General features: G+C 67.9%; 51 protein-coding genes and 1 tRNA gene (1 of these 52 cut by a window edge). 27 read left to right on the plus strand and 25 right to left on the minus strand.

Annotated elements, in window-relative coordinates; genetic code table 11:
• Positions 1-120 precede the first annotated feature (120 nt).
• Entirely contained in the window at positions 121-1083 is a 963-nt protein-coding gene (locus tag H165_RS0107640) for an OmpA family protein (protein ID WP_026146448.1), read from the plus strand.
• 151 nt (positions 1084-1234) lie between these two features.
• On the opposite strand, the gene cobA is transcribed toward H165_RS0107640, so the two are convergent.
• The 11 genes from cobA to H165_RS0107695 form a co-directional block, all read right to left on the minus strand.
• A complete protein-coding gene (gene cobA / locus H165_RS0107645) occupies positions 1235-1969 on the minus strand; it encodes a uroporphyrinogen-III C-methyltransferase (protein WP_017938334.1) in 735 nt (244 codons plus the stop codon).
• Positions 1970-1982: 13 nt separating this feature from the next.
• The gene (locus H165_RS0107650) at positions 1983-4712 is read right to left on the minus strand and encodes a nitrate reductase (protein WP_017938335.1); all 2730 of its coding nucleotides are present in this window, start codon (positions 4710-4712) and stop codon (positions 1983-1985) included.
• 41 nt (positions 4713-4753) lie between these two features.
• Positions 4754-5080, minus strand: a complete 327-nt coding sequence (nirD, locus tag H165_RS0107655) for a nitrite reductase small subunit NirD (RefSeq protein WP_017938336.1) — start codon at positions 5078-5080, stop codon at positions 4754-4756.
• Positions 5081-5138: 58 nt separating this feature from the next.
• Entirely contained in the window at positions 5139-7589 is a 2451-nt protein-coding gene (nirB, locus tag H165_RS0107660; RefSeq protein WP_017938337.1) for a nitrite reductase large subunit NirB, read from the minus strand.
• 305 nt (positions 7590-7894) lie between these two features.
• Positions 7895-8503: an ABC-type transport auxiliary lipoprotein family protein gene (locus tag H165_RS0107665; RefSeq protein ID WP_017938338.1), complete on the minus strand. Its 609-nt coding sequence runs from the start codon at positions 8501-8503 to the stop codon at positions 7895-7897.
• Positions 8500-9438, minus strand: coding sequence for an MlaD family protein (locus H165_RS0107670; protein ID WP_017938339.1), 939 nt, complete (start codon positions 9436-9438; stop codon positions 8500-8502). The genes H165_RS0107665 and H165_RS0107670 overlap by 4 nt, the downstream gene beginning before the upstream one ends.
• Positions 9438-10220, minus strand: coding sequence for an ABC transporter ATP-binding protein (locus tag H165_RS0107675; RefSeq protein ID WP_017938340.1), 783 nt, complete (start codon positions 10218-10220; stop codon positions 9438-9440). Before H165_RS0107675 ends, H165_RS0107670 begins: the two co-directional genes overlap by 1 nt.
• The gene (locus tag H165_RS0107680; protein WP_017938341.1) at positions 10217-11356 is read right to left on the minus strand and encodes an MlaE family lipid ABC transporter permease subunit; all 1140 of its coding nucleotides are present in this window, start codon (positions 11354-11356) and stop codon (positions 10217-10219) included. The genes H165_RS0107675 and H165_RS0107680 overlap by 4 nt, the downstream gene beginning before the upstream one ends.
• A gap of 98 nt (positions 11357-11454) precedes the next feature.
• On the minus strand, positions 11455-13164 hold the full coding sequence (locus H165_RS0107685) for a bifunctional protein-serine/threonine kinase/phosphatase (RefSeq protein ID WP_017938342.1): 1710 nt from the start codon (positions 13162-13164) through the stop codon (positions 11455-11457).
• Positions 13165-13172: 8 nt separating this feature from the next.
• Entirely contained in the window at positions 13173-14384 is a 1212-nt protein-coding gene (locus H165_RS0107690; protein ID WP_017938343.1) for an MFS transporter, read from the minus strand.
• Positions 14385-14774: 390 nt separating this feature from the next.
• Entirely contained in the window at positions 14775-15575 is an 801-nt protein-coding gene (locus H165_RS0107695) for a cytochrome c (protein WP_017938344.1), read from the minus strand.
• 98 nt (positions 15576-15673) lie between these two features.
• On the opposite strand from H165_RS0107695, the gene H165_RS0107700 reads away from it, so the two are divergent.
• The 4 genes from H165_RS0107700 to H165_RS0107720 all read left to right on the plus strand — a co-directional run bounded on the left by H165_RS0107700 (position 15674) and on the right by H165_RS0107720 (position 21517).
• Positions 15674-16561 carry an AEC family transporter gene (locus H165_RS0107700; protein ID WP_017938345.1) on the plus strand — a complete coding sequence of 296 codons (888 nt, stop codon included), beginning with the start codon at positions 15674-15676 and terminating at the stop codon, positions 16559-16561.
• A 577-nt stretch (positions 16562-17138) separates the two neighbouring features.
• Positions 17139-18347 carry an acetyl-CoA C-acetyltransferase gene (locus H165_RS0107710; protein WP_017938347.1) on the plus strand — a complete coding sequence of 403 codons (1209 nt, stop codon included), beginning with the start codon at positions 17139-17141 and terminating at the stop codon, positions 18345-18347.
• Between the two features lie 38 nt (positions 18348-18385).
• Entirely contained in the window at positions 18386-20530 is a 2145-nt protein-coding gene (locus tag H165_RS0107715) for a 3-hydroxyacyl-CoA dehydrogenase NAD-binding domain-containing protein (protein WP_017938348.1), read from the plus strand.
• 246 nt (positions 20531-20776) lie between these two features.
• Positions 20777-21517, plus strand: a complete 741-nt coding sequence (locus H165_RS0107720) for an amidotransferase (RefSeq protein ID WP_017938349.1) — start codon at positions 20777-20779, stop codon at positions 21515-21517.
• A gap of 97 nt (positions 21518-21614) precedes the next feature.
• Here the strand turns inward: H165_RS0107720 and H165_RS0107725 are convergent, their stop codons facing one another.
• The gene (locus H165_RS0107725; RefSeq protein WP_017938350.1) at positions 21615-22586 is read right to left on the minus strand and encodes a magnesium and cobalt transport protein CorA; all 972 of its coding nucleotides are present in this window, start codon (positions 22584-22586) and stop codon (positions 21615-21617) included.
• Between the two features lie 116 nt (positions 22587-22702).
• Entirely contained in the window at positions 22703-23392 is a 690-nt protein-coding gene (locus H165_RS0107730; protein WP_017938351.1) for a crotonase/enoyl-CoA hydratase family protein, read from the minus strand.
• Between the two features lie 221 nt (positions 23393-23613).
• Between H165_RS0107730 and H165_RS0107735 the strand changes: the two genes are divergently transcribed.
• Positions 23614-23703 (plus strand) — tRNA-Ser (locus H165_RS0107735).
• A 109-nt stretch (positions 23704-23812) separates the two neighbouring features.
• Here the strand turns inward: H165_RS0107735 and H165_RS0107740 are convergent.
• Entirely contained in the window at positions 23813-24814 is a 1002-nt protein-coding gene (locus H165_RS0107740; protein ID WP_017938352.1) for an NADP-dependent oxidoreductase, read from the minus strand.
• Between the two features lie 193 nt (positions 24815-25007).
• Between H165_RS0107740 and H165_RS0107745 the strand changes: the two genes are divergently transcribed.
• Positions 25008-25892 carry a bile acid:sodium symporter family protein gene (locus H165_RS0107745; RefSeq protein WP_017938353.1) on the plus strand — a complete coding sequence of 295 codons (885 nt, stop codon included), beginning with the start codon at positions 25008-25010 and terminating at the stop codon, positions 25890-25892.
• A gap of 12 nt (positions 25893-25904) precedes the next feature.
• Here H165_RS0107745 and H165_RS0107750 read toward each other — a convergent pair whose 3' ends face one another.
• The 3 genes from H165_RS0107750 to H165_RS0107760 form a co-directional block, all read right to left on the minus strand.
• Positions 25905-27095, minus strand: coding sequence for a benzoate/H(+) symporter BenE family transporter (locus H165_RS0107750; RefSeq protein WP_017938354.1), 1191 nt, complete (start codon positions 27093-27095; stop codon positions 25905-25907).
• Between the two features lie 13 nt (positions 27096-27108).
• The gene (locus H165_RS0107755; protein WP_017938355.1) at positions 27109-27708 is read right to left on the minus strand and encodes a LysE family translocator; all 600 of its coding nucleotides are present in this window, start codon (positions 27706-27708) and stop codon (positions 27109-27111) included.
• A 168-nt stretch (positions 27709-27876) separates the two neighbouring features.
• Positions 27877-28311: a MarR family winged helix-turn-helix transcriptional regulator gene (locus H165_RS0107760; RefSeq protein WP_017938356.1), complete on the minus strand. Its 435-nt coding sequence runs from the start codon at positions 28309-28311 to the stop codon at positions 27877-27879.
• A 79-nt stretch (positions 28312-28390) separates the two neighbouring features.
• On the opposite strand from H165_RS0107760, the gene H165_RS0107765 reads away from it, so the two are divergent.
• The 3 genes from H165_RS0107765 (at position 28391) to H165_RS0107775 (ending at position 30593) form a co-directional block, all read left to right on the plus strand.
• Positions 28391-29557 (plus strand): aminotransferase-like domain-containing protein, encoded by a 1167-nt coding sequence (locus tag H165_RS0107765; RefSeq protein WP_017938357.1) that lies wholly within the window; start codon positions 28391-28393, stop codon positions 29555-29557.
• Positions 29558-29569: 12 nt separating this feature from the next.
• Positions 29570-30172 carry a glutathione S-transferase family protein gene (locus H165_RS0107770; protein WP_017938358.1) on the plus strand — a complete coding sequence of 201 codons (603 nt, stop codon included), beginning with the start codon at positions 29570-29572 and terminating at the stop codon, positions 30170-30172.
• A 67-nt stretch (positions 30173-30239) separates the two neighbouring features.
• Entirely contained in the window at positions 30240-30593 is a 354-nt protein-coding gene (locus H165_RS0107775; protein WP_017938359.1) for a GFA family protein, read from the plus strand.
• A gap of 58 nt (positions 30594-30651) precedes the next feature.
• On the opposite strand, the gene folE is transcribed toward H165_RS0107775, so the two are convergent.
• The 4 genes from folE to H165_RS0107795 form a co-directional block, all read right to left on the minus strand.
• Positions 30652-31197, minus strand: coding sequence for a GTP cyclohydrolase I FolE (folE, locus tag H165_RS0107780; protein WP_017938360.1), 546 nt, complete (start codon positions 31195-31197; stop codon positions 30652-30654).
• A gap of 94 nt (positions 31198-31291) precedes the next feature.
• Complete coding sequence (locus tag H165_RS0107785) at positions 31292-31849, minus strand: Smr/MutS family protein (protein ID WP_017938361.1); 558 nt, start codon at positions 31847-31849, stop codon at positions 31292-31294.
• A gap of 47 nt (positions 31850-31896) precedes the next feature.
• On the minus strand, positions 31897-32217 hold the full coding sequence (locus H165_RS0107790) for a hypothetical protein (RefSeq protein WP_017938362.1): 321 nt from the start codon (positions 32215-32217) through the stop codon (positions 31897-31899).
• Between the two features lie 103 nt (positions 32218-32320).
• The gene (locus tag H165_RS0107795; RefSeq protein WP_017938363.1) at positions 32321-32914 is read right to left on the minus strand and encodes a cysteine hydrolase family protein; all 594 of its coding nucleotides are present in this window, start codon (positions 32912-32914) and stop codon (positions 32321-32323) included.
• A 225-nt stretch (positions 32915-33139) separates the two neighbouring features.
• Between H165_RS0107795 and prmB the strand changes: the two genes are divergently transcribed.
• The 6 genes from prmB to tusA all read left to right on the plus strand — a co-directional run bounded on the left by prmB (position 33140) and on the right by tusA (position 39193).
• Positions 33140-34060 carry a 50S ribosomal protein L3 N(5)-glutamine methyltransferase gene (gene prmB / locus H165_RS0107800; RefSeq protein ID WP_026146451.1) on the plus strand — a complete coding sequence of 307 codons (921 nt, stop codon included), beginning with the start codon at positions 33140-33142 and terminating at the stop codon, positions 34058-34060.
• A 125-nt stretch (positions 34061-34185) separates the two neighbouring features.
• Complete coding sequence (locus H165_RS0107805) at positions 34186-35103, plus strand: AAA family ATPase (RefSeq protein ID WP_017938365.1); 918 nt, start codon at positions 34186-34188, stop codon at positions 35101-35103.
• Positions 35100-36053: a DUF58 domain-containing protein gene (locus tag H165_RS0107810; RefSeq protein ID WP_017938366.1), complete on the plus strand. Its 954-nt coding sequence runs from the start codon at positions 35100-35102 to the stop codon at positions 36051-36053. The genes H165_RS0107805 and H165_RS0107810 overlap by 4 nt, the downstream gene beginning before the upstream one ends.
• Entirely contained in the window at positions 36053-38035 is a 1983-nt protein-coding gene (locus H165_RS0107815; RefSeq protein ID WP_017938367.1) for a transglutaminase TgpA family protein, read from the plus strand. Before H165_RS0107810 ends, H165_RS0107815 begins: the two co-directional genes overlap by 1 nt.
• 80 nt (positions 38036-38115) lie before the next feature.
• Positions 38116-38886, plus strand: coding sequence for a CHAD domain-containing protein (locus H165_RS0107820; RefSeq protein ID WP_017938368.1), 771 nt, complete (start codon positions 38116-38118; stop codon positions 38884-38886).
• A 52-nt stretch (positions 38887-38938) separates the two neighbouring features.
• Complete coding sequence (gene tusA, locus H165_RS0107825) at positions 38939-39193, plus strand: sulfurtransferase TusA (protein ID WP_017938369.1); 255 nt, start codon at positions 38939-38941, stop codon at positions 39191-39193.
• A gap of 18 nt (positions 39194-39211) precedes the next feature.
• Here tusA and H165_RS0107830 read toward each other — a convergent pair whose 3' ends face one another.
• The 3 genes from H165_RS0107830 to H165_RS0107840 form a co-directional block, all read right to left on the minus strand.
• A complete protein-coding gene (locus H165_RS0107830; protein WP_017938370.1) occupies positions 39212-40624 on the minus strand; it encodes an MATE family efflux transporter in 1413 nt (470 codons plus the stop codon).
• A gap of 133 nt (positions 40625-40757) precedes the next feature.
• On the minus strand, positions 40758-41231 hold the full coding sequence (locus H165_RS0107835; RefSeq protein ID WP_017938371.1) for a methylated-DNA--[protein]-cysteine S-methyltransferase: 474 nt from the start codon (positions 41229-41231) through the stop codon (positions 40758-40760).
• Positions 41232-41233: 2 nt separating this feature from the next.
• A complete protein-coding gene (locus H165_RS0107840) occupies positions 41234-42124 on the minus strand; it encodes a DNA-3-methyladenine glycosylase family protein (protein ID WP_017938372.1) in 891 nt (296 codons plus the stop codon).
• A 257-nt stretch (positions 42125-42381) separates the two neighbouring features.
• Here H165_RS0107840 and H165_RS0107845 point away from each other — a divergent pair, with 257 nt between their 5' ends.
• Positions 42382-42837 carry an Hsp20 family protein gene (locus H165_RS0107845; RefSeq protein ID WP_017938373.1) on the plus strand — a complete coding sequence of 152 codons (456 nt, stop codon included), beginning with the start codon at positions 42382-42384 and terminating at the stop codon, positions 42835-42837.
• A gap of 58 nt (positions 42838-42895) precedes the next feature.
• On the opposite strand, the gene H165_RS0107850 is transcribed toward H165_RS0107845, so the two are convergent.
• On the minus strand, positions 42896-43777 hold the full coding sequence (locus tag H165_RS0107850; protein ID WP_017938374.1) for a LysR family transcriptional regulator: 882 nt from the start codon (positions 43775-43777) through the stop codon (positions 42896-42898).
• Positions 43778-43978: 201 nt separating this feature from the next.
• On the opposite strand from H165_RS0107850, the gene leuC reads away from it, so the two are divergent.
• From leuC to folC, 10 genes are all read left to right on the plus strand, one after another.
• The gene (gene leuC, locus H165_RS0107855; RefSeq protein ID WP_017938375.1) at positions 43979-45406 is read left to right on the plus strand and encodes a 3-isopropylmalate dehydratase large subunit; all 1428 of its coding nucleotides are present in this window, start codon (positions 43979-43981) and stop codon (positions 45404-45406) included.
• Positions 45407-45416: 10 nt separating this feature from the next.
• Positions 45417-46064, plus strand: a complete 648-nt coding sequence (gene leuD / locus H165_RS0107860) for a 3-isopropylmalate dehydratase small subunit (protein WP_017938376.1) — start codon at positions 45417-45419, stop codon at positions 46062-46064.
• An 83-nt stretch (positions 46065-46147) separates the two neighbouring features.
• Positions 46148-47230, plus strand: coding sequence for a 3-isopropylmalate dehydrogenase (gene leuB, locus H165_RS0107865; protein ID WP_017938377.1), 1083 nt, complete (start codon positions 46148-46150; stop codon positions 47228-47230).
• Between the two features lie 57 nt (positions 47231-47287).
• On the plus strand, positions 47288-48400 hold the full coding sequence (asd, locus tag H165_RS0107870; RefSeq protein WP_026146452.1) for an aspartate-semialdehyde dehydrogenase: 1113 nt from the start codon (positions 47288-47290) through the stop codon (positions 48398-48400).
• A 97-nt stretch (positions 48401-48497) separates the two neighbouring features.
• Positions 48498-49508: an aspartate-semialdehyde dehydrogenase gene (locus H165_RS0107875; protein ID WP_017938379.1), complete on the plus strand. Its 1011-nt coding sequence runs from the start codon at positions 48498-48500 to the stop codon at positions 49506-49508.
• Positions 49509-49656: 148 nt separating this feature from the next.
• The gene (locus H165_RS0107880; RefSeq protein WP_040640600.1) at positions 49657-52428 is read left to right on the plus strand and encodes a motility hub landmark protein FimV; all 2772 of its coding nucleotides are present in this window, start codon (positions 49657-49659) and stop codon (positions 52426-52428) included.
• A 4-nt stretch (positions 52429-52432) separates the two neighbouring features.
• Complete coding sequence (gene truA / locus H165_RS0107885; protein WP_026146454.1) at positions 52433-53314, plus strand: tRNA pseudouridine(38-40) synthase TruA; 882 nt, start codon at positions 52433-52435, stop codon at positions 53312-53314.
• Positions 53315-53347: 33 nt separating this feature from the next.
• On the plus strand, positions 53348-53980 hold the full coding sequence (locus H165_RS0107890; RefSeq protein WP_017938382.1) for a phosphoribosylanthranilate isomerase: 633 nt from the start codon (positions 53348-53350) through the stop codon (positions 53978-53980).
• A gap of 228 nt (positions 53981-54208) precedes the next feature.
• Positions 54209-55084, plus strand: a complete 876-nt coding sequence (gene accD, locus H165_RS0107895; protein ID WP_017938383.1) for an acetyl-CoA carboxylase, carboxyltransferase subunit beta — start codon at positions 54209-54211, stop codon at positions 55082-55084.
• Positions 55081-55534: the start of a bifunctional tetrahydrofolate synthase/dihydrofolate synthase gene (folC, locus tag H165_RS0107900; RefSeq protein WP_017938384.1), read on the plus strand. It continues 836 nt past the right edge of the window; only the first 454 of its 1290 coding nucleotides appear in the window; it begins with the start codon at positions 55081-55083; the stop codon falls past the right edge of the window. Before accD ends, folC begins: the two co-directional genes overlap by 4 nt.

Consider the following 55534-nt stretch of genomic DNA (forward strand, 5'->3'; position numbering starts at 1 on the left):
CTCCGGCTTCAATTCAATGACTGTGTTGCACTCAGTTTCTGCATCCGCCTCTACTATTGTCCTTCGGGTCCGTGTTTTGACACTCCGACCTCGAATACAAGCAACTGGGGATATTTAAGGATGAAAGTGAAAAACACCTTAGGCGTTGTCGTAGGTTCACTGATCGGAAGTCTTTCCCTCAGCGCACTGGCCCAAGGCCAAGGTGCAGTCGAGGCGGAAATTTTCGGTAAGCGCTACTTCGAGGACAGCACTCGCGATTTCGATGAAGGCAACTTGCTGGGGGGATCTATCGGATACTTCCTGACCGAAGATCTGTCCGTGTCGTTGTCCTATGGCGAGTATCACGATCTTCGCGGCGACAGCACCAACAAGAACATCAAGGGCAGTTCCACCGGCCTGGACCTGGTCTATCACTTCGGCGAGCCGGGACCGGGCCTGCGTCCCTATCTGTCCGGCGGCCTGGCGCACCAGAGCATCGGCCAGGACGTGCGCAGCGGACGTGACCACACTACCCAGGGCGTGATCGGCGCCGGCCTGAAGTACTACTTCACCGAGCACTTCTTCGCCCGTGCGGGCGTCGACGGTCTGTACAACTTCGACCGTGGCGACAGCGAATGGATGGCCGGCGTTGGGGTCGGCGTGAACTTCGGCGGCGCCAAGCCGGTCGCCCCGGTGATGGCCGAACCCGAGCCGATCCCGGAGCCGGAACCGCAGCCGGAACCGCCGCAGACCGTGCGCGTCGAGCTGGACGTGAAGTTCGACTTCGACAAGTCGGTGGTGAAGGAAGAAAGCTACGGCGACATCAAGAACCTGGCCGACTTCATGAACCAGTACCCGCAGACCACCACCGTGGTGGAAGGCCACACCGACTCCGTGGGTACCGACGCCTACAACCAGAAGCTCTCGGAACGCCGCGCCAACGCGGTGCGTGACGTGCTGGTCAACCAGTACGGCGTAAGCCCGGAGCGGGTGGACTCGGTAGGCTATGGCGAGTCCCGTCCGGTGGCGGACAATGCTACTCCGGAAGGTCGGGCGATCAACCGCCGCGTGGAGGCGGCCGTGGAAGCCCAGGTCCAGCAGTAAGAGGACTGCCGACGAGGAGAACCCGGCCTTGGCCGGGTTTTTCTTCGCCTGCCTTTTCCCTCACCCCGGTAGCTCTCCCGGCGAGGGGGTACGTTCCCCGATACTCTAGCGGCAGCTCGCCGAGGAGAATGGCAAGCGGCACCCGGAAGCATCAGGCACTGCATGCCAGCAGAGCCTCGCGGGCGGCGGCCACCTCGCCGATCACCAGGATCGCCGGGCTCTTCAGGGCGAAGCGCGCGGCGTCCTGACGCATGCGGGCCAGGCTGCTGCGGCATTCGCGCTGCTGCGGCAGCGAGGCGTTCTCGATCATCGCCACCGGCATGTCGGCGCGCATGCCGCCGGCCAGCAAGCTGTCGCGTACCTCGCCGAGCTTGGCCACGCCCATGTAGACCACCAGGGTGGTGCCGCCTTTGGCCAGGGCCGCCCAGTCCAGGCTGCTGTCGTCCTGGGTGTGGGCGGTGACCAGGGTCACCCCGCGGGCGATGCCGCGCAGGGTCAGGGGAATGCCGCAGCCGGTGGCGCCGGCCAGCCCGGCGGTGATGCCGTTGACCAGCTCCGCCTCGATGCCGTGGGCGGCCAGCCAGTCGACCTCCTCGCTGCCGCGGCCGAAGATGCACGGGTCGCCGCCCTTCAGGCGCACCACGCACTTGCCCTGGCGGGCGTAGCGCAGCATCAGGCGGTGGATGAAGGCCTGCGGGGTGGAACGGCAGCCGCCGCGCTTGCCTACCGGGATCACCCGGGCGTCGGGACAGTGCTCCAGCACTGCCGGGTTGACCAGGTCGTCGACCAGTACCACCTGGGCCCTGGCCAGGACCTTTACTGCCTTGAGGGTGAGCAGTTCCGGGTCGCCGGGGCCGGCGCCCACCAGCCAGACTTTGCCATTCATGATCGTTTCCTCCTCAGGTCGGCACGGCCAGGGACCGCTCCCGCCCGCTCGCGGTGGCCCCCAGCAGTCGCTTGATTTCCGGGACGCACGAGCCGCAGCTCGTGCCGCATTGCAGTTCGCGCTTGAGGGCGTCGAGGTCGAGGCCGCGGGCGATGCCCTCGCGGATCGCCTGCTCGCTGACGTTCAGGCAGTTGCACAGGGTCCTGTCGGCCACCTGGCCGCCGCCGGGCGGCGCGGACAGCGGGGCGAGCAGCCAGCGGCGCAGCTTGGCGTCGCTGCGACCCTCGTGCCACAGCACCTTGAGCCAGTCGCGGGCAGCGGTCTCGCCGGCCAGACGCAGAGCGAGGATGCGTCCGTCTTCGATGCGCACGCGTTTGCCGACGGTGCGCCGGGGGTCGTCGTAGGCCAGCACTGGGCCCACGTCGAGGCCGAGCAGCCGGTCGATGGCGGCCAGCAGCGCGGCGTCCGGGGCTTGGGCGGCGGCGGCCCTGATCTGCAGGGCGGGGCGGTCGCGGCCGGCGAGGGTCAGGCTGGCGTAGGCGAAGCCGTCGACCAGTGGGCGCAGGGCCTCGAAGCGCTCTTGCACCCGGCCCTCGACCAGGGCGAACAGCTGCCAGGGCAGTTCTACCTTGTCCACCTCGATGGCGGCGTGCTTGAGCTCTGGCTGGCGGGACAGCGGGTCGCAGGCCGGCAGGGTCAGGACGTTGGTGCCCAGCCCTTTGAGGAACCGGTCGCCCCAGTGCATCGGCAGCCAGGCCTGGCCGGGACGCAGGCTGTCATCGGCCTGCACGGGGAGGATCAGGCTGCCGCGCCGGCTGCGTACCCGCACCAGCTCGCCGGCACTCAGGCGGCGCCGACGCAGTTCGTCCGGATGTAGGCCGAGCACCGCCTCCGGGACGTGGCCGAACAGCCGCGCGGCGGTGCCGGTACGGCTCATGCCGTGCCACTGGTCGCGCAGCCGGCCGGTGTTGAGGATCAGCGGGAAGCGCGCCTCGCGACGCTCGCGGGGCGCCTGGTAGGGCTCGGCGACGAAGCGGGCGCGACCGCTTGCGGTGGGGAAGCGGCCGTCGGCGTAGAGGCGTGGGGTGCCTGCCGTGGCGCCGGTCGGGAAGGGCCACTGCTGGGGGCCGCGGGCGTCGAGGAGGGCGTAGCTCAGGCCGCTGTAGTCCAGGTCACGGCCGGCGGTGAGCGGCTTGTATTCCTCGAACAGGGCTTCGGGGCCAGTGAAGTCGAACAGGCTGGGCAGGCCGGGGCGCAGGTGGCGTTCCAGGCGGCGGGCGAAGTCGCAGGCGATCGCCCAGTCCGGCCGCGCCTCTCCGGGCGCTGGCACGGCGCGGCGCACGTGGCTGATGCGCCGTTCGGAGTTGCTCAGCGTGCCTTCCTTCTCGCCCCAGCTGGCGGCAGGCAGCAGCAGGTCGGCGTAGCGACAGGTCTCGGTGGTGGCGAAGGCTTCCTGGACCACCACGAAGGGGCAGGCGGCCAAGGCCTCGTGAATCCGCTGCTGGTCCGGCAGGGACTGCGCGGGGTTGCTGCAGGCGATCCACAGCGCCCTGATGCGCCCGTCACGCACTGCCTCGAACAGCTCCACGGCGGTCAGTCCGGGGCTCTCCGGCAGGCGCTCGACGCCCCAGTGGGCGGCCACTTCGGCGCGGTGTGCGGCGCTGGCGGCGTCGCGGTGGCCGGGCAGCAGGTTGGCCAGGGTGCCGGTCTCCCGGCCGCCCATGGCGTTGGGCTGGCCGGTGAGGGAGAAGGGGCCGGTGCCGGGGCGGCCGATCTGTCCGGTGGCCAGGTGCAGGTTGATCAGCGCGCTGTTCTTGGCGCTGCCGACGGTGGACTGGTTGAGGCCCATGCACCACAGGGAGAGGAAGCTGGGTGCCCGGCCGATCCACTCGGCGGCGCACAGCAGCTGCTCCTCGGGGATGCCGCAGAGCGCGGCGACCGCCGCCGGGGTGTAGTCGCGCACCAGCGCCTTGAGGGCCTCGAAGCCTTCGGTGTGGGCGTCGATGAAGCGGAGGTCGATCCAGCCCTCCCAGAGCAGCAGGTGGAGGATACCGTGGAACAGCGCCACGTCGGTGCCGGGCAGGATCGCCAGGTGCAGGTCGGCCAGCTCGCAGGTGTCGGTACGCCGCGGGTCGACGACGATGACCTTCAGCTCCGGGCGCGCGGCCTTGGCGGCTTCCAGCCGGCGAAAAAGAACGGGATGGGCATAGGCCATATTGCTGCCGGCAATCAGCAGGCAGTCGGTGCGCTCGATGTCCTCGTAGGAACAGGGCGGGGCGTCGGCACCCAGGCTGCGCTTGTAGCCGACCACCGCGCTGGACATGCACAGCCGCGAGTTGCTGTCGATGTTGTTGGTGCCGACCAGGGCGCGGGCCAGCTTGTTGAAGGCGTAGTAGTCCTCGGTGAGCAGCTGGCCGGAGACGTAGAAGGCCACGCTGTCCGGGCCGTGCTCGCGGATGGTGGCGGCGAAGATGCTCGCCGCATGCTCCAGGGCGCTGTCCCAGTCGGTGCGGCTGCGCGCCAGGTCCTTGCCCAGGCGCAGCTCGGGGTACAGGGCGCGGGCATCGGCATCGCCGGTCAGGTGCAGGGTCGAGCCCTTGCTGCACAGCCTGCCGAAGTTGGCCGGATGCTCCGGATCGCCCTGCACGCCGAGGATGCGCGTGCCGTCGTGCTCGATCAGCACGCCGCAGCCGACGCCGCAGTAGCAGCAGGTCGAGGCGGTGGTTCGGGTCGCTCGGGTCATGGCTGTCGCTCCCTTGTGGTTCGGCGCTGCCGGGCAGGTACTCAGGCGCAGTGGCGGACGGCGTTCAGGGCCAGTAGCACGCGGCCGTTCTCCACCTTCGCCGGGTGGCGATGGGCACAACCGACGTCGGGGGCCACGGCCTGGCCGCTTTCCAGTTCGATCTGCCAGTTGTGCAGCGGGCAGGCGACGCGCTTGCCGTAGATGAGGCCCTGGGACAGCGGGCCGCCCTTGTGCGGGCAGCGGTCGTCGAGGGCGAAGACTTCGTCGTCGCCGGTACGGAAGATGGCGATGTCGCCCTTGGGGCCGGCGACCACGCGCGAGCCGAGGGGGGCGATGTCGTCGAGGGCGCAGATGTCGAGCCAGGTCATGGGGAGTCTCCGGAAGCGTGGTGATTCGGTGGTTGCCCGTCCTCGTCGGGGGGCACGGTCAGGCGGGTTCCAGCTGCTTGAGGGGAATGCGGTCGAATTCCTGCTTCAGATGCGGGGTCTCGAGGCGTTCCTTCCACGGGTCCCGCTCCAGCGAAAGCGCGTAGTGCAACCGCGCGGCCAGCTCCTTGCGGTTCTCGGCGTCCTCGAGCACTGCCTTCCTGACGTGCTCCATGCCGACCCGCTGCAGGTAGTGGACGGTGCGCTCCAGGTAGAAGGCTTCCTCGCGGTACAGCTGCAGGAAGGCGGCGCTGTATTCGCGGACTTCCTCGGCGCTCTTGAGCTTGACGAAGAATTCCGCCACTTCGGTCTTGATGCCGCCGTTGCCGCCGACGTACAGCTCCCAGCCGGAGTCCACGCCGATGATGCCGATGTCCTTGATGCCGGCCTCGGCGCAGTTGCGCGGGCAGCCGGAGACCGCCAGCTTGACCTTGTGCGGCGACCACATGTTGAACAGATCGTGCTCCAGGTCGATGCCCAACTGGGTGGAGTTCTGGGTGCCGAAGCGGCAGAACTCGCTGCCCACGCAGGTCTTCACGGTGCGTATGGACTTGCCGTAGGCGTGCCCGGAGGGCATGTCCAGATCCTTCCAGACCTTCGGCAGGTCCTCCTTCTTCACCCCCAGCAGGTCGATGCGCTGGCCGCCGGTGACCTTGACCATGGGCACCTGGTACTTCTCCGCCACGTCGGCGATGCGCCGCAGCTCGGCCGGGGTGGTGACCCCGCCCCACATGCGCGGTACCACCGAGTAGGTGCCGTCCTTCTGGATGTTGGCGTGGGCGCGTTCGTTGATCAGCCGCGACTGCGGGTCATCCTTGGCCTCACCCGGCCAGGTGGAGATCAGGTAGTAGTTGAGCGCCGGGCGGCAGGTGGCGCAGCCGTTCGGCGTGCTCCAGTCCATGAAGCGCATGGCCTCGGCCATGGAGGTCAGGTGGTGCTCGCGGATCGCCTGGCGCACCTGGCCGTGGTTCAGCTCGGTGCAGCCGCACACCGGCTTCTCGCTCTTCGGCTTGACGTCCGCCGCACCGCCCACGGTGCTGATCAGGATCTGTTCCACCAGCCCGGCGCAGGAGCCGCAGGAGCTGGCGGCCTTGGTATGCCTCTTGACCTCGTCCACGGAGAACAGACCGTTCTCCTGAATGGCCTTGACGATGGTTCCCTTGCACACCCCGTTGCAGCCGCACACCTCGGCGCTGTCCGGCATGCTGGCGGCGCTGTTCTGGCCCTGGTGGCCGACGTCGCCCAAGGCGCTCTCGCCGAACATCAGGTGATCGCGGATGCCGGCGATGTTGGCGTTCTCGCGGATCTGCCGGAAGTACCAGCCGCCGTCGGCGGTGTCGCCGTACAGGCAGGCGCCGACCAGCACGTCGTCCTTGATCACCAGCTTCTTGTAGACGCCGCCGATGGGGTCGGAGAGGGTGATGGTCTCGGTGCCTTCGCCGCCCATGAAATCGCCGGCGGAGAACAGGTCGATGCCGGTGACCTTGAGCTTGGTGGAGGTCACCGAGCCGCGGTAGCTGGCGAAGCCGAGCTGCGCCAGGTGGTTGGCGCAGACCTTGGCCTGCTCGAACAGCGGGGCCACTAGGCCGTAGGCGATGCCGCGGTGGTTGGCGCATTCGCCCACCGCGTAGATGCGCGGGTCGTAGGTCTGCAGGGTGTCGTTGACCAGGATGCCGCGGTTGCAGGGCAGCCCGGCGCGTTCCGCCAGCTCGGTGCTGGGGCGGATGCCGGCGGCCATCACCACTAGATCGGCGGGAATCACCTCGCCGTTCCTGAACTTTACGGCGCAGACTCGGCCGTCGCCGTTGTCCAGCAGCTCCTCGGTCTGCTCGTTGAGGCGGAAGCGGATGCCGCGTTCCTCCAGGGCGCCCTGCAGGAGCTTGCCGGCGGTGCGATCGAGCTGGCGCTCCAGCAGCCAGTCGGCGATGTGCACCACGGTCACGTCCATGCCGCGCTGCTTGAGGCCGTTGGCCGCCTCCAGGCCAAGCAGGCCGCCGCCGATCACTACCGCATGGCTGTAGGTCCTGGCGGCTTCCATCATCAACTGGGTGTCGGCGATGTCGCGGTAGCCGATCACGCCATCCAGGCGGTTGCCGGGGATCGGCAGGATGAAGGGGGTGGAGCCGGTGGCCAGCAGCAGACGGTCGTATTCCGCCTCGCTGCCGTCCTCGGCGTAGACCTTGCGCGCGCGGCGGTCGATCTTCACCACCTTACGGCCGAGCAGCAGCCGGATGCCGTTGTCCGCATACCAGTCGAGGTCGTTGAGCACGATGTCCCCGAAGGTCTGCTCGCCGGCCAGCACGGGGGAGAGCAGGATGCGGTTGTAGTTGGGGTGCGGTTCGGCGCCGAACACGGTGATGTCGTAGAGATCGGGGGCGACCTTGAGCAGTTCCTCGAGGGTGCGCACCCCGGCCATACCGTTGCCGACCATGACCAACTTGAGCTTTTTCATGCGGGCTATCTCCGGCACAAAAATCACGCAAACAAAAAAAGGCGTCCTGCCGGTTGCCCAGCAAGGACGCCTTTGTCCAGTCCCGATCGGTCGGGAAGTGCCCCCTCGCCATTGAGGGGGACGCTTTAGTGCATTGTCGAGAGGATTACTGCACGGGCTGTGCCAACTTTCCCAGAGACGGATTTCCGGGCCCGGCGAGGAGGGATTGGCGGTTTGCGCGGGAAAAGTGCACCAGATCGAGGCATGGGGCGTTGTCGTGGTGCGTTTTCGCCGCCGGTCCCTGCGGACGAGGGACCGGGGATGGCTCAGCGGCCGGCCGCGGCCTGGGTAGCGGTCCAGTCGATCAACTGGCGGGCCAGGCGTTCGCTGGCCTGGCCGAAGGCGGCGACCACCGCTTCGAGCTGCTCTCCGTCGCTCGGCTGGTGCACCTCGAAGCGGCGGCTGGCGAGGATGCGTTGCGAGCCGCTGCTGGCCAGGTGAGCGTCGTAGCGGATCACCACCACCGGGCGGCCGTTCCGGTACTCGGCCTGGAAAGCCGCCAGGCTGCCCTGCAGGTCCAGGTCGGTCAGCAGGTGCTGGTCGTCGCTGCTCACCGTGGTGAAGCGGCCGTCATCGATGAACAGTTCCACCAGGCGGTCGCGCAGCAGCGCCGGGGCCTCGTCGCTCCAGCGTGCCCCCTTGTAGCTGCTCAGCTGGCTGCCGGCGGGGATCACCGCGATGCGTGTGCTGGAGAGGATCATGCTGGCCCGCGGACGGCTGATGCGCAGCGCGCGGTCGATTTTCGTCGTGGAGGCGGGCGGCAGGCTGGCGGCGGGCAGCAGGTAGACCTGCACCGGCTCGGCCTGGGGTAGGAGGGTACAGGCGGTGAGGGCGAAGGCGAGGCCCGCCAGGGCCAGGTAGCGGCCGATGCTCATGGTGCGAACTCCTTGATCTCCTGGCTGCCCTGTAGAAGGCTGCCGGGGTTTTCCGAAAGGTGGCGGGTCAGGCGCTGCAGTGCGGTGAGGGTGCTGCGCAGCTCGGCGATTGCCGGACCCAGCTCGCCGAGGCTTTGCAGGCCGCCGTCCACGGCGCCCTGGTTGCGCTCGATGATCTCGTCTAGGCGGGCGCTGCTGCGTTCCAGGGCGGCCATGGTCTGCGCCGCGCTGTCGAGAATGCTGCGGCCCTGCCGGTCGACCAGGCTGTTGGCGTTGTGCATCAGCTCGGCGGTCTCCTTCAGGGCGATGCCGGCCTGCCGGCTGACCTCGGTGAGCTGCTCCAGGGTCTGCTGGATGCCGTCGCGCTGCTCGGCCAGCACGCTGGTGGCCTGCTCGAGGTTCTCCAGGGTGCGGCCGATGCGTTCGATGTTGCTCCGCGAGAACATCCGGTTGGCGTTGAGGATCAGCCGGTTGATGTTGCTCACCAGGTCCTCGCCGTCGGCCAGCAGGCGCGACAGTGGCGAGCGGTCGGCGATGATCACCGCCGGCTTGTCGTCGTGGCTCTTCAGCGGCGGACTTTTCGGCGAGCCGGAGTAGAGCTGGATCACCGCCACCCCGGTGATGCTGGTCAGCGCCAGGCGGGCGCGGGTGTCCTCCTTGATCGGGGTGTCGCTGCCGACCCGGATGCGCGCCCGCACCTTGCGCGGGTCGCGCGGATCCAGCTTGAGCTGCTCCACGTCGCCGACCTTGATGCCGCTGTACTGCACGGCGCTGCCCACCGACAGGCCGGTCACCGCCTCCTCGAAGACCACCTCGTAGGTGTCGAACTCCTTGTCCACGCTGGACTTGCCCAGCCAGAGGGCGAAGAGCAGTGCGCCGCTCACCGCGAGGACTGTGAAGAGGCCGATTAGGACGTGATGCGCACGGGTTTCCATCAATGTTTCTCCTGCCGGGCGGCATATTCCGCGGCGCGACCGCGCGGGCCGTGGAAGTATTCGCGAATCCACGCGTCGTCGGTGGCTTCCACCACCTCGAGGCGATCGGCGACCAGCACGCGCTTCTGGGACAGTACGGCGACCCGGTCGCAGATGCTGTAAAGGGTGTCGAGGTCGTGGGTGACCAGGAAGACGCTCAGCCCCAGGGCGTCGCGCAGGGTGAGGATCAGCTGGTCGAAGGCCGCCGCGCCGATCGGGTCGAGGCCGGCGGTGGGCTCGTCGAGGAACAGGATCTCCGGATCCAGGGCCAGGGCGCGGGCCAGGGCGGCACGCTTGATCATCCCGCCGGACAGGGAGTCCGGGTACTTGTCGCCGGCATTCGCCGGCAACCCGGCCAGGGCGATCTTGACCCGTGCCAGGCGTTCGGCGGAGGGGCGGTCCAGGCCGGCGTGCTCGATCAGCGGTAGGGCCACGTTTTCGATCACGGTCAGTGAGGAGAACAGGGCGCCGCGCTGGAACAGCACGCCGAAGCGCCGTTCCAGCCGGGAGCGGCTCTCGGGGGACAGAGCCAGCAGGTCTTCGCCGAACACCCGCACGCTGCCGGCTGCCGGACGCAGCAGGCCGACGATGCTGCGCAGCAACACCGACTTGCCGGTGCCGGAGCCGCCCACCACGCCGAGGATCTCGCCGCGGCGGATGTCCAGGTCGAGGTTGTCGTGCACCACCTGCGGGCCGAAGCGGTTGACCAGCCCGCGCACCTGCACCAGCACTTCGCCGCTCACCAGCCCATCTCCATGAAGAACAGCGCTGCCAGGGCGTCCAGGAGGATCACCACGAAGATCGACTGCACCACGCTGGAGGTGGTGTGGTCGCCGACCGACTTGGCGCTGCCGCTGGCCTTGAAGCCTTCCAGGCAGCCGATGGTGGCGATCAGGAAGGCGAACAGCGGCGCCTTGACCAGGCCGATGAAGAAGTGCCGCACCGGGATGTCGGACTGCAGCACCGAAAGGAACATGGCCGGCGATACGTCGAGCATCAGGGTGCTGACCAGGCCACCGCCGACGATGCCGCAGAGCATGGCGATGAAGGTTAGGATCGGCAGGCTGATCAGCATCGCCAGCAGGCGCGGCAGGACCAGCAGCTCCATGGGATCGAGGCCCAGGGTGCGGATGGCGTCGATCTCCTCGTTGGCCTTCATCGAGCCGATCTGCGCGGTGAAGGCGCTGGCCGTACGCCCGGCCATGAGGATGGCGGTGAGCAGCACGCCGAACTCGCGGAGAAAGGAGAAGGCCACCAGGTGCACGGTATACAGGGTGGCGCCGAAGTCGGCGAGCACGGTGGCGCCGAGGAAGGCCACCACGGCGCCGACCATGAAGGTCAGCAGGGCGATGATCGGGATGGCGTTGAGGCCGACCTGCTCCAGGTGCGCCACCAGCGAGGTGATCCGCCAGCGGCGCGGACGCGGCAAGGTGCGCAGCAGGCTCTCCAGGCTCAGGCCGATGAAGCCGAGCAGGGCCTTGGCCTGCCGGCCGAACTCGCTGACCACGTCGCCGATGTGACCGAGCACCTCCACCACCGCCGGCCCGGCCGGCTCGCCGGGAGTGCCCGGGCAGCCGCGCAGCGCGGCAACCACGGTGCGCAGCAGGGCCAGGCGCTCGGCGGGCAGCCCCGGGGTGTGGCTGGCCACTTCCAGCAGACGCTCCTCGCCCAGCCAGCGGCCGAGCAGGGCGGCGCCGGCGGTGTCCAGCTGGCCCAGCTCGGCAAGATCCACCTCGGCCTGGCGGCCGGTCTCGCCCAGCGGCGACTCGTCGATCAGCGCACGCAGCCGCACGTAGTGGGCCAGTGTCCAGTCGCCGCGGATGCGCAGACGGGGTGGGGTGGTTGCAGTTTCCAGTTCGAGGGTGCCCGGTTGTGGCATGGTCGTCCTGACTTGCTGGGAAATCGAGCGCTATGTATAGCCGCTCGGGCCAGCGCAGTCATGTCTTTCTGCCAGTCTTCAGCGCCGTCTGAGGGCTTTCAGGCGAGCAGCCAGACCGCCAGGGCCAGGTTGACCAGCAGGGAGACCAGCGCCACGCCGCGCCAGACCTTCAGCGGTTCGTGCTCCAGCAGCGGACGCGGGTGCTCATCCAGCGTGCGGCGTTCGCCCTGCTCGAGGTCCAGCAGCCACTGCTCGGCGGTTTCGTAGCGTTGCGCCGGGTCGGTGGCCAGGGCGCGGTTCAGGCAGGCGTCGAGCCAGGCCGGCAAGTCGGGGCGATAACGGCTGGCCGGGGTGGGCTGGCCGAAGCGCGGATGCTGGAAGGGCTCGATCTCGCCGTAGGGATAGTGGCCGGTGAGCAGGTGGTAGAGGGTCACCCCAGCGGCGTAGAGGTCCTGTTGCGGTCCCGGTGCGGCGCCGGCGAAGGCCTCCGGGGCGATGTAGCTAGGCGTGCCGGGCAGGCTGTGGGGCTCGTCGCGGGACAGCCCGGGGCAGTAGGCGAGGCCGAAGTCCAGCACGCGCAGCTCGCCGTCCTCGCCCCACAGCAGGTTTTCCGGCTTGATGTCGCGGTGCAGCAGGTTGCGCCGGTGCAGCATGCCCAGCGCGCGGAGCAGGCGCGGGGCCAGTTCCAGCCAGTCGGCCAGGGCTAGGGGGCCGTGCCGGTGCAGGTGCTCGGCGAGGGTCTGCCCGGGGTATTCGCGCTGTACGTAGTAGAGATGCTGGCGCTGCGGCAGCGGAGGCAGTTCGGGGAAATGGCGGCCGGCGACCCGGCGCAGGAACCATTCCTCCAGCAGCAGCGCCGGACCGGCCTGGGGCTCGTCGGCGCGGCCGGGCGGCAGGGTCTTCAGCAACCAGGCGCGCCCCAAGGCGTCATGCACCCGGTAGACCAGCGACTGGCGGGTCTCGTTGAGCAGACGTTCCACCTGCCAGCCCTCGAAGGTCTGTCCGGGGCGCAGCTTCGGCGGCAGCGGCCAGTGGTCGAGCTGCGCCAGGGTGTCGCCGAGGTCGGCCTCCGGCAGGGCGTCGACCGACACCAGCAGGGCGCTGGCGTTGTCCTGGCTGCCGGCCAGATGGGCGGCGCTGACCAGAGCCTGGCAGGCGGCCTGGGGTTCCTCGGTGTCCTCCAGGATGTGGCGGATGCCTGCGTCGCCCAAGGTCGCCCAGACGCCGTCGCTGACCAACAGGAAGTGCTCGCCAGCATGCAGTTCGCCGTCCAGGTAGTCGACCACCAGGTGCTGGTCGAGGCCCAGGGCGCGCTTGAGCACGTGCTGCATGCCCGGCTGTTCCCAGACGTGATCCTCGCTGAGGCGCTGCAGCTCGCCGGCCAGCCAGCGGTAGGCGCGGCAGTCGCCGACGTGCGCCAGGGTGAAGCGCCGGCCGCGCAGGACCAGCGCGGTGAGGGTGGTGAGTAGCGGCTGGCCGCCGCCGTTGGCGCGCAGCCAGCGGTTGTGGGCGACCAGCAGGCGCTCCAGGGACTGCGCCACCGTCCAGGTTTCCGGGGTGGCGTAGTAGTCCAGAGCCAGTGCCTGGAGGGTCGCCCGCGCCGCCAGGCCACCGTCGGCGCACTGGCTGACGCCGTCGGCGAGGGCGAACAGGTAGCCCTTGGTGGCTGCCAGGGCCGGCGTCGGGGTGACCACTCGCAGAGCATCCTGGTTCTCCGCGCGGGGGCCGCTGGCGCTGGCCTCACCAATGCGCAGACGCAGGCAGGGCGGCGGCCCCGCGCTGCCCGGCGCCTGGCTTTCGGGGCGCATGGCCTGGCTCACACCCGCGCGGCGGTGACCGCGGCGCTGCCCCAGGTGGTGCGCCAGCGCTGCTTGACACCGTGCAGGCCGAACCAGGCCAGTACGCCGAGGCTGGCGAACAGCCAGAGACCGAGCTGGTAGTCGCCAGTGTGCTGCTTGATGGCGCCGAGGCCGGCGGTCAGGCAGAAGCCGCCGATCCCGCCGGCCATGCCGATCAGCCCGGTCATCACCCCGATCTCGCGGCGGAAACGCTGTGGCACCAGCTGGAATACCGCACCGTTGCCGGCGCCCAGGCTGAGCATGGCGATCACGAACAGGGCCAGGGCGGCACTGGCGCTGGGCAGGTTGAAGCCCACCGCGGCGATGCAGATGGCCGCCGCGGTGTACATCACCAGCAGCGAGCGGATGCCGCCAATGCGGTCGGCCAGGGCGCCGCCGAGCGGGCGCATCAGGCTGCCGGCGAACACGCAGGCGGCGGTGTAGTAGCCGGCCTTCACCGGGTCGAAGGCGTACTGGTCGTGGAAGTAGCCGGGCAGGGTGCTGGCCAGGCCGAGGAAGCCGCCGAAGGTCACGCTGTAGAAGAACATGAACCACCAGCTGTCGCGGTCGCCGAGGGCCTTTAGGTAGTCGCCCAGTGGCTTGGGTGCCGGACGTTGCGGGGCGTTGCGGGCGGCGCCGGCGAAGATCGCCAGGGCCAGCAGCAGCGGGATCAGCGCCAGGCCGAACACGTTGCTCCAGCCGAACAGGCTGGCCAGGCTGGGGGCGAACAGGGCGGCCAGCACGGTGCCGGAGTTGCCGGCGCCGGCGATGCCCATGGCCTTGCCCTGGTGCTGCGGTGGGTACCACTGGGAGGCCAGCGGCAGGGCGACGGCGAAGGAGGCACCGGCGACGCCGAGGAACAGGCCGAGCAGCAGCGCCTGGGCGTAGCTGTGCACGCCCAGCAGCCAGGCGGCGAGCAGGGCGCCGATGACGATCACCTGGCCGATCAGCCCGGCGCTCTTCGGCGAGGTACGGTCGGCCAGCAGGCCCATCAGGAAGCGCAGCACGGCGCCGGAAAGGATGGGCGTGGCGACCATCATCGCCCGCTGCTGGGTGCTCAGGCCGAGGTCGGCGGCGATCTGCACGCCCAGCGGGCCGAGCACGTACCAGATCATGAAGCTGAGATCGAAGTAGAGAAACGCGGCGAACAGGGTGGGCTTGTGTCCGGCCTTCCAGAAACTGGTATTCATCTGACACCTCCTTGCTATGCCGGTGGTTGCGCGTCGCCCTGCGCATGGCACGGCGGCGGTTTCCCCCGGATGGCGCCGTGCGCGGGCACGGGGCCTGACAGGTCGTGGTTCGGAGCGCCGGATCGCGGTCGCTCCACCGGTCCCCAGCGCTGGGGCCGAAACGACAAAGACGCCGCACGCCCATTCGCCTCGTGGCGAAGGGCATGGCGACGTCTTTGTCGTGGGTGGAGGCAACCGCCGTTGGTTACCCTACCGGCGGATCAGCAAGAAGCAGGCCAGGTCCTCGGGAGGCCGGCGCCAGAAGCTTTCCGGTAAGAAGGTGGCGACGCGCGTGATGCACGAGGGCGCACGGCGCTCCGGGCGTGCCTCGGATTGGGGCGCCGCCGCTGGTCAGGGCGCGACCTTGCGCCCGGCCATGTGGCGCAGGTAGGCGAGTAGATCGGTCAGCTCGGCATCATTGAGCACCTCCGTGGCGAAGCCCGGCATGCGCGCCTGCGGCCACTGGCGCAGGGCCTGCGGGTCGCGGATGTAGCGGGCGAGGAAGTCGCCGGCGAAGTACTCGGTGGGATTGTGGGGCAGGTTGAGGTCCGGGCCGAAGGCCGAGTCGCCAGCGCCGTTCAGACGGTGGCAGGCCAGGCAGTGCTTCTGGAAGAGGGCGAAGCCGGCCTGCACCGCAGCGCCTGCCTCGGCGGCCGGCAGCAGGGCAGGGAAGCGCTGGGCGACAGGCGCCAGCAGGTGGATGCGGGTGATCTGGAAGGGCCATTGCTCGGGGCCTATGTCGCCCAGTTGCGGATCGCTCCACACCAGGTAGAAGGGCCCGGCGCTGGGCGTACGCTGGCTGATCGGCGGCCAGGGCGCCTGTGGATCCTCCACCGCCAGCCAGGCCCTCGCGCCGCTGCTGGCGAGCAGGGGCGCGGCGGGCAGTTCGGCGGCGAAGCCGTCCAGGGCCACCAGCTGCAGGTGATCGCCCGGCTGTACGCCTTCCAGCAGGCTGGCCAGCGGTAGGGCGCGGTAGCGCATCGGGCGTTTGTAGGCGACGTCCTGGGGAATCTCGATGTCGCGGGCCTGGGGGTGGGCGAGCAGGGTGGCGCTGTCCCAGGTCCGCGTGCCGCCCGGCAGTTCCAGGCGCAGTTCGGCGGCGGCCAGCAGACCGCTGGCGAGCAGGCAGAGGCAGGTGAGGAGAATACGCATCGACGAATGGTTCCGGCTGACGGGATCGTCGAACCCTAGCACATTGTCGGCGCCGCGCAGCCCCGCTAGCATGCGGCTTTTGCTCGGGGGTAAGGCGGATGTTGGCCGAATTGTTCGCGGTGATGGCGCCGGTGCTGGTGGCTGCCGGGATCGGCTATGGCTGGGTGCGCTCGGGACAGGTTTACCCGACTGCCTTCATCACCCAACTGGTGCTCTACGTGGGTACCCCCAGCCTGGTGCTCTCCACCCTCAGCCAGACCCACATCGATCACCAGGCATTCGGGCAGATCGCCCTGGCCGGCGCCCTGGTGACCCTGGCCATGGGCGCCGTCGGCCTGCTGTTCAGCCGCTTGTTCCGTCAGGACTGGAAGGTGCTGGTGCCCGCCTACCTGTTCCCCAACTCCGGTAACATGGGGCTGCCGATGAGCCTCTATGCCTTCGGCGAGCAGGGCCTGGCGCTGGCGGTGGCCTTTTTCCTGGTGCTCTCTGTGGGGCACTTCAGCCTCGGCCTGGTGCTCTCCGGCGCTGAGCGCTCGCCACGCAAGCTGCTCACCCACCCGATCCTGATCAGCCTGGCGCTGGCCCTGCCACTGGTGTACTTCGACCTGCAGCTGCCGCGCTGGCTGAGCAACACCATCGGCCTTTTGGGCGGCATGACCATCCCGCTGATGCTTATCACCCTGGGGGTGTCCCTGGCCAGCATCCGCGTTCAGCACATCGGCCACGGCCTGCTGCTCGGTGCGCTGCGCATCCTGCTCGGCGCGGCGCTCGGCTGGGGGATCGGCGCAGCGCTGGGGCTCGGCCCGCTGGCGCTGGGCGTGCTGGTGCTTCAGTCGGCGATGCCGGTGGCGGTGTTCAACTACCTGTTCGCGGTGCGCGCCGGCCGTTCGCCGGAGCAGGTGGCCAGCCTGGTTCTGTGCTCGACGCTGCTGGCTTTCTTGTTCCTGCCGCTGCTGCTGGCCGCGCTATTGCCCGCCACCAGATGACGGCACTGCATGTCATCCGGTGCACGAGCGGCTGGCGGTTCGGTCAGGTGAAGAGGCGGGTGAGATTGGGCAGGATCAGTACCACGGCAGTGGCGAAGAGGATCAGCCCGGCTTGGCGGAACTTGGTTTTGGTAGCCATGAGCTTCTGCCTTTTGTTGTTGTTAGGCGGCGTTGCTACGACGATCACGCCTCGGCGTGAACAACGTGAACAAAAAGCCGCTCCGGCATGACCCGGCAGCGGCACTTGCACTGTCCACTCTAGGCCCTGCCGGGGCGGTCTTTTAGAAGACTTGGTTGCAAGTCCATTCCTTCCTGCGCCCCGACGGTTATCGTCGGGGGCTGCCTCCGGCTTCCGACCCGCAAGGCAGACGGTTTCCCGTCCACCCGCCCGGCGCCGCTCCGGGCATGACCGTTCGTCTGAGCGTTGCAGTCAATCGGCCCTGAGCGCTTCGGTCATTGAGCCTCGACTACCCTCGCGTAAGGTGTACGGGCGCCAAGAACAACAATCAGGTGGTGCACGGGTTCGCCCGATTGCCCACTGCCAGCGATTCCTCCCCAGTGGAGGCGAGAGGACGTCATGACTACCGAGGCTTTCATTTTCGATGCGCTGCGCACGCCCCGTGGCAAGGGCAAGAAGGACGGCTCGCTGTACAGCGTCAAGCCGGTCGACCTGATCGCCGGCCTGCTCCGCGCCCTGCAGACGCGCAACCAGCTGGACACCAGCCAGGTGGACGATGTGGTGCTGGGCTGCGTCAGCCCGGTCGGCGAGCAGGGCGGCAACATCGCCAAGACCGCCGCCCTGGTGGCGGACTGGGACGTCAGCGTCGCTGGCGTGCAGCTCAACCGCTTCTGCGCCTCCGGCCTGGAGGCGGTGAACATCGGCGCCATGAAGGTGCGCTCCGGCTTCGAGGATCTGGTGGTGGTTGGCGGCGTGGAATCCATGTCGCGGGTACCCATGGGCTCAGACGGCGGTCCCTGGGCGCTGGACCCGGCCACCAACATTCACACCGATTTCGTGCCCCAGGGCATCGGCGCCGATCTGATTGCCACCCTGGAAGGCTTCAGCCGCGAGGATGTCGACGCCTTCGCCCTTCGCTCCCAGCAGAAGGCCGCGCGGGCCCGCGCCGACGGCTCTTTCGCCAGGTCCCTGGTGCCGGTGACCGATCAGAACGGCGTGGTGCTGCTCGACCATGACGAGCTGATCCGTGCCGACTCCAGCCTGGAGGGCCTCGGCCAGCTCAAGCCGAGCTTCGAGATGATGGGCGCCATGGGCTTCGACGCCACCGCCATCCGCAAGTACAGCCACGTGGAACGCATCAACCACGTGCACACCCCCGGCAACAGCTCGGGGATCGTCGACGGCGCCGCGCTCATGCTGATCGGCTCCGCCGCCAAGGGCCGGGAGCTGGGCCTGACTCCCCGTGCGCGGATCGTCGCCACCGCGGTGACCAGCACCGACCCGACCATCATGCTCACCGGCCCCGCGCCGGCCTCCCGCAAGGCCCTGGCCAAGGCCGGCCTGAAGGTGGACGACATCGACCTGTTCGAGGTCAACGAAGCCTTCGCCTCGGTGGTCCTCAAGTTCATGAAGGACATGGGCGTGCCAGAAGATAAGGTCAACGTCAACGGCGGCGCCATCGCCATGGGCCACCCCCTCGGCGCCACCGGCTGCATCATCCTCGGCACCCTGCTCGACGAGCTGGAGAAAGGCAACGGGCGCTACGGCCTGGCCACCCTCTGCGTGGGCGGCGGCATGGGCATCGCCACCATCATCGAGCGCCTCTGAGCCGGCATCGTGGCCAACCGAATTCGAGAGCAAAGCCAATGACTGACGCTATCCGTTACGAGAAGGGCCAGGACGGCATCGTCGTCCTCACCATCGACATGCCCGGCCAGAGCGCCAACACCATGAACGCCGCCTACGTCGCGGCCATGGGGCAGACCATCGCCCGCCTGGAGGCGGAGAAGAACGACATCGCCGGGGTGATCCTCACCTCCGGCAAGAAGACCTTCTTCGCCGGCGGCGACCTCAACGACCTGATCAAGGTCACCAAAGACCAGGCCGCCGAGTTCTACCGCCACGTGCTGGAGCTCAAGGCCCAGCTGCGCAGCCTGGAGACCCTCGGCAAGCCAGTGGTCGCGGCCATCAACGGCGCCGCGCTGGGCGGCGGCTGGGAAATCTGCCTGGCCTGCCACCAGCGCATCGCCCTGGACGACAAGTCCGTGCAGCTCGGCTTGCCGGAAGTCACCCTCGGCCTGCTGCCGGGCGGCGGCGGAGTGGTGCGCATGGTGCGCCTGCTGGGCATCGAGAAGGCCCTGCCGTACCTCGCCGAAGGCAAGAAGTTCAGCGCTCAGGAAGGCCTCAAGGCCGGCCTGATCCACCAACTGGCCGGCGACCGCGAGGACCTGCTGGCCAAGGCCCGTGCCTGGATCGCCGCCAACCCGAAGGCCGTGCAGCCCTGGGACGAGAAGGGCTACCGGATTCCCGGCGGCACTCCGTCCAGCCCCAACGTGGCGCAGATGCTGGCCATCGCCCCCTCAGTGCTGCGCGACAAGACCAAGGGCTGCTTCCCGGCCCCGGAGAAGATCCTCTGCGCCGCCGTGGAAGGCGCCCAGGTGGACTTCGACACCGCGCAGATCATCGAGGCGCGCTACTTCACCGAGCTGGTCACCGGCCAGGTGGCGAAGAACATGATCGGCGCCTTCTGGTTCCAGCTGAATGAGATCAACGCCGGCAAGTCCCGCCCGCAGGGCTACCCGCAGCACGTCACCCGCAAGGTCGGGGTGCTCGGCGCCGGGATGATGGGCGCCGGCATCGCCTACGTCACCGCCGCCGCCGGCATCGAGGTAGTGCTCAAGGACGTTTCCGTGGAGGCCGCGGAGAAGGGCAAGGCCCATTCCGCCAGCCTGCTCGACAAGCGCGTGGCCCGTGGCCGGATGACCGCCGAGCAGCGCGAGGCCTTCCTGGCGCGGATCCGGACCACCGACACGGAAGCCGACTTCGAGGGCTGCGACCTGGTGATCGAGGCGGTGTTCGAGGACCGCGAGCTCAAGGGGCGGGTCACCGCCGCCGCCGAGGCTGCCGCGCTGGCGGACGCGCTGATCGCTTCCAACACCTCCACGCTACCGATCACCGGCCTGGCCCGTGCGGTGCAGAAGCCCGAGAAGTTCATCGGCCTGCACTTCTTCAGCCCGGTGGACAAGATGCCCCTGGTGGAGATCATCCGCGGCGAACGGACCAGCGACGAGACCCTGGCCCGGGCCTTCGACTACGTGCTGCAGATCAAAAAGACCCCCATAGTGGTCAATGACAGCCGCGGCTTCTTCACCTCACGGGTGTTCGGCACCTACACCAACGAGGGCCTGGCCATGCTCGGCGAGGGCGTCAGTGCCGCGCTGATCGAGAACGAGGCGCGCAAGGCCGGCATGCCAGTGGGGCCGTTGGCGGTCTCCGACGAGGTGTCCCTGAGCCTGATGAGCCATATCCGTGAACAGACCCGCAAGGACCTGACCGCGGAAGGCAAGGAAATGCCCCAGCACCCGGCCTATGTGGTGATCGACCTGATGCTCGAGGAGTTCAAGCGCCCCGGCAAGGCGGCTGGTGGCGGCTTCTACGAGTATCCGCAGGGCGGCAAGAAGTACCTCTGGCCGGAGCTCAAGGCGCGCTTCGAGAAGCCCGACCGGCAGATTCCGGCCAGCGACGTGCGCGACCGCCTGCTGTTCATCCAGGCCATCGAGACGGTGCGCTGCGTGGAGGAGGGCGTGCTCCAGTCCACCGCCGACGCCAACATCGGCTCCATCTTCGGCATCGGCTTCGCGGCCTGGACCGGAGGCGCTCTGCAGTTCATCAACCAGTACGGCCTCAAGGACTTCGTCGCCCGTGCCCAGTACCTGGCCGAACAGTATGGTGAACGCTTCGAGCCACCGGCCTTGCTGCTGGAGAAGGCGGCCAGGGGAGAGAACTTCTAGGACTTTCCGTGATGCCGAGGAAAAACCGGCCCAGGTGGCCGGTTTTTCCTTTCATGTCATGCCGATTGCCGCGGACTCGCTGCAGGTGTGGATCGAGCGTTCTGTTTTATGGACGGCCAGCGCCGCCTGCTGCCAGGATCGATCAGAAAATCAGGGGGGGCTGCCGGTTGGCTGTTCTCTTGTTGGGCGGCTTGTGTTAAATAAATTGCACATTTGGCAAGCCGCACCGGCATCAGGATCCTTTTCATGACGCTTCGCATCTGCATTCTGGAAACCGACATCCTCCGTCCCGAGCTGATCGACCAGTACCAGGGCTACGGGAAGATGTTCGAGCAGCTCTTCCGCAACCAGCCCATCCCCGCGGAGTTCGTGACCTACAACGTGGTGCAGGGCCAGTACCCCGCCGATGACGAGCACTTCGATGCCTACCTGGTGACCGGCAGCAAGGCCGACTCCTTCGGCAGCGATCCCTGGATCCAGACCCTCAAGCAGTTCCTTCTGGAACGCTACAGGCGCGGCGACAAGCTGCTGGGCATCTGCTTCGGCCACCAGCTGCTGGCCCTGCTGCTCGGCGGCAAGGCCGAGCGCGCCGCCCAGGGCTGGGGCGTGGGCACCCACCAGTACCGCGTCGCCGATCAGCCGGAATGGATGACCCCCTCGGTGGACGACCTGACTCTGCTGATCAGCCACCAGGACCAGGTCACCGCGCTGCCGGAGAACGCCCGGCTGATCGCCACTAGCGACTTCTGCCCGAACGCCGCCTACGCCATCGGCGACCAGGTGCTGTGCTTCCAAGGGCACCCGGAGTTCGTCCACGACTATTCCCGAGCGCTGCTCGACCTGCGCCAGGAGCAACTGGGCGCGGACACGTACCAGAAGGCGATCAAGAGCCTGGAGCGCGACCACGACGGCTACGTGGTGGCCGAGTGGATGATGCGCTTCGTGGCCAACGGCAAGCAGAAGGCGAAGGCCGCCGAGCCGGCCTGATGCATCTGGCGGCCTGGCATGCCTGGGCCGCTGTCTGCCGATCCGTACGCCCTGCGTCCTGGTCCCTTGTGGGGTAAGACGCAGGGCGTCGTCGTTCCTAGAGCCAGTTGAGGCGCTTGAAGTTGGCGTACAGCCCGCCGCAGCCCAGGGCGATGATCCCCAGCACCCCGAAGTAGCCGTATTCCCAGCCCAGCTCGGGCATGAAGTGGAAGTTCATCCCGTAGATGCCGGTGAGCGCGGTGGGGAAGGCGAGGATCGCCGCCCAGGCGGCGAACTTGCGCTGGGTGAGGCTCTGTCGCGAGGCCTCCAGCAGCAGGCCGATCTCGATGGCGTAGTCGGCCATCTCGCGCATGGCGGTGAGGTCCTCCAGCATGCGCTGGATGTGGATGGCCACGTTGCGGAAGTACGGGCGCATGTGCTTGTCGATGAAGGGGAAGTCCAGGCGCTGCAGCTCCTGGCAGATCTCCCCGAGCGGCGCCAGGTAGCGGCGCAGGCGCGACAGGCTGCGGCGCATGCTCTGCACGGCCTCCACGTCCGCCTGGCTCAGCGGCTGGTTGAGTACCCGCTGTTCCATGTCCTCCAGCTGGGCGTGGTAGTCGTCCAGCAGCGGGCGGTAGTTCTCGATCACGAAGCCGAGCAGCGAGTGCAGCACGTAATCCTCACCGTGCACCAGCATCTGCGGCTGGGCCTCGCAGCGCTGGCGCACCGCGGCGTAGGAGGGTGAGTCGCCGTAGCGGGCGCTGATCACGTAGCCCTTGCCGGCGAACAGCTGGGTCTCGATGAACACCAGCTCGCCGTCGCGGCGGATCGGCGAGTAGACCACCATGAACAGCGCGTCGCCGAAGGTCTCCAGCTTCGGCCGGGTGTGCTGGAGCAGGGCGTCCTCGATGGCCAGTGGGTGCAGCTGGAACTGCCGCTGCAGGCTGAGCAGTTCCTCCCGGCCGGGATCGTGCAGGCCGATCCACACGAAGTGGCCTTCCCGGGCCGCCCACTCGGCGCCTTCGTCGAGACGGATGTCGCTGACCTTCCTGCCGTTGGCATAAACCGCCGCGGCTATGACCTGAGCCATGGGCTGTCGCTCTCCTGAACGGGATTTGCCCTCAGAATGCCAGAAGTCGCGCCGCCAGGGGCGCATCGGGGGGAAGACGGAGGGGAGGACCCGGCCGGGTGGCCGGGCGGGGGGATTCAGAGCGGGTGCTGGCGGTCCAGCTGGATGGCCTGATCGAGGGTTTCCAGCAGGGCCTTGCGCACTTTCAGCTTGGTGTTGCGGTGGGCGGTCATGTCGATCTTCTTCAGCTCCCGGGCGACGGCCAGGGCGGTGGCCTCCAGCTGCTCGGCGGGCACCACGCGATCGAGGAAGCCTGCGTCCAGCGCGTCCTGCGGATCGAACATCTCGCCGTTGATCACCGAGCGGTGGAAGGCCGACTTGCGCAGGCGGTCGCGGGCCAGCTCGATGCCCACGTGATGCATGGTCATGCCGATCTGCACCTCGTTCAGGCCGATTCTGAACGGGCCCTCGACGCCGATTCGGTAGTCCGCGGAGAGCAGCAGGAAGGCGCCCTTGGCGACCGCATGGCCGGGGCAAGCGACGATCACCGGGTAGGGATGGGCGAGCAGGCGGCGCGCCAGGGTGGAGCCGGCGGCGACTAGCTCGATGGCGTTCTGCGGACTGGACGTCATCACCTTGAGGTCGTAGCCGCCGGAGAGGATGCCCGGCTGGCCGGTGATGATCACCACCGCGCGGTCCTGCTCGGCGCGGTCCAGGGCGGCGTTGAAGGCGGCGATCACCTCGGGCGAGATGGCGTTGACCTTGCCGTTGCTCAGGGTGAGGGTGGCGATGCCGTCTTCCAACCGGTAGCTGATGAGGTCGCTCATGGTGTGATCCTTGGATTGGCGGTAGTGAAGGGGGCAGACGTTACCCAGAGCCCGCCGGCGGGTAAAGCGGCGCGTCGGACCGGCCGGTCACGCCCCAGCCGCCCGGCGATTTTCCGTGGCCTGCCTTAAGCGCATGAATTTTTTGAAAAAAGCCTTTGCTTTTGGCGGACCTTTCGGCTAGATTAGCGCGCCTCGACGGACCGACGGTCCGGCGAGATCCCGGTGAGGTGTCCGAGTGGTTGAAGGAGCACGCCTGGAAAGTGTGTATACAGGAAACTGTATCGAGGGTTCGAATCCCTCCCTCACCGCCAGATCGAAAAGCCCCGAAAGTGCAGACTTTCGGGGCTTTTTGCTTTCCGGCCCGGTGCGGCGAGGCTGCTGTCGACGAAGTGTCGAAGACTTCGCCGGCCGGTCGCTCCCTCAGACCTTGAGCACCAGCTTGCCGAAGTTCTCCCCGCGGAACAGCTTGAGGAAGGTTTCCGGGAAGTTCTCCAGGCCCTCGTCGATGTCTTCCTTGCTCTTCAGTTGCCCGGAGGCCAGCCAGCCGGCCATTTCCTGGGCGGCCTCGGCGAACCGGGAGGCGTGGTCGAGGACGATGAAGCCTTCCATGCGCGCCCGGTTGACCAGCAGCGACAGGTAGTTGGCCGGGCCCTTCACGGTGGTGGCGTTGTACTGGCTGATGGCGCCGCAGATCACCACCCGGGCCCTGAGGGCCAGGCAGGCGAGGGCGGCGTCGAGGATGTCGCCGCCGACGTTGTCGAAGAACAGGTCGATGCCTTGCGGACATTCGCGCCGGAGGGCGGCGGTGACGTCCTCGTGCTTGTAGTCGATGGCCGCGTTGAAACCGAGCTCTTCGGTGAGGTAGCGGCATTTCTCCGGCCCGCCGGCGATGCCGATCACCCGGCAGCCCTTGATCCTGGCGATCTGCCCGGCCACGCTGCCGACTGCTCCGGCGGCGCCGGAGATCACCACGGTGTCGCCGCCCTTGGCGGCGCCGGTGTCGAGTAGGGCGAAGTAGGCGGTCATGCCGGTCATGCCTAGGGCCGAGAGGTAGAGCGGCAGCGGTGCATGGCGCGGGTCCACCTTGTAGAAGCCCTTGGGTTCGCCGAGGAAGTAGTCCTGCACGCCGAGGAAGCCGTTGACGTGCTCGCCCACCGCGAAATCCGGGTGCCGGGAGGCGATCACCTCACCGACGCCCAGGGCGCGCATCACTTCGCCGATGCCCACCGGGGGAACGTAGGAGCGGGCGTCGCTCATCCAGCCACGCATCGCCGGGTCGATGGACAGGTAGTGGTTGCGTACCAGGATCTGTCCCGGGCCGGGTTCGCCCAGCGGGGCTTCCACGAAATTGAAGGAATCGCGGCCAGGCAGGCCGACCGGGCGTTGGGCGAGCAGGAACTGGCGGTTGGTCCGAGTGGGCATGGCGGCGACTTCCGGGCAGAGAAGTACAGGGTATAGACCGGGGGCGGAGCCGGGACAAGCCGGAACGGAGAGGGCCGCCAGGCGGTTCTCGCATTCTGTTACACCTCCGACCCGGCTGGCGCGCTGGGCCACTGTCGGTAGTTCAGAGGCTTGAGCAGAATCCGGAGCAGTCCCCCTCAGGAGAACAATGACAATGACGGCTAGCGTGCTGAATACCGTGTTCCTTCCCCTGGCTCTGGGCATCATCATGCTTGGCCTGGGGCTGTCGCTGACCCTGGCGGATTTCGCACGCGTGGTGCGTTATCCCAAGCCGGTGCTGGTGGGGTTGGTCTGCCAGATCGTCCTGTTGCCACTGGCCTGCTTCTTCATCGCCAAGGGCTTTCAGCTCGAGGCCGCTCTGGCGGTGGGCATGATGCTGCTGGCCGCCTCGCCGGGCGGCACCACGGCGAACCTCTACAGCCATCTGGCCCACGGCGACGTGGCGCTGAACATCACCCTGACCGCGGTGAACTCGGTGATCGCCGTGCTTACCATGCCGTTGATCGTCAACCTCTCGCTGCTGTACTTCATGGACAGCGGCCAGGCCATCCCGCTGCAGTTCGCCAAGGTGATCCAGGTGTTCGCCATCGTCCTCGGCCCGGTGGCCATCGGCATGTGGGTGCGCCGCCGCTTCCCGGACTTCGCCGCGCGCATGCAGAAGCCGGTGAAGATCGTCTCCGCGCTGTTCCTGCTGCTGATCATCCTCCTGGCGGTGGCCAAGGACTGGCAGACCTTCCTGGACTACGCCCCGCTGGTCGGCATGGCCACCCTGTGCTTCAACCTGCTGAGTCTGGCGGTGGGTTACTGCGTGCCGCGCCTGCTCAATCTGTCGCAGCGCCAGGCGGTGGCCATCGGCATGGAGATCGGCATCCACAACGGCACCCTGGCCATCGCCCTGGCGCTCAGTCCGATGCTGCTGAACAACCCGACCATGGCCATCCCGGCGGCCATCTACAGCATCATCATGTTCTTCACCGCGGCGCTGTTCGGCTGGTGGGTCAACCGCCTGCACGACGCGCAGTTGGCTGCCGAGGCCTGATCCGGGCGTGATTCAGCCCTTGCGCCAGTTGAGGATCAGCAGCGTCAGCAGGCCGGCGACTATCCCCCAGAACGCCGAGCCCACCGAGAACAGGGTCATTCCCGAGGCGGTGACCAGGAAGGCGATCAGCGCCGCGTCCCGTTCCTGCGGCTCGCTCATCGCCTGGGTCAGGCCGCCGATGATCGAGGCGAACAGCGCCAGGGCGGCGATGGAGAGGATCAGCGCCTTGGGTAGCGCGGCGAACAGTGCGGCCAGGGTGGCGCCGAAGATCCCGGCGATGCCGTAGAACAGCCCGCACCAGATCGCCGCGGTGTAGCGCCGTCGTGGGTCCTCGTGAGCCTCTGGACCGGCGCAGATCGCCGCGCTGATTGCCGCCAGGTGGATGCCGTGGGAGCCGAACGGCGCCAGCAGAATGGAGGCCAGGCCGGTGCTGGTCAGCAGCGGCGAGGCCGGCACCTCGTAGCCGTTGGCACGCAGCACCGCCATGCCCGGCAGGTTCTGCGAGGCCATGGCGACGACGAACAGCGGGATGCCGATGCTGATCGCCGCAGCGAGGGAGAACTCCGGCGTGGTCCATTCCGGCACCGCCAGCTGCAGCTCGAAGTCGCTGAAGTCGAGCAGGCCGAACAGCGCGGACAGCAGGCAGCCGACCAGCAGCGCCGCGAGCACCGCGTAGCGCGGCAGCAGGCGCTTGCCGAGCAGGTAGGCGAGCAGCATGGCGACCACCAGCAGGGGCTGCTGCTCGGCGGCGGCGCAGATCTCCAGGCCGATCCGGAACAGCACCCCGGCCAGCAGCGCGGCGGCGATGGAGGCGGGGATGCGGCGCATGATGCGGTCGAAGCTGCCGGTCAGGCCGATCAGCACGATCAGCCCGGAGGCCAGGATGTAGGCGCCGATCGCCTCGCCGTAGGGCACTCCTGGCAGGCTGCTGATCAGCAGGGCGGCGCCGGGGGTGGACCAGGCGACCATCACCGGCGCGCGGTAGCGCAGCGACAGGCCGATGGAGCAGATGGCCATGCCGATGGACAGCGCCCAGATCCACGAGGAGACCTGGCCGCTGCTGAGGCCGGCGGCCTGGCCGGCCTGGAACATCAGCACCAGGGAGCTGGTGTAGCCGGTGAGCATGGCGATGAAGCCGGCGACCACGGCGGAGGTGGAGCTGTCGGCGAGGGGACGCAGGCGGGATTGGGTGGCTTCGTTCATCGGGGACTCGGGGTCAGAGGGTAGTGAGGACGGGGTACAGCGAGGCCACCAGCAGCAGGGCCATGCTGACGTTGAATAGGCGCAGGGTGCGCGGATTGTCCAGCCAGTGGCGCAGTAGGCTGCCGGCCACCGTCCAGAGGCCGACGCTCGGGCAGTTGACCAGGGCGAACAGCGCGGCGATCAGCACCACTTGGAGCAGGCCGCTGCCCTGCGGCAGGTAGGTGGTGATGGCGCCGATGGCCATGATCCAGGCCTTGGGGTTGACCCACTGGAAGGCCGCCGCCTGCAGGAAGCCGAACGGTCGGCCACGGGGCTCGCCGCCTTCCGGGGCGCCGGCCCTGGCGATCTTCCAGGCCAGGTAGAGCAGGTAGGCGGCGCCGGCGTAGCGCAGTGCGGTGTGCAGCTGCGGATAGCTCTCGAACAACTGGCCCAGCCCCAGGCCGACGGAGATCACCAGGACCATGAAGCCCAGGCTGATGCCGAGCATGTGCGGCACGCTGCGGCGCACCCCGAAGTTCACCCCGGAGGCCAGCAGCATCATGTTGTTGGGCCCCGGAGTGACCGAGGTCACGAAGGCGAAGAGCACGAAGGCGAGCAGCAGGTCCAGGCTCATGGGCGGCGACTCTTGTTGTTCCGAGCCTGCCAGCCTATGCATCCGGCGGCCAGGCGTCGCGATACAGCGGGCGGAGCAATCGACGGAACAGTTCGCCGGCGAGGAGGAGAACGGGTGAAGTGTGCTGCCGAATGGTTCGGGGCCACCCGAGCGCGCGGCCCCGGGGGCTTAGGCGCGGTGGTGCAGGGCCTGGTTGACCGCCAGCCAGCCCCGGGCGGCTTCCTCGCCGGCTTCGGCGAAGGCCTGCTGTAGCAGGCGGCTCTGTTCGCGGCGCAGGGCAGCTTCCAGCTTCGCGCCTTCGGCGGTGAGGCCGAGGCGGCGTTTGCGCTTGTCGTCCTCGGCGGCGACGCTCTCCACCAGGTGCATCTCCATCAACTGGCGCAGCGGCGGGTTGAGAGCCTGCTTGCTGACGCCGAGGACCTCGAGCAGCTCCTTCATGCTCAGCCCGGGGTAGCGGGCGATGAAGAACAGGATGCGGTGGTGCACCCGGCTCAGCCCGCGGCGGGCGAGCATCTCGTCGGGCTTGGCGGTGAACGCCTGGTAGGCGAAGAAGAAGGCTTCCGCGGCAAGCCGCTGGGCGGTCGGATTTTTCAGGTCAAGCATATTGACGTAATTGGATGCAGCGGCGTAGTTTCGGTCAAACAGTTTGACCCATTTGCTTCTGCCCCGCTACCGGTGTCCCATGGCCTTCTCCGAACGCGTCACCCGTCTGAAAAGTTCCCTGATCCGTGAAATCCTCGCCGCCGCGCAGCGTCCCGAGGTGATGTCGTTCGCCGGCGGCCTGCCGGCCGAGCCGATGCTGCCCAGGGTGGACTGGGCCGAGATGCCGGCGAGCATGGGTCAGTACGGGATGAGCGAGGGCGAGCCGGAGCTGCGCGAGCGCATCGCCGCCGAGGCCCGGGCCCTGGGGATTCCCTGCCAGGCCAGCCAGGTGCTGATCATCAGCGGTTCGCAGCAGGCCCTCGACCTGGCCAGCAAGCTGTTCATCGATCCGGGTACCGAGGTGCTGCTCGAAGGCCCCACCTACCTGGCTGCGCTGCAGGCCTTCCAGCTGTTCGGCGCCGACTGCCTGTCGGTACCCCTGGAAGCCGACGGTCCGGACCTCGCCGTGCTGCGCCAGCGCCTGGAAAGCCACAAGCCGGCCTTCGCCTACCTGATCCCTACCTTCCAGAACCCGTCCGGAGTGCGCTACAGCGAGGCCAAGCGCCAGGCGGTAGCCGAGCTGCTCGACCAGTTCGGCGTCACCCTGATCGAGGATGAGCCCTACCGCGAGCTGGTCTATGACGAAGGCCGCGCCGTGCCCATCGTCAGTCGCCTGGGCAAGGCCAGCTGGATCTACACTGGCACGGTATCCAAGACCCTGCTGCCTGGCCTGCGGGTCGGTTACCTGATCGCCACCCCGGACCTATTCCCCCATCTGCTGCGCCTCAAGCAATCGGCCGACCTGCACACCAACCGCATCGGCCAGTGGCAGGCCCTGCAGTGGCTGGGCAGCGCCCAGTACCAGGAGCACCTGGCCGCGCTGCGCGACTTCTACCGGGCGCGCCGCGACGCCATGCAGGCGGCGCTGGAGGAGCACTTCGCCGAGCTGGCCGAGTGGAACCTGCCAGAGGGCGGTCTGTTCTTCTGGCTGACTCTCAAGCAGCCGATCGACACCCGCGGCCTGCTGCAGGAGGCGCTTGAGCAGCAGGTGGCCTTCATGCCCGGCGAGCCGTTCTTCGCCGAGCCGGAGCAGAACCCCGGCTACCTGCGTCTGAACTTCAGCCACGTGGTCCCGGAACGGCTGGGCGAGGGGCTAAGGCGCCTGGCTGGGGTGATTCGCAGGGCCCAGCAGGCTGCAGCCGCATAAGGAGGAGAGGGCATGTACAAGGTCTACGGCGATTACCGTTCCGGCAACTGCTACAAGGTCAAGCTGATGCTTCACCTGTTGGGTCGCGACTACCAGTGGGTGCCGGTGGACATCCTCTCGGGCGAGACCCGCGAGCCGGCCTTCCTGGAGAAGAACCCCAATGGCAAGGTGCCGGTGCTGGAACTAGAGGACGGCTCCACCCTCTGGGAGTCCAACGCCATCCTCAACTACCTGGCCGAGGGCACCGAGCTGCTGCCCAGGGAGCCACGCTTGCGCACCCAGGTGCTGCAGTGGCAGTTCTTCGAGCAGTACAGCCACGAGCCCTACGTGGCGGTGGCGCGCTTCATCCAGCTCTACCAGGGGCTGCCGGAGGAGCGCCGCGAGGAGTACGAGATGTGCCTGAACCTCGGCCACAAGGCGCTGCGGGTGATGGAGAAGCAGCTGCAGAGCACGCCCTACCTGGTCGGCGACAGCTGCACCATCGCCGACATTGCCCTGTACGCCTACACTCACGTGGCTGACGAAGGCGGCTTCGACCTCTCCGGCTACCCGGCGATCCTGGCCTGGCTGCAACGCGTGGCCAGCCATCCCCGCTATGTCGGCATGTTCGACTGAGGAAACTGGCGCGCAGGCAGCCGCGGGTCTAGCTTGTCCTTCCCCGGACCTGCACAGGAGACCCGGCATGAGCACTTACCAAGGCGGCTGCCACTGCGGCAGGATTTCCTTCAGCGTCAGCGGCGAGATCGACCGGCTGCTGGACTGCAACTGCTCGCTGTGCAGCAAGCGCGGCGGGTTGCTGTGGTTCGTGCCTCGCGCGCAGCTGACCCTGAACTCCCCTCGGGCCGATGAGCTGCCCACTTACCGCTTCAACAGCAGACGCATCGCCCACCACTTCTGCGACCGCTGTGGCTGCGCGCCTTTCAGCGAGGCGCCAGGCCCGGACGGCAAGCCCATGGCGGCGGTCAACGCTCGTTGCCTGGAGGGGGTGGACCTGTCCGTCTATCCGGTGAGCCACTACGACGGCCGCAACCACTGAGCGGACGGCCGGAAACGAAAAAACCGGCCAGAGGGCCGGTTTTTCTGGGCGGCATCCTTCAGCGGATCAGACTGAGGAACTCGCTGCGGGTTGCGGCGTTGTTGCGGAACTCGCCGAGCATCACCGAGGTGACCATGGAGGAATTCTGCTTCTCCACGCCGCGCATCATCATGCACATGTGCTGGGCCTCGATGACCACCGCCACGCCCAGGGCGCCGGTAACCTGCTCGATGGCCTCGGCGATCTGCCGGCTGAGGTTCTCCTGGATCTGCAGGCGCCGCGCGTACATGTCGACGATGCGAGCCACCTTGGACAGGCCGAGCACCTTGCCGTTGGGCAGATAGGCGACGTGGGCCTTGCCGATGAACGGCAGCAGGTGGTGTTCGCACAGCGAGTACAGCTCGATGTTCTTGACCAGCACCATTTCGCTGTTGTCGGAGCTGAACAGGGCACCGTTGGTGACTTCTTCCAGGGTCTGCTCGTAACCGCGACAGAGAAAACGCATGGCTTTCGCGGCGCGCTTGGGGGTGTCGCGCAGGCCTTCGCGAGTCACGTCCTCGCCGAGCTGATCGAGGATCGCTACGTAGTGCTGTTCCAGAGACATGGGGGTTCCTGTGGAGGGGGGTTGTTGCAAAGGGGCAGGGTAGGGGGTGACGGCTTCGCTGGCAAGGGCGGGAGCGCCGGGGCGCTCCGCCGTCTCATTCGTCGCGACCGTCGAGCATGGTGCGTCGCAGCAGCACGTAGACCGCGCCGGTGCCGCCATGCCGGGGCAGGCAGGAGGCAAAGCCGAGCACCTGGGGATGCTGGCGCAGCCAGGTGTTGACGTGGCTCTTGATCAGCGGGCGCTTGCCGTCCAGACGCGCCGCCTTGCCGTGGGTGACGCGCACGCAGCGGATTTCCCGGCGCACGGCCTCGGCGATGAATTCCCAGAGAGTGTCGCGTGCCTGCTCCACCTTCATGCCGTGCAGGTCGAGGCTACCCTCGAAGCCGACCTGGCCCTGTTTGAGCTTGCGCATCTGGCCTTCCTGGAGTCCTTCGCGGGCCCAGTACAGCTCGTCCTCGGCACCGACGTCGATGACGAACTGGTCGGACAGGCCATCCACCTTGATGGTCTCCACGCGCTGGGTTGCGGCCTGACGTAGGGTGGCCAGGCGGGCACGGTCGGGCTTCGGCTTGCCGGTGTCCGCGCGGTCGTACTTGAGCGGCTTGACGCCGCGCATCTCGCTCTTGAACAGGGAAAAATCGTCGTCTTGCATAGGGCCTCCGCGAAGCCCTCCAGTTTACCCGTTCCAGGGCGGCGCGGTCAGTCGTGTTTCTTCAGCAGGTGCGGGGCCAGGCTGAGATCGTCGCTGCACCGCAGGCGGCGCCGGCAGGCCCGCCAGATCAGCAGGCCGAGCAACAGCAGCAGGAGGCTGGCGATCAGCAGCACCAGGCCGGCGCCAGTGGAGGCCTCGAGGTTCGCGATGAGCGGCGGGCGGCCCAGCAGGATGGCGGCACCCGCCAGGGTCAGCAGCCCCCCGAGAATGGCGAACAGGGCCCCGAGCGCCGCGCCGAAGCGCCAGCGCCACAGCCTGGGACCGCGGGGGCGCAGACGGCGGGCATCAAAATCACCGGATAGTTTCATGCCGATTCCTCGCTCGTTATCGGCGCTATGACCGGAAGCCAGTGCCGAGGTTCCGGTCAGCGTCCAGGGCGATGGGCGGTCGGTTGCCGCGGGGCGTCCTGCTTCAGATCAGGACGGCGGCACGCGGCACCACGGCCGCGAAGTTGTCCGCCAGGGCGGCCATTTCCGCGCGGTGCAGGTCGGCGGCGCTGATCACGCCCTCGCCGCAGGGCAGGTCACGGGTGGCGCAGGCGGTCTCCACCAGGGTGCAGCGGTAACCGTAGTCTTTGCAGGCACGCACCGTGGTACTGATGCTGGAGTGTGTCATGAAGCCGCAGATGATCAGGTCCAGGCGGCCGAGGGCCTGCAGGCGGTCGTGCAGGTCGGTGCCGGAGAAGGCGTTGGGCAGGCGCTTTTCCACCACCACTTCGCCGGGCAGCGGCGCCAGCTCGGGGAGGAACTGCCCGCGCGGGCCGCGCGGGTCGAGGAAGCCGTCCGGTACGCCGAGATGTTTGACGTGCACGATTGGGGTTCCCGAGCTGCGGGCGGCGCTCAGCAGGCTGGCGATCTCCGCCACCGCGGCATCCAGCCCCGGCAGAGGCACCACGCCGCTGCGGTATTCCTCCTGGGCATCGATGATGATCAGACAGGCGCTCTGCAGGCTGGCAGGCGCATGACTGCGACCGGTGATCTGGAGGAGGGTCTGGGGACGAGACATGCAAGGTACTCCTGGCGAACGCGCAATGCCCTTCATTGTCACTCCCCGCGGCGGCGCTGTGAACCTCCTTGCGCACCTGCTGGGCGAAAATCCGTGAACGCGTCGGGAAAAGGTCACGAAAAGGTCGTTCGAGGATGATCGTGGCGGCGCTGAAAACCCTCCGTGCCGCTCGCCTGCGGAGGTCGACAGGCCCTACAATGCGCGCCCGTTCACCGGAGGTTCGCCGTGACCGTCTCTACTTCCCAATTGCGCACCCTGCGCGACTACATTCGCTGGGCCGTCAGTCGTTTCCACGCCGAAGGCCTGTATTTCGGCCATGGCACCGACAACGCCTGGGACGACGCCCGGCAACTGATCCTCGGCGCCCTGCACCTGCCCTGGGAGATCGCCGACAGCTACCTGGACTGCCGCCTCGAGGACGACGAGCGCGAGCACCTGCGCGAGCTGCTGCGCCGGCGCATCGAGGAGCGCGTGCCGACCGCCTACCTGCTCGGCGAGGCCTGGTTCTGCGGCCTGCCGTTCGTGGTGGACGAGCGGGTGCTGATTCCCCGCTCGCCGATCGCCGAGCTGATCCAGAACCGCTTCGAGCCCTGGCTGCCCAAGGAGCCGGCACGCATCCTCGACCTCTGCACCGGTTCAGGCTGCATCGGCATCGCCTGCGCCTACGCCTTTCCGGAAGCCGAGGTGGCTCTCGCCGACCTGTCCTTCGAGGCCCTGGAGGTGGCCTGGCGGAACATCGAGCAGCACGGCCTGGAAGACCGCGTCTACACCGTGCAGGGCGACGGCTTCGACGGTCTGCCGGGGCAGCGCTTCGACCTGATCGTCAGCAACCCGCCCTACGTGGACGCCGAGGACTTCGCCGACATGCCCGCCGAGTTCCACCACGAGCCGGCCCTTGGTCTGGCCTGCGGCGAGGACGGCCTGGATCTGGTACGGCGCATCCTCGCCGAGGCCGCCGACCACCTGACCGAGCAAGGTGTGCTGATCGTCGAGGTGGGTAACAGCCAGGTGCACGTACAGGCGCTCTATCCGGAGGTGGACTTCACCTGGCTGGAGTTCGAGAACGGCGGCCATGGCGTGTTCCTGCTCGCCGCCCGGCAGTGCCGTGACTACCAGAGGCTGTTCCGCTCGCGCCTGAAGCGCTGAACGGCCGTTCCGACAGGCGGGGAGTGCGTAGCAGTTCCCGCCTCCATTGAATAAGCCCCGCGCGGGCTCTTTGCCGCGGTGCCGGCGCCCAGTAGCATCGGTCTTCCAATCTATGAGGAGGCTGCATGTCGAATCCACTGGACGCCTGTCTGCACGCGGTCAATCAGGTGCTGCTCGGCAAGGAGGCCCAGGTGCGCCTGGCCATGACCTGCCTGCTGGCCCGTGGTCACCTGCTGATCGAGGATCTGCCGGGGATGGGCAAGACCACCCTCGGTCACGCCCTGGCCAGGGTGCTTGGGCTGAGCTTTCAGCGCATCCAGTTCACCTCCGACCTGCTGCCCGGCGACATCCTCGGCACCTCGGTATTCGACAAGGAGAGCGGGCAATTCGTCTTCCATCCGGGACCGATCTTCGCCGAACTGGTTCTCGCCGACGAGATCAACCGCGCCACCCCGAAGAGCCAGAGCGCGCTGCTCGAGGCCATGGAGGAGGGCCAGGTGACCATCGAGGGCGCCACCCGGCCGCTGCCCAAGCCGTTCTTCGTCATCGCCACCCAGAACCCGGCCAGCCAGGGTGGCACCTTCGCGCTGCCCGAGTCCCAGCTCGACCGCTTCCTCATGCGCCTGTCCCTCGGCTACCCGGCCAAGGCGGCGGAGAAGGCGCTGCTGCTCGGAGAGGCGCGCCGCGAGCTGCTGCCGCGCCTGGAACCGATCCTCGACCACGAACGCCTGGCCGCTCTGCAGGCCCAGGTGCCCCAGGTGCGCGCCAGCGATGCCCTGGTGGAGTACGTGCTGCGTCTGGTGGAGGCCACCCGCAGCCAGCCGCAGTTCGCCTGGGGCCTGTCGCCGCGGGCCAGTCTGGCGCTGCTGGCGGCGGCGCGGGCCTGGGCGTTCCTCGCCGGGCGCGACTACGTGATCCCCGAGGACGTGCAGGCGGTGCTGCCGGCAGTGGTCGGCCACCGCCTGCGCGAGCGCGCCGATCCGGCCGGGCACGGCGGCGGTGCCCTGGTGCAGTGGCTGTTGCGCGAGGTGCCGGCGCTTTGATCGCCAGACTACGCAGCCACTGGCGGCGCTGGCTGGCGGCACGGCTGCCGCCGGCGTCGCGCATCCGTCTGGTGCAGCGACGCATCTTCATCATTCCCACCCGAGTCGGCGGCGCCTTCGGAGTGGCCCTGATCCTCATGCTGCTGGCCGCCATCAACTACCAGAACAGCCTGGCCTACGCGCTGACCTTCCTGCTCGGCTCGCTCTTCGTGGTCGCCATCCTGCACACCTACCGGAATCTGGCTGGTCTGCAGCTCAGCGCGGCGGGCGGCGCGGCAGTGTTCGTCGGCGAGCGAGCACGCTTCCGAGTGCGTCTGGAAAGCGACAGCCATTCCCACCAGGCCATCGCCCTGGGCTGGCCGCCAGCGCCTCTGCAGGTGCTCGACGTGCCGGCGCGCGGCGTGGTGGAGTGCGAACTGGACCGTCTGGCCGAGCGGCGCGGCTGGCTGCGTCCGGGGTGGCTGCGGGTGGAGAGCCGCTTCCCCCTCGGCCTGCTGGTGGCCTGGAGCTGGGTGAACCTGGACCAGACCCTGCTGGTCTATCCGCGGCCGGAGGCGGGCGACCTGCCGCTGGCTGCTGGTCGTGACGCCGATCCCGACGAGGAAGGCGCGCGCCCGACCGGGCCGGGCGTGGACGACTTCCAGGGGCTGCGCGACTACCAGCCCGGCGACTCCCGGCGGCGCCTGCACTGGAAGGCCTACTCGCGGGGCCAGGGTCTGCTGGTCAAGGACTTCGCCGCGCTCGGCGGCCGTGACCTGTGGCTGGACTTCGCCGCCCTGGAGGGCGACGTGGAGACGCGCCTGTCGCGGCTCTGCCACTGGGTGCTGCAGTTCAGCCAGCGTCAGCAGCCCTTCGCCCTGCGCCTGCCCGGCGTCGAACTGGGTCCGGACGTCGGCGAGCGGCACCGCGAGGCCTGCCTGCGCGCCCTGGCCCTCTACGGAGCCGCGTGATGAGCGCCGCTCAGCCGGTTCCGCGCATCGGCCTGACCTGGCTGCTGGTCGCCCAGGTGCTGGTGATCCTCCCGCACCTGCCGCACCTGCCGCTATGGATCGTCGGCCTGTGGCTGGGCTGCGCCGCCTGGCGCCTGCAGATCTTCCTGATGCGCGCCGAGTTCCCCAGTGCCTGGGTCAAGCTCGGCCTGATGCTGGCGGTGCTCGGCGGGGTGTTCTTGTCCCGCGGCAGCCTGGTGGGCATGGAGGCGGCCACGGTGCTGCTGGTCGCCGCCTTCATCATCAAGCTGGTGGAGCTGCGCACCAAGCGGGATGCCCTGGTACTGATCCTCCTCGGCTTCTTCACGGTGGTCACGGGCTACCTGTTCGACGACGGCATCCTCGCTGCGCTCTACAGTCTACTGCCGGTGACCGTGCTGCTCGCCGCACTGATCGGCCTGCAGCAGAGCACCTTCGCCGCGCGTCCCTGGGCGACCCTGCGGTTGGCCGCCAGCCTGTTGCTCCAGGCGCTGCCGCTGATGGTCCTGCTGTTCGTGTTCTTCCCGCGCATGGGACCGCTCTGGGCTCTGCCGCTGCCCGGCGACAAGAGCATCACCGGACTGGCCGACAGCATGGCGCCGGCGGACATCGCCGAGCTCAGCCGTTCCCCCGAGCTGGCCTTCCGGGTCAGCTTCGACGGTACGCCACCGCCCCGTTCGCAACTCTACTGGCGGGCCCTGACCCTGGACCGCTTCGACGGCCGGCGCTGGTCCCAGGCCGAGATCGTCGCCTTCGCCCCACCGCCGCGTTGGCAGGCACGCGGCCGTTCGCTCGACTACGAGGTGATCATGCAGCCCAGTGCGCAGCGCTGGCTGTTTGCCCTCGACGTGGCCACCACCGACCTGCCGGACACCCGTTTGCTCGGCGATTTCCGCCTGCAGCGCGCGCGGCCGGTGCAGCGCCCACTGCGCTACCGGGTGACCTCCTGGCCGGAGGCGCTGCGCGAGCCGCAGGCCTCGCCGCTGCTGCTGCGCCGGGCCCTGCAGCTGCCGGCGCAGGGCGACCCGCGCAGCCGCGCCTGGGCCGCGGAGCTGCGCGCCCAATACGGGCAGCCGGATGAGCTGGTCCGCGCGCTGCTCAAGCATTTCCGCGAGCAGCCGTTCCGCTACACCCTGAGGCCGCCGACCCTGGGCGCCGACAGCATCGACGGCTTCCTGTTCGACACCCGCAGTGGCTTCTGCGCCCACTACGCCGGGGCCATGGTATTCGTGCTGCGTGCCGCGGGAGTTCCCGCCCGGGTGGTGGCCGGCTACCAGGGCGGCGAGTGGAATGCCGGCGGTGGCTATCTGCAGGTGCGCCAGTTCGATGCCCACGCCTGGGTCGAGTACTGGCAGCCGGAGCGCGGCTGGACCAGCGTCGACCCGACCTTCCAGGTCGCCCCCGAGCGCATCGAGCTGGGCCTGGAGGAAGCTCTCGGCGAGGAGCGGAGCTTTCTCGAGGATTCGCCGCTGTCCCTGTTGCGCTACCGGCAGATCGACTGGCTGAACCGCCTGCGCCTGTCCTGGGACGAGCTCAACTACGACTGGCAGCGCTGGGTGCTCGGTTACCAGGGCGAGCGCCAGCTGGAAGTGCTGGAGGGTTGGTTCGGGCGCATCCACGGCCGCGACCTGGCGCTGGCCCTGGTGGGCGGCGGGGCGTTGCTGCTCGGCGCCTTGGCGCTCTGGCTGTTCAAGCCCTGGCGGCGCACCCGCGACGGCTGTCTGCGCCAGTTCCAACGCTTCGAGCGCCTGCTGGCCCGCCACGGCGTGCACCGCGCGCCGGGGGAGGGGGCGCGGAGCTTCGCCGAGCGGGCCTGCGAGGTCCTGCCAGACCAGGCCGATGCGATCCGTGCCTTCGTCGCCGCCTACGAGGTGCAGCGCTACGGCGGCCAGCCGGCGGCTCCGGGCGAGCTGCGCCGGCGCTTGCGCCGGGTGCGGCGCAGCCTGCCCTGGCTGCTGGGCTGAACACCTTCTGTGACAATCCGTCACTTGTCTGTAGGGGCTGCTCCACTAAGCTCCCGGGACGCTGGTCCGAGGAAGCCGCCATGTCGCGATTCATCGACGATCTGATCGCCCAGGTGCTGGGGCTGGAGGTGACCCTGCGCGCCTGTCAAGCCCGGCTGGCCGCGCGTACCGACGCCGAGGCGCTGCACGATTTGCGCATTGGCCTGCGCAAGCTGCGCAGCCTGCTGCGGCCCCTGAACCGCCTGCCGCTGGTGGCGTCGCTGGATGCCGCCGCGGCAGCGCTCGGCCGGCTCAGCGGCCCGCTGCGCGACCGCGAGGTGCTGCTCGCCGAGCTGGCCCGGCAGGGCCATACTGCGCTGTTCGCCGCCCGCCAGCCGGCGCTGGAGGCGGGCTACCAGACCCTGCTGGAGGAGCCCGCGCTGCGTCATCTGTTCGCGGTGCTCGACGGCTGGCCGGCACAGCTGCGCCAGGCGGCCTTCGCGGGCGAACTGCCGGACCTGCGCCGCCAGGTGCGCAAGGTCCTGCGTCGCCAGGTGACACGCCTGGCCGAGGCGCTGGCCGACCCGGCTCACGACCGCCATCGCCTGCGCCTGCTGATCAAGCGGGTGCGCTACGGCGACGAGGCCTATCCGCGGCTGTCGCCGGTCGGCGCTTCCGGCTGGGCGGCGCTCAAGGCCGCGCAGTCGGCGCTTGGCGACTGGCACGACCATCTGCAATGGCTTGCCCAGGCCGAACGGCAGGCCGACCTGGCGCCGCTGGTGCCCACCTGGCAGGTCGCCCTGGGGCGGGCTGAGGTCCTGGCCGACGAGGCCTGCGAGCGGCTGCGTGGATATTTGCCGACGGAGCGGTGACCTGAAGGCCGGCTTTGCGCGACAATGGGCGCCTGATTTCCGGAGTAGCCCGATGTCCCGAAGCGAAGAACTCAGGGTCGATGACGTGCTCGATGCCAGCGGCCTGAACTGTCCCGAGCCGGTGATGATGCTGCACAACAAGGTGCGCGACCTGGCCGCCGGCGGCCTGCTCAAGGTGATCGCCACCGATCCCTCGACCCGCCGCGACATTCCCAAATTCTGCCTGTTCCTCGGCCACGAACTGCTCGACCAGCAGGAAGAGGCCGGCACCTACCTGTACTGGATTCGCAAGAAAGGCGAAGCCTGATCCCTTCGACCGGGCCGCTCAGCACTGCGCGGCCGCCTGCAGACCTTCCCGGTCCTTGGCCAGGCGGATGTGTCGTCGGGCGCTGCTCTGTAGGCGCAGCACCAGCATGGCCGCGGCTACCGTCAGGCCGGCCACCAGCCCCTGCCAGAGACCGCTCGGCCCGCGCGGCGCGCCGAACCAGTCGCTCAGCCCCAAGCCGTAGCCCACCGGCAGGCCGATTCCCCAGTAGGCGAACAGGGTCATCAGCATGGTGATGCGGGTGTCCTGGTAGCCGCGCAGGGCGCCGGCGCAGCTGACCTGGATAGCGTCGGAGAACTGGAACAGCGCCGCGTAGACCAGCAGGGTTGCGGCCACCCCGATCACCTCGGCATCCGCGGTGTAGATGCCCGCCAGCTCGTGGCGGGCGAGAAGCATCAGACTGGCGGACAGGCAGGAGTAGCCGAGCGCCGTAGCGATGCCTACACCGGCGGAGAAGCGAGCATCGCGTGGCGCGCCGCGGCCCAGGGCCTGGCCGACCCGCACGGTGATCGCCATGCTCAGCGAGTAGGGGATCATGAACACCAGCGAGCTGAGGTTCAGGGCGATCTGGTGGCCAGCCACCACGGCGGCGCCCAGGCTGCCGATCAGCAGGGCGATCACCGCGAAGATGCTGGATTCGGCGAACACCGCGATGCCGATCGGCAGACCGATGCCGAGCAGGCGGCGGATAGGCTCGCCGCGCGGCCGGTCGAAGGCGGCGAACAGTCCGCAGGCCTGGTAGCTCGGGGCACGGCGCACCCAGAACAGCATGCCGAGGAGCATGAACCACATCACCGCACCGCTCGCCCAGCCGCAGCCCTCCCCGCCGAGGGCCGGGAAGCCCAGGTGACCGTAGATCAGCACGTAGTTCAGCGGAATGTTCAGCAGCAGGCCGAGGAGCGCCAGCACCATGCTCGGCCGGGTCAGCCCCAGGCCGTCGCTGAAGCAGCGCAGCACGTGGTACAGGGCCACCGCCGGAAAGCCCGCGGCGATGCCGTACAGGTAACCCTGGCTCGGCGCGATCAGCTCGGCATCCACTTCCATCCACAGCAATACCGGCCGGGAGCCCAGGGTCAGCAGCGCGGCGGCCAGGCTGCCGACCAGCAGGCCCAGCCACAGCGCCTGACGCACCAGCGGGCCGATCTCGGCATGCCGGCCGGCGCCGAAGTGCTGGGCGACCTTGGGCGTGGTGGCCAGCAGGATGCCGGTCATCAGCAGGAACACCGGCACCCAGATGGAGTTGCCGAGGGCCACCGCGGCCAGGTCGCGGGGGCCGACGCGGCCGGCCATCACGGCGTCGACGAAGCCCATGGCGGTCACCGCCAACTGGCCGATCATGATGGGCGCGGCGAGGGTCAATAGGGCGAACAGCTCGCGCTGGATCCGGGCGAGACGGGAGCGTGTGGCAGACACGGGATCAGTCCATCGAGCGGCACTGTGACGGCAGTGCGTTCCGGGCACGCCTGCCGCGAAGTGGCAGGGCTTGCATGAGAAGGCGCCTAGTCTAAGGACGCCGCGCCGTGCTGGAAAGCCCTTGGCGCCTGGCTCAGAGCAGCCAGGCACCTTCCAGTTGGAGCAGCTGGCGCTTGCGCTCCAGGCCGCCAGCGTAGCCGGTGAGGGTGCCGTTGCTGCCGATCACCCGGTGGCAGGGAATGATCACCGCGATGGGGTTGGCGCCGTTGGCGCTGCCCACTGCACGAACTGCCGAAGGCTGGCCGATGTGCCGGGCCAGCTCGGCATAGCTCCAGGTATGTCCGTAGGGGATCTCCAGCAGGGCCGCCCAGACCAGGCGCTGGAAGGCGCTGCCGGTCGGCGCCAGGGGCAGCTCGAAGCGCTGGCGGCGGCCAGCGAAGTACTCGTCCAGCTGGCGGCAGACCTCATCCAGCCTGCCCCGGTCCGGTTGCCAGTCGGGAGCGGTGCTCCAGGCGGGTGAGGCGTCCATGTGCAACAGGCGCAGGCCCGCCCGGTCGCCGGCCAGCAGCAGCGGGCCGAGGGGACTGTCGTGGTAGCGGTAGTGCATCTTCAGCCACCTTCTGCGTAGTCGTGCCAGAGATAGATCGCCGCATAGGCGCGCCAGGGCCGCCAGGCCTCGGCGCGGGCGGCCAGTTCCCGGGCGCGAATGCCGCCCGGGCCCCAGAGTGGCGCCTTGAGCAGGCCGAGGTCGCTGGCCGGGAAGGCATCCGCGGCGCCGAAGGCGCGCAGGGCGATGTACTCGGCGGTCCAGGGGCCGATGCCGGGAAGCGCGCAGAGCCGCTCGACCAGCGCCTCGATGCCGTCGGCAAGGCTCAGCGCCAGCTCGCCCTCGGCTACCGCGCGAGCGAAACGGCGCAGGGTCTGCACCCGCCGGCCGGGCATGCCGATGTTCTCCAGCGGAGCCTCGGCAAGGGCCGCAGGAGTGGGAAACAGCCACATCGGCTCGCCGTCCGGGGAGTCCGCCAGCGGTTCGCCTAGGCGCCGGACCAGTCGATCGCTGATGGTCACCGCAGCCTTCACCGACACCTGTTGGCCGACGATTGCGCGCACCGCCTGCTCGAAGGGGTCGAAGGCCACGGGCAGGCGCAGTCCCGGGACGCGCTCGAGCAGGGGCGCGAGCAGCGGGTCGCGGCCGAGATGGGCGGCGATGCCCTCGGGGTCGCTGTCCAGGTCGAACATCCGCCGCACCCGTGACGCCAGTTGGTCGGTCAGGTCGGCGCAGCCAGGCGGCAGGCTCAGCTCCAGTGCTGCCCGGTGCTCCAGCGAGCGGACCCGGAACCAGCCGTGGCGGGTGCCGAGGCGGAAGCTGCGGGAATAACTGTACGCCTCCAGGCGTTCGACGCCGGGCAGGCGACGCAATGCGAAATGGGCATGGAACTGTGGCCAGTGCCAGGGTTCGCGGTAGGCCAGGCATAGCCTGAGCGGCGGGGAAACGTCCATGCCCTGACGATACGCCGCGCTGACCGACTTGTCGCTGCGGAAGACAGCAGGGAATTCGCCGGAGGTTCGGCAAGCCCCGTTTGGCAGAGGCATCAGTGCTGTGCGATGGCCCGGAGGGAGCGGGGCAGCGTCGTCGTCATGGGCAATGTCCGCCAGATGGGGGCTTGAAATCCATCTGGCCGTCCCTAATTCAGAAAGTGCCGGGATGCCGAAGTCGGGTTCCGGCCACTCTCTTCGCTGAATATCAGGAGGAAACCATGAGCAACGTACTTTCCCTGGCTCCGCTGTTCCGTCAATCCGTCGGCTTCGACCGTTTCAATGATCTGTTCGAGGCGGCGCTGCGCAATGGCGAGGCCACGTCCTATCCGCCCTACAACATCGAGAAGCACGGCGATGACCAGTACCGCATCGTGGTCGCGGCCGCCGGCTTCCGGGAAAGCGACCTGGAGCTGCAGGTCGAGCGCGACGTGCTGACCGTGAGCGGCGGCAAGCGCGACAAGGGCGACGAAAACGTCACCTATCTGCACCAGGGCATCGCCCAGCGCGCCTTCAAGCTGTCCTTCCGCCTCGCCGACCATATCGAGGTCAAGGGCGCGTCGCTGCAGAACGGTCTGCTGAGCATCGAGCTGCAACGCATAGTGCCGGAAGAGGATCGGCCGAAACGCATCCCGATCAACACCACCATCGAGCGGCCGGCGTTGGAAAACGACTAAGCCGTGTGATTGCCGCCAAGCAAGGGGCGCCCTCGGGCGCCCCTTGTCGTTTCCGGAGTCAACCGGCCAGCGTGCGCTGGGCGTCCAGGTGGGCCATGAAGGCCCGCGCGGCGTTCGACAGGGTGCGCTCGGTGTGCAAGATGTAGCCCAGCTGGCGGGTCAGCTGGATGCCCGGCAGAGGCAGGCGCACCACCTGGTCGTCGAGCATGGTGCGCGGCAGCACGCTCCAGGCCAGGCCGATGGATACCATCATCTTGATGGTTTCGAGGTAGTTGGTGCTCATGGCGATGTTCGGCGTCAGCCCCTCGGCCTCGAATAGCCCCTGGACGATGTAGCGGGTGAAGGTGTTGCCGCCGGGGAACACCGCTGGATGGCGTGCCACGTCGGCCAGGCTGACGGCCCGGTTTCGGGCCAGCGGGTGTTCAGGGGCGGCGACGAAGTCCAGCGGATCTTCCCAGACCGGTACGGCGCGCACCGGCGCGTGGGTTTCCGGGGCCAGGGTGATCACCGCCAGCTCGGCGCGGCCGTGGAGAATCTCCTCGTAGGCCACTTCCGAGTCGAGGAAGCGGATGTCCAGGGCCACCTGCGGGTAGGCGCGGGTGAAGGCGCGCAGCAGCGGCGGCAGGCGGTGCAGACCGATGTGGTGGCTGGTCGCCAGGGTCAGCCGGCCACTCACCTCGCCGTTGAGGTTGCTCAGGGCGCGGCGGGTGTCGTCCAGTACGTTGAGGATCTGGTAGGCGCGCGGCAGCAGGGCGCGGCCCGCTTCGGTGAGGCTCACCTCGCGACCCAGACGGTCGAACAGGCGCACCTTGAGCTGCTGTTCCAGTCCGGCGATGCGCTTGCTGACCGCCGGTTGGGTCAGGTGCAGGCGTTCCCCGGCTTCCGAGAAGCTGCCGGTCTCGGCGATGGCGATGAAGGTATTGAGGCTGGCGAGGTCCATTGTGGGCTCCGGACTGCGGCTGCGGGCGGCGCTGCCTGTTATTGGCTACGGGCTGCCTGGATGTCTTTTGGATTCCTTTTGGGAATCCTTTGGATAAAAAATATGAATTTGAGTTATTCGTCCGGGAATCATAGCATTCCCCCCATAAGCGCAAGGGCTTTGTGTCCTGGGCACAGAAAGACGCTGATGAGGTAAATCCGAATGGCCGGCAAGACGCTGTACGACAAGCTCTGGGAGATGCACGAGGTGAAGCGGCGCGACGACGGCTCGTCGCTGATCTACATCGACCGCCACATCCTCCACGAGGTGACCTCGCCGCAGGCCTTCGAGGGCCTTCGCCTGGCCGGGCGCAAACCCTGGCGCATCGACGCCAACATCGCCACCCCGGACCACAACGTGCCCACCACCCAGGCCGAGCGCCGGGGCGGTCTGGAGGCCATCGTCGACGAGGTATCGCGCATCCAGGTCAAGACCCTCGACGAGAACTGCGACGATTTCGGCATCCTCGAGTTCAAGATGAACGATGTCCGCCAGGGCATCGTCCACGTGGTCGGCCCGGAGCAGGGCGCCACCCTGCCGGGCATGACCGTGGTCTGCGGTGACTCGCACACCTCCACCCACGGCGCCTTCGGTGCCCTGGCCCACGGCATCGGCACCTCCGAGGTGGAGCACGTGCTCGCTACCCAGTGCCTGGTGGCCAAGAAGATGAAGAACATGCAGGTGCGCGTGGAAGGCAAGCTGCCCTTCGGCGTCACCGCCAAGGACATCGTCCTGGCCGTCATCGGCAGGATCGGCACCGCCGGCGGCACTGGCCATGCCCTGGAGTTCGCCGGCAGCGCGATCCGCGAGCTGTCCATGGAAGGCCGCATGACCCTCTGCAACATGGCCATCGAGGCCGGTGCGCGGGTCGGTCTGGTGGCCGTCGACGAGAAGACCATCGCCTACGTCAAGGACCGTCCGTTCGCGCCCAAGGGCGCCGACTGGGACAAGGCCGTGGCGCTCTGGCAGACCCTGGTCTCCGACCCGGACGCGCACTTCGATACCGTGATCGAACTGAAGGCCGAGGACATCAAGCCGCAGGTCTCCTGGGGCACCTCGCCGGAGATGGTGGTGGCGGTCGACGAGCGCGTGCCGGATCCGGACGCCGAGGCCGATCCGGTCAAGAAGGATTCGATCATCCGCGCCCTGAAGTACATGGGCCTGCAGGCCAACCAGCCGATCACCGAGATCAAGCTGGACCGCGTCTTCATCGGTTCCTGCACCAACTCGCGGATCGAGGATCTGCGCGCCGCGGCGGCCGTCGCCAAGGGCCGCAAGGTGGCGCCGAACGTCAAGCAGGCGCTGGTGGTGCCGGGTTCCGGTCTGGTCAAGGCGCAGGCCGAGGCGGAAGGGCTAGACAAGATCTTCATCGAGGCCGGCTTCGAGTGGCGTGAGCCCGGCTGCTCCATGTGCCTGGCCATGAACCCGGACAAGCTGGGCAGCGGCGAGCATTGCGCGTCCACCTCCAACCGCAACTTCGAAGGCCGGCAGGGCGCCGGCGGCCGTACCCATCTGGTCAGCCCGGCGATGGCCGCGGCGGCCGCGGTGACCGGCCATTTCATCGATGTGCGCGAACTGCTCCAGGCCTGAGGAACGACAGATGAAAGCCTTTACCCAACACACCGGCCTGGTCTGCCCGCTGGACCGTGCCAACGTCGACACCGACCAGATCATTCCCAAGCAGTTCCTGAAATCGATCAAGCGTACCGGCTTCGGCCCCAACCTGTTCGACGAGTGGCGTTACCTGGATGTGGGCCAGCCCGGCCAGGACTGCTCGCAGCGGCCGGTCAACAAGGATTTCGTGCTGAACTTCCCGCGCTACCGGGGCGCCAGCGTGCTCCTGGCCCGCGAGAACTTCGGCTGCGGCTCGTCCCGCGAGCACGCCCCCTGGGCGCTCGACGAGTACGGCTTCCGCGCCATCATCGCACCAAGCTTTGCCGACATCTTCTACAACAACAGCTTCAAGAACGGCCTGCTGCCGATCGTGCTGAAGGAAGAGGAAGTCGATGTCCTGTTCGAGCAGACCGAGGCCAACGAGGGTTACCAACTGACCATCGATCTGGAAGCGCAGACCGTGACCCGCCCGGACGGCGTGCAGTACCGCTTCGAGGTGGATGCCTTCCACAAGCACTGCCTGCTCAACGGCCTGGACGACATCGGCCTGACCCTGCAGGACCAGGACGCCATCCGCGCCTTCGAAGAGCGTCACCGCGCGGCCCAACCCTGGCTGTTCGGCGCCATCAAGTAACCGGCAGCGCCGGGCCTCGGGTGGAGCGTTCCTCCCGAGGCCCGGCGTTTCGAGCCCATAGCTGATTCCCCAAGGAAACGTTCATGTCCAAACAGATTCTGGTTCTTCCCGGCGACGGCATTGGTCCGGAAATCGTCGCCGAAGCAGTCAAGGTGCTCGAGGCGGCCAACGAGAAATACCGCCTGGACCTGCAGCTGAGCTTCGACGAGTTGGGCGGCGCCGCGGTCGACAAGTACGGCGTGCCCCTGGCCGACGAGACCCTGGAACGCGCCCGCGCCGCCGATGCGGTGCTGCTTGGTGCGGTGGGTGGCCCCAAGTGGGACGGCATCGACCCGGCCATCCGCCCCGAGCGCGGTCTGCTGAAGATCCGTTCCCAACTGGGTCTGTTCGCCAACCTGCGCCCGGCGATCCTCTACCCGCAGCTGGCCGAGGCCTCGACCCTTAAGCCGGAAGTGGTGGCCGGCCTGGACATCCTCATCGTCCGCGAACTGACCGGCGGCATCTACTTCGGTCAGCCCCGCGAGACCCGCGTGCTGGAGAATGGCGAGCGCCAGGCCTACGACACCCTGCCGTACAGCGAGAGCGAGATCCGCCGCATCGCCAAGGTGGGCTTCGACATGGCCCGCCTGCGCAACAAGAAGCTGTGCTCGGTGGACAAGGCCAACGTGCTGGCCTCCAGCCAGCTGTGGCGCGCCGTGGTGGAGGAGGTGGCCAAGGACTACCCGGACGTGGAGCTCTCCCACATGTACGTGGACAACGCCGCCATGCAGCTGGTGCGCGCGCCCAAGCAGTTCGACGTGATCGTCACCGACAACATGTTCGGCGACATTCTGTCGGATGAGGCTTCCATGCTGACCGGTTCCATCGGCATGCTGCCCTCGGCGTCCCTCGACGCCAACAACAAGGGGATGTACGAGCCGTGCCACGGCTCCGCGCCGGACATCGCCGGCCAGGGCATCGCCAACCCGCTGGCGACCATCCTCTCGGTGTCCATGATGCTGCGCTACAGCTTCGCCCAGGCCGTGGCTGCCGACGCCATCGAGAAGGCGGTCAGTCAGGTGCTCGACCAGGGGCTGCGTACCGGGGACATCTGGTCCCAAGGCACCACCAAGGTCGGTACCCGGGAAATGGGCGATGCGGTAGTCGCCGCGCTGCGTAATCTGTAATCTCTCCGGTTCGCCGTTCGCGCGGTGAACTGGATCCCAATCAAAGGTGTAGTTGCGATGAAACGTGTAGGTCTGATTGGTTGGCGAGGCATGGTGGGTTCCGTGCTCATGCAGCGCATGCTGGAAGAGCGTGACTTCGACCTGATCGAGCCGGTGTTCTTCACCACCTCGAACGTGGGTGGCCAGGGCCCGGCCATCGGCAAGGACATCGCCCCGCTCAAGGATGCCTACAGCATCGACGAGCTGAAGAGCCTCGACGTGATCCTGACCTGCCAGGGCGGCGACTACACCAGCGAGGTGTTCCCCAAGCTGCGTGAAGCCGGCTGGCAGGGCTACTGGATCGACGCTGCCTCGACCCTGCGCATGGACGACAGCGCGGTGATCGTGCTCGACCCGGTCAACCGCAAGGTGATCGACCAGTCGCTGGACGCCGGGGTGAAGAACTACATCGGCGGCAACTGCACCGTCAGCCTGATGCTCATGGCCCTGGGTGGTCTCTACGAGGCCGGCCTGGTCGAGTGGATGAGCGCCATGACCTACCAGGCCGCTTCCGGCGCCGGCGCGCAGAACATGCGCGAGCTGATCCGCCAGATGGGCGCCATTCACGGCGCGGTGGCCGACGATCTGGCTGACCCGGCCAGCGCCATCCTCGAGATCGACCGCAAGGTCGCCGAGACCATGCGCAGCGACAGCTTCCCGGTCGACCACTTCGGCGTGCCGCTGGCCGGCAGCCTGATTCCCTACATCGACAAGGAGCTGCCCAACGGGCAGAGCCGCGAGGAATGGAAAGGTCAGGCCGAGACCAACAAGATCCTCGGCCGCTTCAAGAATCCGATCCCGGTGGACGGCCTCTGCGTACGCATCGGCGCCATGCGCTGCCACAGCCAGGCGCTGACCATCAAACTGAACAAGGACGTGCCGCTGTCCGACATCGAAGGGCTGATCAGCCAGCACAACCCCTGGGTCAAGCTGGTGCCCAACAACCGTGAGGCGAGCATCCGCGAGCTCGGCCCGACCGCAGTCACCGGCACCCTGAGCGTGCCCGTCGGTCGTCTGCGCAAGCTCAACATGGGCTCGCAGTTCCTCGGAGCCTTCACCGTCGGCGACCAGCTGCTGTGGGGCGCCGCCGAGCCGCTGCGGCGCATGCTGCGCATCCTCCTGGAGCGTTGATCCTCCCGGCGCCGGCCGCCTTGGCCGGCGTCAAATTGCCTGCGCGCGAGGGCGGCGCTACAGTGCCGTCCTTCCAATCGTGCGTTAGGGTTTTCCGATGTCCCAATCCCTTGCCATTGCCGTGGTCGGCGCTACCGGTACCGTCGGCGAAAACCTCGTCCAGCTGCTCGAAGAGCGCGAATTCCCCGTTTCCGATCTGCATCTGCTGGCCAGTCGCGAGTCGGTCGGCCAGTCCCTGGCGTTCCGCGGCAAGAACCTGCGGGTGCGCGCGGTCGACGATTTCGACTTCACCCAGGTGCGCCTGGTGTTCTTCGCCGCCGCCGAAGCCATCACCTGCGAACAGGCTCCGCGGGCCCTGGCTGCCGGCTGCTCGCTGATCGACCTGAGCGGTGCACTTCCGGCGGAGCAGGCCCCGCGGGTGGTACCGGAGGCCAATGCTGGGGTGCTGGCCGGGCTCTCGGCGCCCTACCAACTGTCCAGTCCGAGCTCCGCGGCAACCGCATTGGCCGTGGCTCTTTCGCCGCTACGCGATCTGCTGCGCCTGCGCCGGATCAACGTCACTGCCTGTCTGGCCGTTTCGACGTTGGGCAGGGAAGGGGTCAACGAGCTGGGCCGGCAGACCACCCAACTGCTCAACATGCGTCCGCTGGAGCCGCAGGTTTTCGACCGCCAGATCGCCTTCAACCTGCTGGGGCGTGTCGGTTCGTCGGATGCAGACGGGCACACCTCTTCAGAGCGGCGTCTGGCGGCCGAAATCCGGGAAGTGCTGGGCCTGCCGGACCTGAAGGTGTCGGCCACTTGCGTGCAGGCGCCGGTGTTCTATGGCGATAGCCTGAGTGTGTCCCTGGAGCTGGAGGAAGCGCTGGATCTGCCCGCGGTGCGCACGGCACTGGAGGAGGCGCCGGGGGTGGAACTGGTCGAGGAAGACGACTATCCGACGGCTGTCGGTGATGCGGTGGGCCAGGATGCGGTATATGTAGGCCGCCTGCGTTCCGGGCTGACCGACGATGCCGAACTGAATTTGTGGATTACGTCTGATAATGCGCGTAAAGGCTCGGCTCTGAACGCTGTGCAGTTAGGTGAATTATTGATAAAACACTATCTGTAAAAGATACTTAACGAGCAGTTTGAAGATTTTTTCTAGCTTGTCATCTATTGACTGGCGCATTGCTGGTGGGGACCCGTCATAGGACGGAAAAGGGCAGCAACCAACGCCAATCTCGCCCGTCGAGAAAGCAAAAACAAGGGATCACGCTATGGTTCGGGTACGCAAACTGGTACTGGCAATTGCAGCCGCTTCGACGCTTACGTCCGGCATGGCGCACGCATTGGGGCTGGGGGACATCACGCTCAAATCCGCGCTCAATCAGCCTCTGGATGCGGAAATCTCCTTGCTGGACGTCAAGGATCTCGAGACCAGTGAAGTATTGCCGAAACTGGCATCTCCCGAGGACTTCAACAAGGCGGGCGTGGATCGCCAGTATTTTCTGACCGATCTCAAGTTCACCCCGGTCATCAAGCCCAATGGCCAGAGCGTCATTCGGGTCACTTCCAGCAAGCCGGTGCGCGAGCCCTATCTGAACTTCCTCGTCGAGGTGCTGTGGCCGAACGGCCGTCTGCTGCGCGAATATACCTTGCTGCTCGACCCGCCGCTGTATTCCCCGGAAGTGGCAACTGCGGTCGCGCCGCAGCTGCCGGTCGCCGCGCCGGCGCCGCGTCTCGCCACCACTCAGGCAGTGCGCCCGGCCGCGCCGGTGGCCAGCCGTCCGGTCGCGCCGGCCCGTTCGAGGATCGCAGGCAACGAGTACCGTACCAACGCCAACGACACCCTCTGGCAGATCGCCGAGCGCACCCGCTCCGTCGGTTCGGTGCACCAGACCATGCTGGCCATCCAGGATCTCAACCCGGACGCCTTCCTCGACGGCAACATCAACCGCCTGAAGCGTGGTCAGGTGCTGCGCCTGCCCGACGAGCAGCAGGTGCTGCGTCGTTCCCAGTCGGAAGCCATCGCCCAGGTAGCGGCGCAGAATGCCGCCTGGCGTGAAGGTCGCTCGCTGGCCGGCGGCAGTGCCCGCCAGCTGGATGCTACCCACCGTGCTGCTGCGGGGGCGGCTCCGGCTCAGGCTCCGGCCGGAGACAGCCTCAAGCTGGTGGCCGCCGATGCCAAGGTGTCCGACAAGGGCGCGGCCGGCGATGCCAAGGTTCTCAACGACAAGCTGGCGGTGACCCAGGAAAGCCTCGATACCACCCGGCGTGAGAACGAGGAACTGAAGAGCCGTATGTCCGATCTGCAAAGCCAGCTGGACAAGCTGCAGCAGCTGATCGAACTGAAGAACGCCCAGCTCGCCAAGCTGCAGGCCGACCTGGCCAACGAAGGGCAGGCTGCCGCCGACGAAGCGGCGGCACCGGATGCGCCCGAACAGCCCGCTGCCCAGCCGGAAACCGTCCAGGCTGCCGCCGAGCAGTCCGCCACTCCAGCGTCTCAGTCCGAGCAGGCCAAAGCGCCCGCCGAAGAGCCGGATTACAACTACAGCGAGGAGCCAGCCGCCCAGCCCGCCGGGCAGTCCGCTGCACCTCAGGCCGAAGCGGCAGCCCAGGCTCCGGCAGAGCAGCCCAAGCCGGAGGAGAAGACCTCCGCTCCGGCCCCGGTTGCCGAAGAGCCGCAGCCGAGCTTCGTGGATGACCTGCTGGCCAACCCTATGCTTCCCTGGATCGCCGGCGGCAGCGGTCTGCTGGTGCTGCTGATCCTGCTCATGGCAGTGTCGCGCCGCAACGCGCAGAAGGAGCAGGAGCATCAGCAGAGCCTGGCGGCCCAGGGCAGCGAAGATGCCGACTTCGCCAGCGACCAGGATCTGCCGGAGTCGACGTTCGAAGGCCTGGAGCCCGAGGCGCCCGCCGTTCAGGCTGCGACCGTCGCCGAAGCGGCGAGCGAGCAGGTGACCGCCCAGACCAGCGACGTGCTGGCGGAGGCTGACATCTACATCGCCTACGGCCGCTTCAATCAGGCCGCCGAGCTGCTTCAGAACGCCATCAACGACGAGCCGAACCGCAGCGACCTGCGTCTGAAACTGATGGAAGTCCAGGCTGAGCTGGGAGACCGCGACGGCTTCCAGCGCCAGGAACAGGAACTGCGCGAGATCGGCGGCGCGAATGCCGAAATCGAACAGCTGAAAAGCCGCTACCCTGCCATGGCGGCGGTAGCGACCGCAGCTGCCAGCGCCGTGACCCTGGCTGCTACGGATGCCGCGTCCTTCAACGAGGCGGCGGAAGAACTGAATCTGGACGACTTGAGCTTCGACGAGGAGCCGGCTGCTCCCCAGGCTGAAGAAGAAGCCTTCGATCTCAGCCTGGACGATCTTGCCGCCGAGCTGGAAAGCGACCTCTCCGACACCCTCGCCGAGAAGTCCTCGTTTGACTTCGATCTGGGCGAGGAGCACAAGGCCGACGCTGCCTTGGCTGACAGCGCTCTGGACTTCGATCTGGAGCTTTCGGAGACCCCGGCTGCCAGTGCCGAGGCCACCGACTTCGGCCTGGATCTGGATGTCTCGGCCGCAGCGCTGGATGACGAGTTCGCCCTGAGTCTGGACGACGACTTGGCCGCCGAGCCCAAGGCCGAGGAAGGCTCGGAGATGGATTTCGAGCTACCGGAAGTCGCCAGCGACCTGCCGGCCGACTTCGACCTGTCACTGGGCGACGAAGTGGCGTCGAGTGCTGAGAGCGAGCCCGTGGACTTCGCGGCCCAGCTGGAAGACGCCAGTGCCGAGCTGGCGCAGCCCGAAGACTCCGAGAGCGTGGTGGAGGCGGCGCCTGCTGCTTTGGCCCAGTCGGCCGACGACGCTCTCGGCGAAGACGATGATTTCGATTTCCTCTCTGGTACGGACGAAACTGCGACCAAGCTGGATCTGGCACGTGCCTACATCGACATGGGCGACATGGAAGGGGCCCGCGACATCCTCGATGAGGTTCTGGCCGAGGGGAATGATGGTCAACAACAGGAAGCGCGCGAACTGATCGCCCGTCTCGTATAGCTAGATGACAGATGTCCCCGACTTGCCAGGGGCAGCCGAATCGGCTGCCCCTGGCTTTTTCAGAATCGCCCTTGGCGTGGAGTACAAGGGTTCCGCCTACCGCGGCTGGCAGCGCCAGGAGTCCGGCGTGCCCACGGTGCAGCAAGCTCTGGAAGCCGCACTCTCCAAGGTAGCCGCTGCGCCAGTCAGCGTGGTTTGCGCCGGGCGTACCGACGCAGGTGTGCATGCTAGCGGCCAGGTGGTGCATTTCGACACCCGGGCCGAGCGTCCCATGATGGGGTGGGTGATGGGGGCCAACGCCAACCTGCCGCACGACATCAGCGTGACCTGGGCCAAGGTGATGCCGGCGCATTTCCATGCCCGCTTCAAGGCTGTTGCCCGGCGCTATCGCTACGTGATCTACAACGATCAGATCCGTCCGGCCCATCTGGCTCAGGAAGTTACCTGGAACCATCGGCCGCTGGACATCGGGCGGATGCGCGAGGCCAGCCGCTGCCTGCTCGGCACGCACGACTTCAGCGCCTTCCGCGCCACCCAGTGCCAGGCCAAGTCTCCGATCAAGCACATCCACCACCTGGAGCTGATCCCCTACGGCAAGCTGATCGTTCTGGACATCCGTGCCAACGCCTTCCTGCACCACATGGTGCGCAACATCGCCGGGGTGCTGATGACCATCGGTGCCGGCGAGCAGCCGGTGAGCTGGGCCAAGGCGGTACTGGATGGCCGGGATCGCCGCGAGGGCGGGGTGACGGCCCATCCCTACGGCCTTTACCTGGTGCGGGTGGAGTATCCGGAGGAGTTCGAGGTACCGCAGCGCTTCCTGGGCCCGCACTTCCTGTCCGCGCTGCCGGATTGCGCGGCTGACGGCGCCGGGCACCTTTGCTAACATCTTGAGTCTTTCCAGCAAAGGTGCCGCAACTTGTCAGTCGTTCGCAGCAAAATCTGCGGGATCACCCGCATCGAGGATGCCCTGGCCGCCGCCTCGGCGGGTGCCGATGCCATCGGCCTGGTGTTCTATGCGGCCAGCCCCCGTGCGGTGAACTTGCAGCAGGCGCGGGCGATAGTCGCCGCTCTGCCGCCCTTCGTGACTACGGTTGGACTGTTCGTCAACGCCTCGCGCTGCGAAATCGGCGAGATTCTCGATGCCGTTCCCTTGGATCTGTTGCAGTTTCATGGCGACGAGCGCCCCGAGGACTGCGAGGGGCACGGCCGCCCTTACATCAAGGCGCTGCGCGTCAGGTCCGGCGACGATATCGTCGCACTGGCGGCGCGCTATTCCGGTGCGCGGGGCATCCTCCTGGACACCTATGTGGCAGGGGTGCCCGGCGGTACCGGTGAAGCCTTCGACTGGAGCCTGGTACCACAGGGGCTGGGCAAGCCGCTCATTCTCGCCGGCGGGCTGAACCCGGCCAACGTGGGGGCGGCCATCGCCCAGGTGCGCCCCTATGGGGTGGACGTCAGCGGCGGCGTGGAGGCCGGCAAGGGCATCAAGGATGCCGGCAAGGTGCGCGCCTTCCTGGAGGAAGTGCGGCGCGCCGCAACGCAAGTGTGACGGGCCGGGCGTCTGCGCCGTCCATTAGCGAACCGCCATCGGCGGCGGGACCTCGCCCGCGGGGTGCAGTGCTTGCATGGCGGAGCGAGGAGAAAGGGCGGCGGACTGGCCGCCGGCGGTCGACCAAGGTGCCAGGCATCGCGACGGAGTCGGCCATGAATTCGCGCATGGATGTCGTGTCGGCCTTCTGCGGCGGCGTCCGGACAACAGCTTTGGAGAGATGAGAGCATGAGCAACTGGCTGGTAGACAAGCTGATCCCTTCGATCATGCGTTCCGAGGTGAAGAAGAGCTCGGTTCCCGAAGGACTCTGGCACAAGTGCCCCTCCTGCGATGCGGTGCTCTACAAGCCGGAGCTGGAGCGCTCCCTCGAGGTCTGCCCGAAGTGCGACTACCACATGCGCATCAGCGCGCGTGCGCGCCTGAACATGTTCCTCGATGAAGCCGGTCGCGAGGAGATCGGTGCCGAGCTGGAGCCGGTGGATCGCCTCAAGTTCCGCGACAGCAAGAAGTACAAGGATCGCCTGGCTGCTGCCCAGAAACAGACCGGCGAAAAGGATGCCCTGGTGGCGATGAGCGGCAGCCTGCGCGGCATCCCGGTGGTGGCCTGCGCCTTCGCCTTCGAGTTCATGGGCGGCTCCATGGGGTCCATCGTCGGCGAGCGTTTCGTGCGCGCCGCCAACGTGGCCCTGGAAAAGCGCTGCCCGCTGATCTGCTTCTCCGCCTCCGGCGGCGCGCGCATGCAGGAGGCGTTGATCTCCCTGATGCAGATGGCTAAGACCTCCGCGGTCCTGGCGCGCCTGCGCGAGGAGGGCGTGCCCTACATCTCCGTGCTGACCGACCCGGTGTATGGTGGGGTGTCCGCCAGCCTAGCCATGCTCGGCGATGTCATCGTCGCCGAGCCCAAGGCGCTGGTCGGCTTCGCCGGCCCGCGGGTGATCGAGCAGACCGTGCGCGAGAAGCTCCCGGAAGGCTTCCAGCGCAGCGAGTTCCTCCTCGAGCACGGCGCCATTGACCTGATCGTGCATCGCCGCGAGATGGCCGACCGCCTAGCCCGCCTGGTGGCTCAACTGATGGGCCTGCCCAGCCCCTCCGCTGCGGCATGAGCGAACGAACCCTGGCCGACTGGCTGAGCTACCTTGAGCAGCTCCACCCCACGGCCATCGACATGGGTTTGGAGCGCTGCCGTGAGGTGGCCCGGCGCCTCGGCCTGGGCCGTCCGGCGAAGCGGGTGATCACCGTCACCGGCACCAACGGCAAGGGCTCCACCTGCGCCTTCCTGGCCTCGCTGCTGCGCCGCCAGGGACTGCGCGTGGGCGTGTACAGCTCGCCGCACCTGTTGCGCTACAACGAGCGGGTGAGCATCGATGGCGTCGAGGCCGGCGATGCGCAGCTCTGTGCGGCCTTCGCCGCGGTCGAGGCGGCGCGTGGCGAGATTTCCCTGACCTACTTCGAGATGGGCACCTTGGCGGCCTTCTGGCTGTTCGAGCAGGCCAAGCTGGATGTCGCGGTGCTCGAGGTCGGTCTCGGCGGCCGTCTGGATGCGGTCAACCTGA

Origin of the sequence: Pseudomonas thermotolerans DSM 14292, assembly GCF_000364625.1 — a bacterium.
Classification (GTDB): domain Bacteria; phylum Pseudomonadota; class Gammaproteobacteria; order Pseudomonadales; family Pseudomonadaceae; genus Aquipseudomonas; species Aquipseudomonas thermotolerans.

What these genes read in the sequence shown, in the direction of transcription:
- H165_RS0107750 (WP_017938354.1), bottom strand. Translation starts at nt 27,095, where the DNA reads ATGAACGAAGCCACCCAATCCCGCCTGCGTCCCCTCGCCGACAGCTCC.
- H165_RS0107820 (WP_017938368.1), top strand. Translation starts at nt 38,116, where the DNA reads ATGTCGCGATTCATCGACGATCTGATCGCCCAGGTGCTGGGGCTGGAG.
- cobA (WP_017938334.1), bottom strand. Translation starts at nt 1,969, where the DNA reads ATGAATGGCAAAGTCTGGCTGGTGGGCGCCGGCCCCGGCGACCCGGAA.
- H165_RS0107755 (WP_017938355.1), bottom strand. Translation starts at nt 27,708, where the DNA reads ATGAGCCTGGACCTGCTGCTCGCCTTCGTGCTCTTCGCCTTCGTGACC.
- H165_RS0107650 (WP_017938335.1), bottom strand. Translation starts at nt 4,712, where the DNA reads ATGACCCGAGCGACCCGAACCACCGCCTCGACCTGCTGCTACTGCGGC.
- tusA (WP_017938369.1), top strand. Translation starts at nt 38,939, where the DNA reads ATGTCCCGAAGCGAAGAACTCAGGGTCGATGACGTGCTCGATGCCAGC.
- H165_RS0107850 (WP_017938374.1), bottom strand. Translation starts at nt 43,777, where the DNA reads ATGGACCTCGCCAGCCTCAATACCTTCATCGCCATCGCCGAGACCGGC.
- leuD (WP_017938376.1), top strand. Translation starts at nt 45,417, where the DNA reads ATGAAAGCCTTTACCCAACACACCGGCCTGGTCTGCCCGCTGGACCGT.
- folE (WP_017938360.1), bottom strand. Translation starts at nt 31,197, where the DNA reads ATGTCTCTGGAACAGCACTACGTAGCGATCCTCGATCAGCTCGGCGAG.
- H165_RS0107880 (WP_040640600.1), top strand. Translation starts at nt 49,657, where the DNA reads ATGGTTCGGGTACGCAAACTGGTACTGGCAATTGCAGCCGCTTCGACG.
- leuC (WP_017938375.1), top strand. Translation starts at nt 43,979, where the DNA reads ATGGCCGGCAAGACGCTGTACGACAAGCTCTGGGAGATGCACGAGGTG.
- asd (WP_026146452.1), top strand. Translation starts at nt 47,288, where the DNA reads ATGAAACGTGTAGGTCTGATTGGTTGGCGAGGCATGGTGGGTTCCGTG.
- truA (WP_026146454.1), top strand. Translation starts at nt 52,433, where the DNA reads ATGACAGATGTCCCCGACTTGCCAGGGGCAGCCGAATCGGCTGCCCCT.
- H165_RS0107695 (WP_017938344.1), bottom strand. Translation starts at nt 15,575, where the DNA reads ATGCGTATTCTCCTCACCTGCCTCTGCCTGCTCGCCAGCGGTCTGCTG.
- H165_RS0107700 (WP_017938345.1), top strand. Translation starts at nt 15,674, where the DNA reads ATGTTGGCCGAATTGTTCGCGGTGATGGCGCCGGTGCTGGTGGCTGCC.
- H165_RS0107730 (WP_017938351.1), bottom strand. Translation starts at nt 23,392, where the DNA reads ATGAGCGACCTCATCAGCTACCGGTTGGAAGACGGCATCGCCACCCTC.
- H165_RS0107720 (WP_017938349.1), top strand. Translation starts at nt 20,777, where the DNA reads ATGACGCTTCGCATCTGCATTCTGGAAACCGACATCCTCCGTCCCGAG.
- H165_RS0107670 (WP_017938339.1), bottom strand. Translation starts at nt 9,438, where the DNA reads ATGGAAACCCGTGCGCATCACGTCCTAATCGGCCTCTTCACAGTCCTC.
- H165_RS0107840 (WP_017938372.1), bottom strand. Translation starts at nt 42,124, where the DNA reads ATGGACGTTTCCCCGCCGCTCAGGCTATGCCTGGCCTACCGCGAACCC.
- leuB (WP_017938377.1), top strand. Translation starts at nt 46,148, where the DNA reads ATGTCCAAACAGATTCTGGTTCTTCCCGGCGACGGCATTGGTCCGGAA.
- H165_RS0107640 (WP_026146448.1), top strand. Translation starts at nt 121, where the DNA reads ATGAAAGTGAAAAACACCTTAGGCGTTGTCGTAGGTTCACTGATCGGA.
- H165_RS0107765 (WP_017938357.1), top strand. Translation starts at nt 28,391, where the DNA reads ATGGCCTTCTCCGAACGCGTCACCCGTCTGAAAAGTTCCCTGATCCGT.
- H165_RS0107710 (WP_017938347.1), top strand. Translation starts at nt 17,139, where the DNA reads ATGACTACCGAGGCTTTCATTTTCGATGCGCTGCGCACGCCCCGTGGC.
- nirD (WP_017938336.1), bottom strand. Translation starts at nt 5,080, where the DNA reads ATGACCTGGCTCGACATCTGCGCCCTCGACGACATCGCCCCCCTCGGC.
- H165_RS0107740 (WP_017938352.1), bottom strand. Translation starts at nt 24,814, where the DNA reads ATGCCCACTCGGACCAACCGCCAGTTCCTGCTCGCCCAACGCCCGGTC.
- H165_RS0107805 (WP_017938365.1), top strand. Translation starts at nt 34,186, where the DNA reads ATGTCGAATCCACTGGACGCCTGTCTGCACGCGGTCAATCAGGTGCTG.
- nirB (WP_017938337.1), bottom strand. Translation starts at nt 7,589, where the DNA reads ATGAAAAAGCTCAAGTTGGTCATGGTCGGCAACGGTATGGCCGGGGTG.
- H165_RS0107690 (WP_017938343.1), bottom strand. Translation starts at nt 14,384, where the DNA reads ATGAATACCAGTTTCTGGAAGGCCGGACACAAGCCCACCCTGTTCGCC.
- H165_RS0107715 (WP_017938348.1), top strand. Translation starts at nt 18,386, where the DNA reads ATGACTGACGCTATCCGTTACGAGAAGGGCCAGGACGGCATCGTCGTC.
- H165_RS0107745 (WP_017938353.1), top strand. Translation starts at nt 25,008, where the DNA reads ATGACGGCTAGCGTGCTGAATACCGTGTTCCTTCCCCTGGCTCTGGGC.
- accD (WP_017938383.1), top strand. Translation starts at nt 54,209, where the DNA reads ATGAGCAACTGGCTGGTAGACAAGCTGATCCCTTCGATCATGCGTTCC.
- H165_RS0107785 (WP_017938361.1), bottom strand. Translation starts at nt 31,849, where the DNA reads ATGCAAGACGACGATTTTTCCCTGTTCAAGAGCGAGATGCGCGGCGTC.
- H165_RS0107760 (WP_017938356.1), bottom strand. Translation starts at nt 28,311, where the DNA reads ATGCTTGACCTGAAAAATCCGACCGCCCAGCGGCTTGCCGCGGAAGCC.
- H165_RS0107725 (WP_017938350.1), bottom strand. Translation starts at nt 22,586, where the DNA reads ATGGCTCAGGTCATAGCCGCGGCGGTTTATGCCAACGGCAGGAAGGTC.
- H165_RS0107845 (WP_017938373.1), top strand. Translation starts at nt 42,382, where the DNA reads ATGAGCAACGTACTTTCCCTGGCTCCGCTGTTCCGTCAATCCGTCGGC.
- H165_RS0107795 (WP_017938363.1), bottom strand. Translation starts at nt 32,914, where the DNA reads ATGTCTCGTCCCCAGACCCTCCTCCAGATCACCGGTCGCAGTCATGCG.
- H165_RS0107875 (WP_017938379.1), top strand. Translation starts at nt 48,498, where the DNA reads ATGTCCCAATCCCTTGCCATTGCCGTGGTCGGCGCTACCGGTACCGTC.
- H165_RS0107790 (WP_017938362.1), bottom strand. Translation starts at nt 32,217, where the DNA reads ATGAAACTATCCGGTGATTTTGATGCCCGCCGTCTGCGCCCCCGCGGT.
- H165_RS0107815 (WP_017938367.1), top strand. Translation starts at nt 36,053, where the DNA reads ATGAGCGCCGCTCAGCCGGTTCCGCGCATCGGCCTGACCTGGCTGCTG.
- H165_RS0107770 (WP_017938358.1), top strand. Translation starts at nt 29,570, where the DNA reads ATGTACAAGGTCTACGGCGATTACCGTTCCGGCAACTGCTACAAGGTC.
- H165_RS0107835 (WP_017938371.1), bottom strand. Translation starts at nt 41,231, where the DNA reads ATGCACTACCGCTACCACGACAGTCCCCTCGGCCCGCTGCTGCTGGCC.
- H165_RS0107775 (WP_017938359.1), top strand. Translation starts at nt 30,240, where the DNA reads ATGAGCACTTACCAAGGCGGCTGCCACTGCGGCAGGATTTCCTTCAGC.
- H165_RS0107665 (WP_017938338.1), bottom strand. Translation starts at nt 8,503, where the DNA reads ATGAGCATCGGCCGCTACCTGGCCCTGGCGGGCCTCGCCTTCGCCCTC.
- H165_RS0107680 (WP_017938341.1), bottom strand. Translation starts at nt 11,356, where the DNA reads ATGCCACAACCGGGCACCCTCGAACTGGAAACTGCAACCACCCCACCC.
- H165_RS0107685 (WP_017938342.1), bottom strand. Translation starts at nt 13,164, where the DNA reads ATGCGCCCCGAAAGCCAGGCGCCGGGCAGCGCGGGGCCGCCGCCCTGC.